This window comes from Paenibacillus fonticola DSM 21315 (genome assembly GCF_000381905.1).
GTDB lineage: Bacteria > Bacillota > Bacilli > Paenibacillales > Paenibacillaceae > Fontibacillus > Fontibacillus fonticola.
This window is the reverse complement of sequence record NZ_KB907245.1, coordinates 150,640-208,310: the sequence shown is the minus strand read 5'-3', so window position 1 is coordinate 208,310 and position 57,671 is coordinate 150,640. Positions and strand designations below refer to the sequence as shown.

At 45.7% G+C, this 57,671-nt stretch carries 51 protein-coding genes and 2 pseudogenes (1 of these 53 running past the window's edge); 38 read left to right on the top strand and 15 right to left on the bottom strand.

Going from position 1 to position 57,671, the window contains the following annotated elements:
• The 6 genes and pseudogenes from G358_RS32035 to G358_RS32030 all read left to right on the top strand — a co-directional run.
• A pseudogene (locus tag G358_RS32035) lies at nt 1-24 on the top strand (MATE family efflux transporter); it begins 927 nt to the left of the window's first position.
• A 189-nt stretch (nt 25-213) separates the two neighbouring features.
• Nucleotides 214-2,562 (top strand): bifunctional glutamate--cysteine ligase GshA/glutathione synthetase GshB, encoded by a 2,349-nt coding sequence (gene gshAB, locus G358_RS0100935; RefSeq protein ID WP_019635320.1) that lies wholly within the window; start codon nt 214-216, stop codon nt 2,560-2,562.
• Nucleotides 2,563-2,784: 222 nt separating this feature from the next.
• Nucleotides 2,785-3,108 (top strand): ArsR/SmtB family transcription factor, encoded by a 324-nt coding sequence (locus G358_RS0100930; protein ID WP_019635319.1) that lies wholly within the window; start codon nt 2,785-2,787, stop codon nt 3,106-3,108.
• A gap of 119 nt (nt 3,109-3,227) precedes the next feature.
• Nucleotides 3,228-4,523 carry an arsenical efflux pump membrane protein ArsB gene (locus G358_RS0100925; protein ID WP_019635318.1) on the top strand — a complete coding sequence of 432 codons (1,296 nt, stop codon included), beginning with the start codon at nt 3,228-3,230 and terminating at the stop codon, nt 4,521-4,523.
• Nucleotides 4,524-4,548: 25 nt separating this feature from the next.
• Entirely contained in the window at nt 4,549-4,968 is a 420-nt protein-coding gene (gene arsC / locus G358_RS0100920; protein WP_019635317.1) for an arsenate reductase (thioredoxin), read from the top strand.
• A gap of 554 nt (nt 4,969-5,522) precedes the next feature.
• Nucleotides 5,523-5,636 carry a putative holin-like toxin gene (locus tag G358_RS32030; protein WP_019635316.1) on the top strand — a complete coding sequence of 38 codons (114 nt, stop codon included), beginning with the start codon at nt 5,523-5,525 and terminating at the stop codon, nt 5,634-5,636.
• Nucleotides 5,637-5,834: 198 nt separating this feature from the next.
• On the opposite strand, the gene G358_RS0100910 is transcribed toward G358_RS32030, so the two are convergent.
• The 3 genes and pseudogenes from G358_RS0100910 to G358_RS31155 form a co-directional block, all read right to left on the bottom strand.
• Nucleotides 5,835-6,524, bottom strand: a complete 690-nt coding sequence (locus tag G358_RS0100910) for a hypothetical protein (RefSeq protein ID WP_019635315.1) — start codon at nt 6,522-6,524, stop codon at nt 5,835-5,837.
• 178 nt (nt 6,525-6,702) lie between these two features.
• A complete protein-coding gene (locus G358_RS0100905; RefSeq protein ID WP_019635314.1) occupies nt 6,703-7,623 on the bottom strand; it encodes a hypothetical protein in 921 nt (306 codons plus the stop codon).
• Nucleotides 7,624-7,761: 138 nt separating this feature from the next.
• Nucleotides 7,762-8,392: pseudogene (locus tag G358_RS31155) on the bottom strand (LysR family transcriptional regulator).
• A 147-nt stretch (nt 8,393-8,539) separates the two neighbouring features.
• Here G358_RS31155 and G358_RS0100895 point away from each other — a divergent pair.
• Complete coding sequence (locus G358_RS0100895) at nt 8,540-9,571, top strand: alpha/beta fold hydrolase (protein WP_019635312.1); 1,032 nt, start codon at nt 8,540-8,542, stop codon at nt 9,569-9,571.
• A gap of 174 nt (nt 9,572-9,745) precedes the next feature.
• On the opposite strand, the gene G358_RS0100885 is transcribed toward G358_RS0100895, so the two are convergent.
• The 4 genes from G358_RS0100885 to G358_RS0100870 are packed head-to-tail and all read right to left on the bottom strand — an operon-like array spanning nt 9,746 to nt 14,560.
• On the bottom strand, nt 9,746-11,356 hold the full coding sequence (locus G358_RS0100885; protein ID WP_019635310.1) for an extracellular solute-binding protein: 1,611 nt from the start codon (nt 11,354-11,356) through the stop codon (nt 9,746-9,748).
• Nucleotides 11,357-11,416: 60 nt separating this feature from the next.
• Nucleotides 11,417-12,715, bottom strand: a complete 1,299-nt coding sequence (gene melA / locus G358_RS0100880; protein WP_019635309.1) for an alpha-glucosidase/alpha-galactosidase — start codon at nt 12,713-12,715, stop codon at nt 11,417-11,419.
• A gap of 23 nt (nt 12,716-12,738) precedes the next feature.
• Nucleotides 12,739-13,614 (bottom strand): carbohydrate ABC transporter permease, encoded by an 876-nt coding sequence (locus tag G358_RS0100875; RefSeq protein WP_026341984.1) that lies wholly within the window; start codon nt 13,612-13,614, stop codon nt 12,739-12,741.
• Nucleotides 13,615-13,648: 34 nt separating this feature from the next.
• Entirely contained in the window at nt 13,649-14,560 is a 912-nt protein-coding gene (locus G358_RS0100870; protein ID WP_240479906.1) for an ABC transporter permease, read from the bottom strand.
• A 258-nt stretch (nt 14,561-14,818) separates the two neighbouring features.
• Here G358_RS0100870 and G358_RS0100865 point away from each other — a divergent pair, with 258 nt between their 5' ends.
• From G358_RS0100865 to G358_RS0100855, 3 genes are all read left to right on the top strand, one after another.
• Nucleotides 14,819-16,402, top strand: coding sequence for a response regulator (locus G358_RS0100865; protein WP_019635306.1), 1,584 nt, complete (start codon nt 14,819-14,821; stop codon nt 16,400-16,402).
• Between the two features lie 3 nt (nt 16,403-16,405).
• A complete protein-coding gene (locus tag G358_RS0100860) occupies nt 16,406-18,139 on the top strand; it encodes a sensor histidine kinase (RefSeq protein WP_019635305.1) in 1,734 nt (577 codons plus the stop codon).
• Nucleotides 18,140-18,232: 93 nt separating this feature from the next.
• On the top strand, nt 18,233-18,988 hold the full coding sequence (locus tag G358_RS0100855; RefSeq protein ID WP_019635304.1) for a metal-dependent hydrolase: 756 nt from the start codon (nt 18,233-18,235) through the stop codon (nt 18,986-18,988).
• Between the two features lie 15 nt (nt 18,989-19,003).
• Here G358_RS0100855 and G358_RS32805 read toward each other — a convergent pair whose 3' ends face one another.
• Nucleotides 19,004-19,288: a hypothetical protein gene (locus tag G358_RS32805; RefSeq protein WP_157274218.1), complete on the bottom strand. Its 285-nt coding sequence runs from the start codon at nt 19,286-19,288 to the stop codon at nt 19,004-19,006.
• 226 nt (nt 19,289-19,514) lie between these two features.
• Nucleotides 19,515-19,976, bottom strand: coding sequence for a coiled-coil domain-containing protein (locus G358_RS33595; RefSeq protein ID WP_019635302.1), 462 nt, complete (start codon nt 19,974-19,976; stop codon nt 19,515-19,517).
• A gap of 286 nt (nt 19,977-20,262) precedes the next feature.
• Between G358_RS33595 and G358_RS0100840 the strand changes: the two genes are divergently transcribed.
• The 7 genes from G358_RS0100840 (at nt 20,263) to pgmB (ending at nt 28,590) form a co-directional block, all read left to right on the top strand.
• The gene (locus G358_RS0100840) at nt 20,263-20,805 is read left to right on the top strand and encodes an RNA polymerase sigma factor (RefSeq protein ID WP_019635301.1); all 543 of its coding nucleotides are present in this window, start codon (nt 20,263-20,265) and stop codon (nt 20,803-20,805) included.
• Nucleotides 20,778-22,427 (top strand): DUF4179 domain-containing protein, encoded by a 1,650-nt coding sequence (locus G358_RS0100835; RefSeq protein WP_019635300.1) that lies wholly within the window; start codon nt 20,778-20,780, stop codon nt 22,425-22,427. Before G358_RS0100840 ends, G358_RS0100835 begins: the two co-directional genes overlap by 28 nt.
• Before the next feature lie 209 nt (nt 22,428-22,636).
• The gene (locus G358_RS0100830; RefSeq protein ID WP_019635299.1) at nt 22,637-23,395 is read left to right on the top strand and encodes an SDR family oxidoreductase; all 759 of its coding nucleotides are present in this window, start codon (nt 22,637-22,639) and stop codon (nt 23,393-23,395) included.
• 209 nt (nt 23,396-23,604) lie between these two features.
• Entirely contained in the window at nt 23,605-25,422 is a 1,818-nt protein-coding gene (locus G358_RS29255) for a cache domain-containing sensor histidine kinase (protein WP_019635298.1), read from the top strand.
• Between the two features lie 116 nt (nt 25,423-25,538).
• Nucleotides 25,539-27,254 carry a glycoside hydrolase family 3 protein gene (locus G358_RS0100820; protein ID WP_026341981.1) on the top strand — a complete coding sequence of 572 codons (1,716 nt, stop codon included), beginning with the start codon at nt 25,539-25,541 and terminating at the stop codon, nt 27,252-27,254.
• A gap of 26 nt (nt 27,255-27,280) precedes the next feature.
• Nucleotides 27,281-27,904 (top strand): YczE/YyaS/YitT family protein, encoded by a 624-nt coding sequence (locus tag G358_RS0100815; RefSeq protein ID WP_338042655.1) that lies wholly within the window; start codon nt 27,281-27,283, stop codon nt 27,902-27,904.
• Nucleotides 27,905-27,948: 44 nt separating this feature from the next.
• Complete coding sequence (gene pgmB / locus G358_RS0100810; protein WP_019635295.1) at nt 27,949-28,590, top strand: beta-phosphoglucomutase; 642 nt, start codon at nt 27,949-27,951, stop codon at nt 28,588-28,590.
• A 100-nt stretch (nt 28,591-28,690) separates the two neighbouring features.
• Here pgmB and G358_RS0100805 read toward each other — a convergent pair whose 3' ends face one another.
• Complete coding sequence (locus G358_RS0100805; RefSeq protein ID WP_169447415.1) at nt 28,691-30,268, bottom strand: response regulator; 1,578 nt, start codon at nt 30,266-30,268, stop codon at nt 28,691-28,693.
• 260 nt (nt 30,269-30,528) lie between these two features.
• Between G358_RS0100805 and G358_RS0100800 the strand changes: the two genes are divergently transcribed.
• From G358_RS0100800 to G358_RS0100790, 3 genes are all read left to right on the top strand, one after another.
• A complete protein-coding gene (locus G358_RS0100800) occupies nt 30,529-31,410 on the top strand; it encodes a carbohydrate ABC transporter permease (RefSeq protein WP_019635293.1) in 882 nt (293 codons plus the stop codon).
• Nucleotides 31,410-32,243, top strand: a complete 834-nt coding sequence (locus G358_RS0100795) for a carbohydrate ABC transporter permease (protein WP_019635292.1) — start codon at nt 31,410-31,412, stop codon at nt 32,241-32,243. Before G358_RS0100800 ends, G358_RS0100795 begins: the two co-directional genes overlap by 1 nt.
• A 128-nt stretch (nt 32,244-32,371) precedes the next feature.
• Nucleotides 32,372-33,673, top strand: coding sequence for an ABC transporter substrate-binding protein (locus G358_RS0100790; protein WP_019635291.1), 1,302 nt, complete (start codon nt 32,372-32,374; stop codon nt 33,671-33,673).
• A 170-nt stretch (nt 33,674-33,843) separates the two neighbouring features.
• Here G358_RS0100790 and G358_RS29250 read toward each other — a convergent pair whose 3' ends face one another.
• The 4 genes from G358_RS29250 to G358_RS0100770 form a co-directional block, all read right to left on the bottom strand.
• Complete coding sequence (locus G358_RS29250) at nt 33,844-35,580, bottom strand: SulP family inorganic anion transporter (RefSeq protein ID WP_033403693.1); 1,737 nt, start codon at nt 35,578-35,580, stop codon at nt 33,844-33,846.
• 147 nt (nt 35,581-35,727) lie between these two features.
• A complete protein-coding gene (locus tag G358_RS0100780) occupies nt 35,728-36,060 on the bottom strand; it encodes an ArsR/SmtB family transcription factor (protein WP_019635289.1) in 333 nt (110 codons plus the stop codon).
• A gap of 244 nt (nt 36,061-36,304) precedes the next feature.
• Entirely contained in the window at nt 36,305-36,535 is a 231-nt protein-coding gene (locus G358_RS32025; protein ID WP_240479915.1) for a DUF2642 domain-containing protein, read from the bottom strand.
• A gap of 192 nt (nt 36,536-36,727) precedes the next feature.
• On the bottom strand, nt 36,728-36,886 hold the full coding sequence (locus G358_RS0100770) for a hypothetical protein (protein WP_019635287.1): 159 nt from the start codon (nt 36,884-36,886) through the stop codon (nt 36,728-36,730).
• A gap of 143 nt (nt 36,887-37,029) precedes the next feature.
• Here G358_RS0100770 and G358_RS0100765 point away from each other — a divergent pair, with 143 nt between their 5' ends.
• The 12 genes from G358_RS0100765 to G358_RS0100705 all read left to right on the top strand — a co-directional run bounded on the left by G358_RS0100765 (nt 37,030) and on the right by G358_RS0100705 (nt 50,168).
• Entirely contained in the window at nt 37,030-37,446 is a 417-nt protein-coding gene (locus G358_RS0100765) for a MarR family winged helix-turn-helix transcriptional regulator (protein WP_019635286.1), read from the top strand.
• A 57-nt stretch (nt 37,447-37,503) separates the two neighbouring features.
• On the top strand, nt 37,504-38,697 hold the full coding sequence (locus G358_RS0100760; RefSeq protein ID WP_019635285.1) for an MFS transporter: 1,194 nt from the start codon (nt 37,504-37,506) through the stop codon (nt 38,695-38,697).
• 97 nt (nt 38,698-38,794) lie between these two features.
• Nucleotides 38,795-39,673 (top strand): carbohydrate ABC transporter permease, encoded by an 879-nt coding sequence (locus G358_RS0100755; RefSeq protein WP_019635284.1) that lies wholly within the window; start codon nt 38,795-38,797, stop codon nt 39,671-39,673.
• Complete coding sequence (locus tag G358_RS0100750) at nt 39,673-40,509, top strand: carbohydrate ABC transporter permease (RefSeq protein ID WP_019635283.1); 837 nt, start codon at nt 39,673-39,675, stop codon at nt 40,507-40,509. Before G358_RS0100755 ends, G358_RS0100750 begins: the two co-directional genes overlap by 1 nt.
• Nucleotides 40,510-40,551: 42 nt before the next feature.
• A complete protein-coding gene (locus tag G358_RS0100745) occupies nt 40,552-41,829 on the top strand; it encodes an ABC transporter substrate-binding protein (RefSeq protein WP_019635282.1) in 1,278 nt (425 codons plus the stop codon).
• A gap of 144 nt (nt 41,830-41,973) precedes the next feature.
• Nucleotides 41,974-43,785 (top strand): cache domain-containing sensor histidine kinase, encoded by a 1,812-nt coding sequence (locus tag G358_RS0100740; protein ID WP_019635281.1) that lies wholly within the window; start codon nt 41,974-41,976, stop codon nt 43,783-43,785.
• Between the two features lie 25 nt (nt 43,786-43,810).
• Entirely contained in the window at nt 43,811-45,322 is a 1,512-nt protein-coding gene (locus tag G358_RS31505; protein WP_019635280.1) for a response regulator transcription factor, read from the top strand.
• Between the two features lie 118 nt (nt 45,323-45,440).
• Nucleotides 45,441-46,718, top strand: a complete 1,278-nt coding sequence (locus G358_RS0100730) for an extracellular solute-binding protein (protein WP_019635279.1) — start codon at nt 45,441-45,443, stop codon at nt 46,716-46,718.
• Between the two features lie 29 nt (nt 46,719-46,747).
• Nucleotides 46,748-47,632, top strand: coding sequence for a carbohydrate ABC transporter permease (locus G358_RS0100725; protein ID WP_019635278.1), 885 nt, complete (start codon nt 46,748-46,750; stop codon nt 47,630-47,632).
• On the top strand, nt 47,629-48,453 hold the full coding sequence (locus G358_RS0100720; protein ID WP_019635277.1) for a carbohydrate ABC transporter permease: 825 nt from the start codon (nt 47,629-47,631) through the stop codon (nt 48,451-48,453). The genes G358_RS0100725 and G358_RS0100720 overlap by 4 nt, the downstream gene beginning before the upstream one ends.
• A 512-nt stretch (nt 48,454-48,965) precedes the next feature.
• Nucleotides 48,966-49,637 (top strand): hypothetical protein, encoded by a 672-nt coding sequence (locus G358_RS0100710; RefSeq protein WP_019635275.1) that lies wholly within the window; start codon nt 48,966-48,968, stop codon nt 49,635-49,637.
• A 129-nt stretch (nt 49,638-49,766) separates the two neighbouring features.
• Nucleotides 49,767-50,168, top strand: coding sequence for a DUF4279 domain-containing protein (locus G358_RS0100705; RefSeq protein ID WP_019635274.1), 402 nt, complete (start codon nt 49,767-49,769; stop codon nt 50,166-50,168).
• A gap of 905 nt (nt 50,169-51,073) precedes the next feature.
• On the opposite strand, the gene G358_RS0100695 is transcribed toward G358_RS0100705, so the two are convergent.
• Nucleotides 51,074-52,168: an FAD:protein FMN transferase gene (locus G358_RS0100695; protein ID WP_019635272.1), complete on the bottom strand. Its 1,095-nt coding sequence runs from the start codon at nt 52,166-52,168 to the stop codon at nt 51,074-51,076.
• 252 nt (nt 52,169-52,420) lie between these two features.
• On the opposite strand from G358_RS0100695, the gene G358_RS0100690 reads away from it, so the two are divergent.
• The 6 genes from G358_RS0100690 to G358_RS29240 form a co-directional block, all read left to right on the top strand.
• Entirely contained in the window at nt 52,421-52,816 is a 396-nt protein-coding gene (locus G358_RS0100690; protein WP_019635271.1) for a NusG domain II-containing protein, read from the top strand.
• Nucleotides 52,800-53,378, top strand: a complete 579-nt coding sequence (locus G358_RS0100685) for a Gx transporter family protein (protein WP_019635270.1) — start codon at nt 52,800-52,802, stop codon at nt 53,376-53,378. Before G358_RS0100690 ends, G358_RS0100685 begins: the two co-directional genes overlap by 17 nt.
• Before the next feature lie 12 nt (nt 53,379-53,390).
• Entirely contained in the window at nt 53,391-54,206 is an 816-nt protein-coding gene (locus G358_RS0100680) for an energy-coupling factor transporter ATPase (RefSeq protein ID WP_019635269.1), read from the top strand.
• A gap of 4 nt (nt 54,207-54,210) precedes the next feature.
• Complete coding sequence (locus tag G358_RS0100675; RefSeq protein ID WP_019635268.1) at nt 54,211-55,119, top strand: energy-coupling factor transporter ATPase; 909 nt, start codon at nt 54,211-54,213, stop codon at nt 55,117-55,119.
• Nucleotides 55,101-55,904, top strand: coding sequence for an energy-coupling factor transporter transmembrane component T family protein (locus G358_RS0100670; protein WP_019635267.1), 804 nt, complete (start codon nt 55,101-55,103; stop codon nt 55,902-55,904). Before G358_RS0100675 ends, G358_RS0100670 begins: the two co-directional genes overlap by 19 nt.
• A 598-nt stretch (nt 55,905-56,502) precedes the next feature.
• The coding region (locus G358_RS29240) for a peptidase U32 family protein (protein ID WP_019635266.1) at nt 56,503-57,671 on the top strand (1,169 nt) is incomplete at its 3' end.

The following is a 57,671-nucleotide window of genomic DNA, read 5'->3' as shown; positions in this document are numbered from 1 at the left end:
AACCAATATTCAGCATCGTTTTGACAGCTCTTCGGATACCGATGGCGATTGTACTTTCGGAACCTTTTGGATTGAATGGTGTATGGTTTTCGATTGCGATCAGCAGTGTGCTTAAAGGAATCGTACTAGTATGCTGGTTTGTTGGATATCTCCGTAAAATGGATAAGACCTTAACTTATAATGCCTAATAATTATCGAAGGAAGGTGCTCAGTATGGTTTTGATAAATCAAAATTTATTACAGCTTATTGTGGATAATAATCTACATAGGGGGATTCTGCAAGGCAAATTTGGGCTTGAGAAAGAGAATGTTCGAGTCGACAAGCAGGGAAAACTAGCGCTTACTCCTCATCCTAAAGCGTTTGGCTGCAAAGTTGACAATCCTTACATCAAAACCGATTTCTCGGAAAGCCAAATTGAAATGATTACTCCTGTGTTTCATTCGATCAAGGAGACTTATCAGTTCATGGAGGCGCTTCATGATATCGTAACCGAGGAATTAACCGATGAGTATTTGTGGCCAAGCAGCAATCCACCTGCGTTACCGATGGAGAACGAAATTCCTATTGCTATAATGAATAATTCAGATGAAGATGAGTATCGAATTGAGTTGGCTCATAAGTATGGGCGAAAAAGACAATTGTTAAGCGGGGTTCATTATAACTTTTCATTTGATGAGGAGTTCCTCAGAAAGCTTTATGAGGCTTTGAATAGTAAAGAAGACTACAAGGATTTCAAGGACTCATTGTATTTGAAAGTAGCCCGAAATATATTGAAATACCGTTGGTTGCTCATCTATTTAACAGGAGCCAGCCCTGTTTTTAATAAAACTTATATCGATAAATGCGTCAACTTAAGCAGCCATCTAGACAAGGAAAGCCATTATTTTCCAAACATGAACTCACTGCGAAATAGTGTGTGCGGCTATCGTAATGATAAGCCATATTATGTGTCATTCAACTCGATGGAGGAGTACGTCCGAGACTTGCAGAGCTTAGTCCAATCTAAGGAATTGTTGAGTGTAAAGGAATTTTACAGTCCAATTCGCATGAAGCCTGCCTATGGAAATCATATGCTTCAGGAACTTAAGCAAAATGGCGCTGCCTATTTGGAATTACGGATGATTGATTTAAATCCGCTTAATAAAATTGGAATCAGTCAGCAAACTATGCAATTCATACATTTATTTATTATTTATATGTTATTAATACAAGATGACCCTTTTAATAAAGCCGAGCAACAAATTGCAAACTCTCATGTAGATACGCTTATGGTACAAGGGATTTATGGAAAAATGCTTGTAGACGAAAGTGACGAAAATAAGGTAACGATGCAGGAGACAGCTGTTTTATTAATGAATGAGATGGAGAAGATGCTGCAAATTCTAAACCCAGAAGATGAGGAATTAAGAAATGTTCTTCGCAAGGGGAAAAATTGTGTTTTAGATCCCAATCTCAGCTATGCATCGATGGTTAAAGCTGAAATTCAAAGCTCTTCCTATTTGGCATATCATCTAAATCAAGCGAAAAAATTTGCCGATAGCAGTCTAGAAGCCAATTATAAGTTTCCGGGTTATGAGGACTTGGAATTGTCCACACAACTATTATTAAAAGCTGCTGTGAAACGCGGAATTACGTTCGAACTTATTGACCGTGAAGAAAACTTTGTGGTTTTGAGCAAGGGGGATCAAAGGGAGTATGTCAAACAAGCAACGAAAACATCTCTGGATTCCTATAGCACAGTTTTAATCATGGAGAATAAAATCGTAACAAAGGAAATACTAAAAAAGCACGGAATTCGTGTTCCCGGCGGGGAAGCCTATCGAAGTCTTCAAGACGCTCTGGCCGATTATGCAGCAAATCGCGGCAAGCAAATTGTTATTAAGCCAAAATCAACGAATTTTGGGCTGGGCATTACGATTTTTACAAGTGACTACTCCATGGAGGATTATAAACACGCTTTTGAAATAGCATTTGAGTATGATCGCACTGTGCTGCTTGAAGAATTCATGACCGGCAAGGAGTACCGTTTCCTTGTCATGGGGGATGAGGTCGTTGGTATTCTACATCGTGTTCCTGCCAATGTGGTTGGAGACGGCGTACACACCATTGAGCAGCTTATCCATGAGAAGAATAAAGATCCTTTAAGAGGTAAGGGGTACCGAACGCCCCTTGAAAGGATTAAATTAGGCGAAGCTGAAAGGATGTATTTGAAGAATCAAGCTAAAACACCAAATGATATCCCTAATATAGGGGAAGTCGTCTTTTTACGCGAAAATTCAAATATTAGTACGGGTGGGGATAGTATTGACTTCACTGATGAAATACCGGATACCTATAAGCAGATTGCTATTCGATCGGCTAAGGCAGCTGGAGCAACGTTTTGCGGTGTCGATATGATGATTGATGATATCGAATGTGAAGCATCGGAACAGAACTATAGCATTATTGAGATCAATTTTAATCCTGCGATTCATATTCATTGCTATCCATATCGCGGGAAGAATCGCAAGGCAGATGAGAAGATTCTTGATTTGTTGTTTGGGAGATATCCGAATGATTGATACAAAAATCTATGCGTTGGAGCAGTGAAGGGGCCTTAAGTTAAACTATAGGTCTCTTTTGCTCACCAGAGGGTACAAGACGCATGCGGTAGTGGATTCAGAAAAAGAATTTTTGGGGGAAGGCTCTTGAAATGAAGCGTACTTTAAATTAGTATATAAGCATAAGATTATATGATGGTATCGTTTTTCATTCTTATTTACGAAAGAAAGGGATGAAGCTAATTGGAGGAATTGATTAATATTGCCGAGAAGCTTAAATTGCTTGGTGATAAAACTAGGCTTACCATGCTGACACTCCTTAAAGATAGAGAATGGTGCGTTTGCGAGTTTGTTGATATTTTTGATATGTCCCAGCCTGCAATCAGTCAGCATTTAAGAAAATTAAAATCTCAAGGGATTGTTAATGAAGATAGACGTGGCCAATGGGTCTATTATTCTTTGAATGTGGAGGATAAGCCGTATATCAAGGCGGTGTTAGATGAGATGCCAAGCTCTCAAGCGATACTTTCAGCATTAAATAAAGAGATTAATTGTATTTGTGGATAAGAATATTTAGCAGAGGATGGAGGATACTAGTCCACATCTTCGATCGCAATATAAGTATATAATTATATAGCGATGTATTCGGTTGTTGCTATTTTTTTTTGGGGGGGGGGGGGGAAATATTGTTGTCCGTTGTCCTAGCTAGCTTAATTTTTATTGTTACATTAGTTCTTGTCATTTGGCAGCCTAAAAAACTATCCATTGGATGGTCGGCTTGCGGAGGTGCTGTATTAGCGCTTCTTGTTGGAGTCGTTGACTTTCAGAATGTGTGGGATGTTACCCGGATCGTATGGAATGCTACGTTGGCCTTTGTGGCGATTATCATCATTTCGTTGATTTTAGACAAAATCGGGTTCTTTGAATGGGCTGCACTACATATGGCGAGTGCGGCACAAGGAAACGGTATACGTATGTTTGTCTATGTATCTGTTCTTGGTGCTGTAGTTGCCGCATTCTTTGCGAATGACGGCGCTGCGCTGATCCTGACGCCGATTGTACTTGCGATGGTTCGGGCAATTCAATTCGATGAGAAGAAGGTATTCCCTTTCATCATCGCGAGTGGCTTTATTGCCGATACGACCTCGCTTCCGCTTGTTGTTAGTAACCTAGTAAATATTGTATCGGCAGATTTCTTTGGGATTACCTTCATCGAATATGCTAGCCGTATGATTGTTCCCAATTTATTTTCTTTATTGTCTAGTATTCTTGTACTGTACTTGTTTTTCCGCAAAAGTATACCGAGGAAATTTGATGGCACACAGCTTAAACAACCATCCACGGCGATCCAGGACCCTCAAATGTTTCGTGCTTCCTGGATTGTGCTAGGGGCTCTGCTTATCGGTTACTTTGTGTGTGAATTTATCGGTATTCCGGTATCCATCGTGGCTGGAGTTATAGCAATAATATTTCTGCTGCTGGCAAGAAAAAGTCCTGCCGTGCAAACAAAGGAAGTACTGAAAGGTGCTCCATGGGCGATCGTATTTTTCTCGTTAGGCATGTATGTCGTAGTATATGGCCTACGCAATGCAGGTCTCACTGATCTTCTTGCCAATGTTATTCAGGGCATTGCTGACCAAGGGATGTTTGCGGCAACCATGGGAATGGGATTTATTGCGGCGATGATTTCATCTCTTATGAATAACATGCCGACAGTTATGATTGATGCATTAGCCATCGATGCTACAAATACGTCAACGGCCATTAGAGAGGCGTTAATTTATGCGAACGTTATTGGTTCTGATTTAGGCCCTAAAATAACGCCTATTGGTTCACTAGCCACCCTGTTATGGCTGCATGTACTTTCATCAAAAGGCGTGAAAATCAGCTGGGGTACGTACTTCAAAACGGGGATTATATTGACAATCCCAACATTATTTATAACCCTTTTGGGCTTATATATTTGGTTAATACTACTTTAATTTCGTAAAAGGAGAGAGTGGAAATATGAAAAAAAAGGTACTTTATTTCTTATGTACAGGTAATTCTTGCCGTAGTCAAATGGCTGAAGGATGGGCGAAAAAACATCTTGGAGATGACTGGGAGATTTACAGTGCAGGTATTGAAGCTCACGGTCTAAACCCCAATGCTGTCAAAGCTATGAGTGAGATAGGTGTCGATATTTCAAATCAGACTTCAGATATCATTGACCCTCAGTTGTTAAACAATTCGGATTTGGTTGTAACCTTGTGCGGAGATGCGGCTGACCGTTGTCCGATGACTCCTCCGCATGTTCGTCGCGAGCATTGGGGATTTGATGATCCTGCTAAGGCTCAGGGAACCGATGAGGAGAAATGGGCTGTATTTCAACGTGTTCGAGACCAAATTGGTGAACGTATTCGAAAATTTGCTGAAACTGGTGAATAATGATCTAATGCCGAGAGTATTCACGGCTTCACATATTAATCTTCAAATGAGACTGATGAAAGCCTATGGCAAGATTGATTTGGGGAGCAAGAACCGAATGGAAAAACACGTTCGCAACAGCTAAACAGAAGGGGAACTAATGGACTGAATATTAACGCCCTACCGAATGTTTTACCGACTTAGAATCCCGTATAAAACTTAACAGAACCTAAAACCCCATTGTATCCGTTGTTTTCCGACTTCTAATACCTTATAAACCCCTTTAGAACCATACGGAAACGCATTCGTAATGCGTAGGTCGGGGGTTCGAGTCCCTTCACCAGCATTTTTCTAAAGCAGGTGTGCAGCGCGGCTTCCGAGATTACGGGGCTGCGCTTTTTTGCGTGAAAAGGGAAAACTGGCTCATACTCTGCTGATAAGATATAGCTAGGTTGATAGACACCTTGACCGTTTGAAACTAAGTAAATATAAGCATATTTTGGTATAATGGAGCTTGTACATGGAACTGGCTTAAAAGGACGGTCGGCTAATCTCCCGGAAGGGAGGTGATGCCTGTGGAGATTAAAGATGCTTTGACGATGATGATCAGCTTTGGAGGGCTTATTATTGCTCTGTTGACGCTGGTTGTGGCTATCGTTGTAGCAATTAATCAAAACACAAAGAAATAGACCGCCCTAGGGATTAGGATTGCGGTCCATTTCGATTGCATTAAATCCTACAGCCGACCGCTCTTTAAAGCGGTAAGTGTACGGGGGGCCGTGTTGCTGCACGGCTCCTTAACTATTTTTATCATAGCATAAGCATATTTATACCTCAACCTGGGAATTCCATTTTATCTTAACGGTTATTTAGAGTGAGTCTAAAATTCAATCTGTAATACTATCTAACTTCTTTACCCACCCACTATCATTCCAAATATCGGGGTTATCGATCGTTTGACTTTCTCCACGCACCATGAAATCATAACTATCTTTTGCACCCGTATACCAATCAACAATGACTAATTTGCCATTTAAATTACGTACAAGAAACTCAGTGACTTCACCATAACCACCTACAGTCATATTAACTTGCACAGGTAATTTTATATAGAGAAAACCTCCATCCGCATCATCAATATATTCTACTTCCCAAGCGCCAATATCAATATTCTGCACCAGATCATCAGTTAGATTGTTCTTTACATGCACATCATATTGGGATTGAATTTTTTGTTGCGTATACTGTTTAAGGTGATCGTTATCGATAAATATATCCAAATTAATGTCCGAGCCGTTCCAAACCGCTTTATAATATTCAGTCAGCGCTCTCACACACATTTCATAAGCCGTTTCAAAATCCTGATCTGATAGTTCGCCTTCAATTTTAGCTGCATAACTGGAAGAAGAATCTTGTGATATATTCCGTTCAGTGCTGGGCGTAATTTCAGTGTTTATAGCACTGTCTACTCCCGAGACTACAGGCGTATTGTATTCGTTATTGCCATTGGTTTTGTTTTGACTACATCCAACTAATACAAGTCCAATGGCTATAAAAAGCATAATAAGTCTTGTCATTACATCACTTCCTTCCTAAGAAGAGTAAAGAGATCTTACTACAAATAAGCTAACCAGTATTATTCTCTCATCTATTATATACTTGGGGTATTTTATAAAAGACGGGCAAAACAGTAGATCAGGCAGTTCAAGCGAAATTCCGACAAATCTGGCGTAGGCTTTGGGCTTAGATAACTTTTTAATAATGATCAAGAAATACAGGAGTCATATACCAATCTTTAGATCCATAGTTATTGTCATAAATACTCCTTACATCCCTAGTTACTCCTTGTTCAATAAGTAATTTTCTGAAGCGCTGACTAATAAATAGCGGATGATAGACGAAGCTTCCATTACTGACCCATTCATTTAACAAATATAGGTCATCTGTATGAGTTTCAATAACAGTCTTGTCATACAGATAAGGGTAGATGATTTTTCCTTTTACATCACATACATGGCATCTTTCTTTTGGTTCCGATACAAAATAATAGTAGTTCTTTTTTGAACTTAAAGAAGGGAGGGGGTTTTCTACAACAAGCTGATATGCTGGTAAGGAATTCTCTGGCTTACCTCTATGTATTACTTCCTTGAAATGATAGCCCGTTATATTCGATCTTGCCATAAGATCAGCCATTTTTTCTGATACTACCCAAAACATCCCATCTAAGTTAATCATGTAGTGATTTTTCAATTTGGAAGTATCTAAAACTAAGTTTGATTCCAATGACTTTGTTTTTAAACCACAGGCCTCACAAAAGATATGGCTTTTAACGACTGAATACTTACTAGCTAAATTAGCTTGAGCTGAATTTCCGGATGAATATAAATTAAAAAACGGTGCCTTCTCGTACTCAGCGTCATTGTAACTAAATAGAATTTCTTCACCAATTTCATCAATAATAGGGAATTGATGAAGTAAACGAAGTCTAATCTCCTCCATTTTCTCAATCATGTTTTCTTCTGGACTGAAAGTGATTGGGATTAGGTACCTGATTTCTGACGAGCGAGCTCCTTTATCTGGGGAAATGACTTCAATAGCATATTCTCTAAAGAAACTTTCAATTTGTTTTGCGTAGGAATAATCGATAAAAAATCCTATTGTATTTGTTACTTTCATTTTCCTACCAACTCCTTGATGTTTAGGGTGAAACATTGAGCTCCGCCCTAATATACTTGATTTTATTGTTGGCCGCTACAGTTTGCGAAAAGGTGCCAACTCGGAGATTCTTCTATAGATAAGCTAAATGTTTTTATTCTACTCCTCTGAAGCGAGAACCACCCTTGCTGCTTCTATGAAAGATAAAATGATGGGTGAAAGCCACTTGTCTTTATGCCATGACATCTGAGTATACACGTGCAGGTCAGGAATTTGCCAAGGAAGGGCAATAAGTTCGCCTCGCTCCACTTCGGCTTTCACTACGATTTCTGGAAGAAAGGCAATACCGATTCCCGAAATGGCACATTGTTTAATAGCTTCGGCACTTTGAAACTCTAAATACGTAATGGTATCAATGCCCGAAGATTAGCCGAACTCCCGGATGCTGTGAACGAAATCGTTGAAAAACAGCTGGAAGCCGATAGGCGCATATAACTTCATTGGCACTTATCGTTAGGGTTCCGGTTAGATTTTCATTGTCATGAACGACGTCGCGCGCTTCGTCCAATTTGTTTAGAACGTCTTGGATATGTGTTAAAAAGCGTTTACCCTCAGTTGTGAGAACGAGCTGCTTACCCAAGCGGTCAAAGAGACGAACACCAAGCTCATCCTCCAATGCTTTCATTTGCATCGTGACGTTGGAGGGGACGTAGTTCAGCACTTCCGCAGCCCGAGTGAAATTTAATGTTGATGCCACCGTGCGGAACGTAATCAGTTGGCGTAATTCCATCATCCGGCCCCCCTTTTTTACCTTCAATATTATTGAATACTACTATGAATTCTATTCACTTTTATTGAGGGTATCACAGAACTATACTAACAACAAGAAAGGCACTTTAAACTCGTATGGCTTTATTTAGAAGGGAGAGACAGTACGATGGATTATGAGATTTTTGATTTGGGTGACGTCACGTTGCAATCCGGAGTGACGTTGCCGGGCGCTTTTCTTGCTTATAAGACTTATGGAACATTGAATGATAAGAAAGATAATGTCGTCGTATATCCAACTGCGTTTGGCGACACGCATGTTCAGAATGAATGGCTGATTGGAAACGGCATGGCACTGGATCCGGGAAAATACTTCATTATCGTTCCAAATCTGCTGGGCAACGGATTATCTTCGTCTCCTAGCAACACACCTACCCCATTTGATAGGGCTAACTTTCCACAGGTAACCATCTATGACAACGTTCAATTCCAGCATCGGCTGGTGACCGAAAAATTCGGCATACGCAGGATCGCTCTCGTAGTTGGATGGTCCATGGGAGGCATTCAATCCTTCCAATGGGGGGCAAGTTATCCCGACATGGTGGAACGAATTGCACCTTTCGCCGGAGTGGCCAAGACATGGCCCCACACGCATGTGGTTCTGGGCGGAATGAAGGCTGCGCTCATGGCCGCAGTCCGCTTCGATGCAAGGAAGCTAAGCCAGTTGACTCCTGCAGATATGCGCGCCGTTGGCCGTGTCTATGCGGGATGGGGCGTATCTCAGGCGTTTTACAGGGAGGAGCTTTTTCGTGAACTGGGATTTGACTCCTTGGCAGACTTTATGGCTGGCGTCTGGGAAAATAGCTTTATGCAGATGGATCCGCACAATGTACTAGCCATGTTATGGACTGGCCAAAACGCGGATATTAGTGCGAACCCCGTCTATAACGGAGATTTCGATAAGGCGCTTAGAAGCATTAAAGCGCTGGCCTGTGTCATGCCAGGAAGCACGGATCTTTTCTGCACGGCGGACGATAACGAATACGAGGCTAAGCGTATGCCTAACGCTGTTTTTCATCCGATCGAGTCGATCTGGGGCCATTTTGCCGGCCGCGGGATCAACAGTCCTGATAATCAATTTATTGATGACAATCTGAAACGCTTGTTGGCGCTTAGTACAGAAGGAAGGATAGATCATTAAGTTTAATCTTTAGAAAATGCATTATAAAATGCGTAGGGCAGGGGAGCAGTTCCCTTTACCAGCAACTTTGCTAAATTCAAAAACAGCGCAGCTCCCGAGGTTTTCGGGGCCGCGCTGTTTTTATGCAAACCTCCTACCCCTATACTAGGGAAGAAGCTGCTTTGCCGTACATGTTTATTTCCACAGTTCAAGACGTTCCTGATAATTTTGAGTATAGATTTGCTCAATTTTTTCAGCGTTATTGGCTTCTAAATCAGCCATCATCTTATTGTAAATCTGCTCGACCTCGGCTGCGGATTCCGCATAAATCATTGTCGTGAATCCTTTATCGCAGATGTCCTTGATCTTTTGCTCACTGAGAGCGTCCGGCGTTCCTCCCTTAGGTCCGAGGTTGTCGTATACGGCTGTGTCCCAGCTGGTATTTGCCATGGATACTAGCGCATGCGCGTTTACAGCATCACGCTCATATTTCACAGCTAGATCATATGGTGTGCCATCGCTGCCATTGCCGTTCTTGATGAACCATGTCCATTTGCGGATCCCGGTTTTTGTGGCGAATTCATTCCAGTTTGTCCGAAAGCCCTGGAGTGTTTCGGGGCGAGGGACGTGCTTGCCGTCCACCATATCCCAGTGCTCGCCTTCCAGTCCCCATTGGAGCAAATATTGTCCTTCCTCGCTAGCGAGGAAATCCATGAATTTGATCGTTTCCTCAGGATGCTTGTTGGCAACGGTAATTCCAATGGCATCCCAGCCCAGTGAACTGCGGGGGCCATAGGTTGTCTGTGCAGGATCAACCCCTGGGGCTGCAACATTAAAGGCGTAGAATTGCTTGTCTGTATCGGCGCCATTTTGTTCCTTCAGCATCCGGTTTGGCTCCGATGGCAACCCGCCGCCTACGGAGAAGACGCGGCCGCTGGCAGCCTTCTGTTCGAAGATCTGCGTTTTATTCACGGCCCATTCCTTATCCAGCAATCCTTGTCTATATAGCTCATTAATAAACTTCATCATATCGAGATATTGGGGATCGCGGACATCCAGCATCAGTTTGCCGTCAGCTTCATAATAGTTCTTCATCCCGTACATGCCCTTGAAAACGCCGGTAATCGTAGGCATGTGGTCTGCATTCAAGGTCAAAGGAATAGATGCCTTGCCGTCGATATTCGGATACTCTTCTTTGAATTGCTGGAGCAATTGAACGAATTCTTCTTGGCTGAATGGTTCGCCTTTTTCGGCTTTATCACCATAACCCAACTCTTTAATAATATCCATCCTCATGTTAAAGCTCCAACCCGGATCGGGGTCCATGCCGTACCAATTGTTCAGATAATAGTTCTTGCCGTCGGTATAGCGGCTTTTATTGAGCACGTCCCCATACATTTCCTTAATATTCGGGCCGTATTGGTCGATCAGGTCATCTAAGGGAACAAGCGCCCCCGCAGCGATATATTTGTTGACGATATCACTTCTGCGGTCCATGAGGACGATGTCGGGCAGATCATTGCTTGTCAGCATCAGATTAAGCTTCTCCTCCGGATTGCCGGTAGGCTGCTGGACTTCTATCGTAATTCCTGTTCGACGGGTAATCTCCTGGGCGACGGTGTTATTGAAGGTATCGCCGGTATTTTTATCGAAAAAAGTCAATTTAATTGTTTTTTGACCGCCTTGTTCCCCAGAATTGTTCCCATTAGATTCAGCCGTTGTTCCAGCATTGCCTCCACATGCGGAAGTCAGCAGTACCAAAGCAAGTAGAGTGGTGATCCAGCCTGTTTTTTTCCCTTTTTTCATAGTAGTTCCCCCTCTGGATAAGTACTATTATATAACGTTTTTGAGCGGTCTTTCGAGAAGTTAAAACTGGAACATGGGCAGGAAATCCCGATTAAATTCAAGCATCTCATCGCACATAGCTACAATGTCATCGATAGACAGCTCGGAAGAGGTGTGCGGATCGAGCATTGCTGCATGGTAGACATGTTCCTTTTTACCAGTTAAAGCAGCCTCAATGGTGAGCAGCTGCATATTGATATTCGTACGGTTCAGCGCCGCGCATTGTGGCGGAAGCTCGCCAAAATAAGTAGGAATGACGCCGTTGGCATTGACAAGGCAAGGCACCTCGACGCAGGCGTTCGCCGGCAGATTGCTAATCAATCCTCCGGTATTCAGCACATTGCCAGCAATTTCAAATGGGCGGTTCGTTTCGATGGCATCCATGATGTAGGAAGCGTATTCATTAGATCTATCATGAGACAGGTTCTTGTTCTCGATCATCTCATTAACCTCTTGCCAAAATGCAGCTTTGCCTTTTCCCCAATTTCTGTAGCCGGTAGTCGGCAGATTGTACTTTTCCTTCAGCTCAGGGTACAGCCGCTTGTGGTAGTAGGGCACATACTCCGATCCATGTGAGCTGGACTCAGTAACATAATATCCGAACATCTTCATGAATTCGTATCTCACCATATCATCGTGGGACTCCGTGCGCGCTGCAGCCCGGCGTCTGATTTCTGGATACAGATCCTCGCCGTGGCGTTTCACTTCCAGAAGCCACGCTTGGTGGTTGATGCCGGCGATTTTCCAATGGACATCTGTGCTGTCCATGCCGAGCCCCTCAAGCAGATCCTTAGCGCAGACCTGGACGCTGTGGCACAGCCCAACCGTCTTCACACCGGTAGCTTGCTGCATCGCACCAGTGACGATGGCCATCGGATTCGTGTAGTTGAGGAGCAAGGCGTCAGGGCATAATTCCTCCATATCCCGCGCCATGTCAAGCATGACAGGGATCGTTCGCAGTCCGCGGAACAAACCGCCCATGCCAAGTGTGTCGGCAACGGTCTGATGCAGCCCATACTTTTCAGGAATCGTAAAGTCCGCTGTGATCGTAGGAATCAACTCACCTACAGCGATCGCGTTGATGACATAATCTGCTCCGCGCAGCGCTTCGCGCCGGTCGGTATAAGCCTGGACGGTGGCATGTCCCCCGAGGTTGCGGTTTAGATTTTGCAGCATTTTCTCCGATTGGTTTAGCCGCTCCATATTAATATCGTACAATGCGAAGTGCGAATCCTTGAGCGATGGCGTACACATACAGTCTCCAAGTAAATTTTTAGCAAAAATGGAACTTCCGGCTCCGATAAAAGTAATTTTAGGCATAATATAGACTCCTTTTCAGTGAATTAACTTTTTACAGCTCCTAACAGCATTCCTTTAAGAAAATACTTTTGTAAGAAGGGATACATTAAAATAATGGGCAGCGTGGCGACCATAGTAACCGCCATGCGGATGCTTTCGCTTGTGACAGGTATTTTTTTGGCTTCGTTGGCAAGCTGCTGGGCTTGGGTAAGCATATCGCCGGTCTGATATTGGTTTAGAATTTTAACCAGCACAGCCTGCAATGTTTTTAATTCCGGCTTGTACGTATAAATGTAGGAATCATACCAGGCATTCCAATGATAGATGGCGGCGAACAGCCCAACGGTAGCCAATACGGGCGTACATACCGGCAAGATGACCCGGAAGAACACCTGGACGTCATTTGCACCATCGATTTCCGCCGATTCTTCGATTTCGTGCGGCAGCCCCTCCATAAAGGTGCGGACGAGAATCATCCAGAAAATATTGATCAGACCCGGAAAGATGAACACTAGAAAGTTATCGATCAGGCCCAGCGATTTAACGATCATGTAAGTAGGGATCAGACCGCCGCTGAAATACATGGTGAAGATAAAAAACAGGGTAATGCCGCGATTGCCCACGAGATCGCGTTTGCTGAGCGAATAGGCCAGCATGGCAATGCAAATGACCGATAGCGGAGCACCGATCACGGTACGCAGTGCAGTAAGCTTGGCCGCGTTCAAAATTTCCGAATTCGAGAATACTGCGGCGTAGCTTTCAAAACTGAACTCTCTAGGCCAAAGCAGGAAGCCTCCTCTTAAGGAGTCGGTTCCGTCGTTAATGGACAGGACGAGTATTTGCCAGAAGGGCGTAAAAGTAACGATAAATATTAAGATTAAAAAACCGTAAAGCAGAGCATGACCGATCCAACTCAACATTTTGTCCCTTGCGTTCAATCGGTTCACCACCTTTCTAAAACAAGGAATTGCTTTCTAATTTTCTGGCGATTCCATTGACAGTTAGAACCATCAGGAAGGCGACGACGGATTTGAACAGGCCAACAGCGGTGGCGTAAGACAACATCCCGCTCTGAATCCCGTACCGGAAGGCATACGTATCGATAACGTCTGAATATTCCCGGTTCAGCGAATTGCCAAGTAAGTAGTACTGGTCAAACGCGGTGTTGAGCAGGTTGCCTACCTGCAGAATCAACAGGATGACGATCGTCGGTTTAAGCAGCGGCAGCGTAATATTCCAAATTTGTCTCAAACGTCCGGCACCGTCTACTTTGGCGGCTTCGAACAATTCGGGATTCAGCGAAGCGATGGCCGCCAAATACATGATCGAATTGTACCCCATGTCCTTCCAGGTGTTGGCGCCAGCCACAATTCCCCAGAACAGCTTGCCTTCCTGCATAAACAAAATACTTTCATCGATCCAGCCTAACGATTTCAGCAGCTCATTCAGGAGACCGTCCGCCGACAGCAGTGTGACAAATATATTGGCGGCGATGACCCAGGATATGAAATAGGGCATGTATGAGACGGTTTGAACGACGCGTTTGAATGCCATATTTTTTACTTCGTTGAGCGAGATCGCGATCAGGATTGGAATTACGAATCCGATGGCAAGCGTTAATGTGCTGGAAACCAGCGTATTTCTTAGTACAATCAGGAAATCCTGCCCGGCGAAGAAATATTTAAACCATTGGAAGCCGACAAATTCGCTGGAGAAAAAGCGGGACCAGAAGTCTCCCAATCCAGGCTGATAGTCGATAAACGCCATATATAACCCGGCCATAGGGCCGTAAGCGAAGCAAATTGCCCAAATCGCCCCTGGCAGGAGAAGCAGGTACAGAAACCGCTGCCTGAACATCTTTTTCATCCAGTGAGGCACCTGTCTTTTAGGTCCAGGTTCCTTTTGCACCGGGCGGGGCATCGCAGCGTTCTCGTGCAAAGCAAATCACCTCATCTTGTTTTAATTCGGCCGTATATCTATTATCAATCCCGCAGAATCCGTTTATCTATAACGAGTTCCTATGATTCATACGGAAAACCATCGAATCTAAATTCTGGACGATTGACACGTTCCGGGACGAGGTAGATACTTGAGTTAATCCGTATTGATAAGGGAGGATTGCGCATGTACACCTTGCTGCTGGTTGATGATGAAAGATATGTGCTTGATACTCTTGAACAATGCGTAGCTTGGGAAGAGATGGGTTTTGAGGTCGTGGGAACCGCTAAAAATGGCCGTGATGCGATAAACAAAACGAAGGAGCTGCGGCCCGATATTGTAATCACGGACGTAAAGATGCCGATCATGAATGGGATTGATTATGCCCGGGCCGCTCGCGCCATGTTCCCTCATTTGAAGATGATCTTCCTCAGCGGCTACGATGAGTTTAATTATGTAAAGTCGGCCCTGCAGTTGGAAGCAAGCGGATATTTGCTGAAGCCGTTGAATTTGGATGAATTGCGTTCGCTTATGGGGATCGTTAAAGAAAAATGCAGCCAGGAAGAGCGGAACAGGCAATCTTCCATAGCGCTGGCTGTTCAATATATGAAGGAATTGCTGTTCACAGACAATGACGAAGAGCGGGCTCGGAAGGCGGAGGAAATTCACAAGCTAGGGGTAGCGTACTTAGGTTATCCATTTCAAGAGAGAGCGTCTTTTGTCACACTTCTTACGCTGGACGAGTATCGATTTCTCTCGGAGTTCGATCCGCAAGGAAAAGAACTTGCTGCGGATATGCGAAACAGGATCAGGGAAGTGACTGCAAAAATAAAAGCGCTTGTCATCGAGGTGGATGAACGGCAATTTTTGATCGTCAGCCCGTCTCCGCTGGCCGAGCCAATATTGGATTGGTACCGCGATCTGGCCGCAGCGTCTGCCTGGATGTCTGTATGTGCCGAGACACAACCGATCGAGCTGGAGGAGCTGCCATCCATCAGGAAGCGCCTTTTGGAGCAGAGAAATGAACATGTATTTCTCTATGGCCCCGGGCATTATATCGCAGCGGACCATCAGGACACCGCAGTCTTTAATACTCCCGACGAGGTGAAAGCGTTTCCTAGTATAGAGGAAGGAATGGGCCTTATACTGCAGGGTCTGCGAGAGGAGGCCGGCATGTGGGTCGGAGGGTATTTGCGGACGCTGGATAATATGGATTCCAAGGCGGATCGGCTTCACGAAATTCGCAAAAAGGCGGTCCGGCTGCTCGACCGGATTTATGAAACTATAGTGATTCCGCATAAAGGGATTGGGGAGCGAGTAGAGGACAAAACGATTGTTTATAACAAGCTGGCGGTGATGGAGAGCCTTCCTCTTTTGGAACGTACGCTGCGCTCTTTGATCGGCAGCTTGATAGACGCGATTCAGGAAATGCATACAGACAAGCATATGAATACCGTCAACCGCGTGAAAGAATTGATTGCCGAGGAGTATGACCGACCGCTCACCATTGAACACTTAGCTGAACAGGTGTATATTTCGCCTAACTATTTGCGGACGATCTTTAAGGAACGCACCGGCAGTACAATATTGGAATTTATAACGCAAGTACGCATGGATCGTGCGCTTGATTTGCTGCGGAGCAGCCCGCTGAAGATTCATGAAATAGCCGCCCGGATCGGTTATGAGAACACCTCGCATTTCTGTGCGATTTTTCTTAAATTTATCGGGATGACCCCAAATCAGTACCGGCAACAGCTGCCGAGGTTGTAAACGATGATCAGCCGCCTTAAAGAATTTATGCTGAATTTGCCTATTCGTGGCAAGCTGCTGCTGTTTTTCGTTTTCGCCTCTCTTATTCCACTGCTGTTCATCTCCGTGTATTCCTATAGTGAGACAAAGCAGCGGCTGTTAGAGCAGGCTTATGAAAATATGTACAATACGAACAGTCAAATCAACAATAACATCGAGAACCGGCTGGCCACGTTTCAGCAGGTAACCAGTTTGTTGTATATGGATTCTACCCTGCGGGAACAACTGACGAAGGTATATACCCAGGGGATCGATTTTGTTGAGGCCTACGAGTATATCAATAATCTGATGTACGGAGTCATGATGACCAACAAGGATATTTATGGAGTTACATTGTATACGGACAATTTGACGATTCCGTCAGACGGAATGTTTGTCAAGCATGCCGACGAGGAAGTGAAGGAAGCGGAGTGGTATAAGGAAATAACGCAATCTTTCGGGAATACAGTATACAGCGTCATGAAAACAGACGAAAATCAGGGTTCTTTTTTTACATTGGCACGCCTGCTCAATAACTATTATTTGAATTATTCCTACGGGGTGCTGACGATCGATGTGAAGGAAGAAGTTCTGTATTCTCTCATGGAGAAAGAAACCCAGAGCAAGGATATCTACATTGTGAATAAAGATGGAATCATCTTGTCCACGAAGGATAAAACGCAGATCTCCACGCCGCTGGCGGACAGAATTGGCTCCGGCCCGTGGCTGAATACCGGGAATGGCCATGCTTTTACGGAAGTGGGGGGAGAACGTTCACTTGTTGTTTTCAACAGTATGGCGCTGGGCTGGAAGACGGTGTCCGTTGTTCCGCTGAGCAAAATCCTGGACTCTACTAGAGCGGTCACAAACCGGATGATTCTAATATCATCGTGTAGTGTTCTGTTTGCGATGATATTGATCGCGTGGACGACGCGTTATTTTTCCGGCCGGTTCCAAATGCTATATCGCTTTATCCGCAAAGTGGAAAATCAGGATTTCAGCGAAGTGATACAGACGAAGAGCAAGGACGAGCTCGGTCAGCTGTCTGAGGCGTTTAATATGATGTCCAGGCGGCTTAAGGAACTGATCAATGAAGTTTATAAAAAAGAGATCAATAAAAGGGAAGCCGAGTTGAATATGCTGCAAAGCCAAATCAACCCTCATTTTTTGTACAATACGTTATCCGTCATTTCCTCGTCGGCGCTGCGCAATCGGGATGCAGAAGCAGCGAAGATCGTCGATCACTTGTCTTCCTTTTATAAGACAACCTTAAATAAGGGAAAACGCAATATTACCATCGAAAAAGAACTGGAGATTACCCGGCATTATGTTGCGATCCAACAAATGAGGTTCGGCGAGCTGTTCCAGGTGCATTGGCAGATCGATGAAGCGCTGCTCCCTTATCAAACGCTCAAGCTGATGCTTCAGCCGTTTGTGGAAAATGCAATTCATCACGCCATTTGGGATGATGAGGCCCCGCTCAATATTATTATTCGCCTCTACAAGAAGCCGGGGTGCATCTGCTTTGAGGTCATTGATGACGGAGCCGGTATCGGGGCCGAACAACTGCGCAAAATTAATTCGTTTGACACCGAAGCGGGGTATGGCATTAGCAATGTGCGCCAGCGATTGCAATTGGCTTACGGGCCGGAGTATGGTGTTGCGATTTTCAGCAGATTGGGGATAGGTACTCAGGTGGTAATCACCATCCCGCTATAAGTAATGAATTTACATGCTGTGCAGGAATTTGTTATTATGTATCCCTATGCTGTGGAACTCAGTCAGTCAGCCAGAGAAGGGATGTGATGACAATTGAATAAACAGGGACACTCTGCCTTAGCCTTGCTTGCTGGATCGGTTACATCTGTTGTTGCACTAACGGCTTCCCCAATGAGTACCTCCTTGGAGGTTATTGGCTTCGCAGGAGTGGTATGCGCAGCTTCTATCGCGGGTGGACTTGCCCCCGATTTGGATCACAAAACGAGTACGGCGAGCCAGAAAATCCAGCTGTCATCGAGGAAAAGAAAGCTTATGCGAGCATTGTCAGGGATATTCCTATTCATAGGAATTATGTTGATACTGCTAGGTTACTCCTTACAAGCTGGATCGATTTTGATTGGCGCAGGTATCATGGCTGGCTGCTTGGCAAGGCTGAGGACGATCATACTACTCGCTAGCGGTGCTTTGATGCTGATGGGGTATTTGGTTTACGACTGGCACTGGATGGCTCTATTTACGGGAAGCGCTCTGCTCATCATGCCGTTCGTAAAACATCGCTGGATTATTCATTCGCCTGAGTTTGCTATCGTCTTAAGTTTGGGGCTCTTTGTCTTTGGCAGTCAGTATCCAGGACTGGTTCTGGCAAGTTGTCTAGGGTTTATGGCAGGCTGGTGGTCTCATTTATTTGGAGATATTTTTGGGAGTGACGGGATACGCTCCTTGTTTGTTCCGAAGTTTAAAATCGCTCTTCGTTTATTCGATAACGGAGGGGCTGCCGAACGGATAATATCTAAACTGTGTCAGTTATTCAGCATCGTGATCTGGGGATTTTATGGGTTGGTCCTCTGAAGGGAAGCTCCCTATTTATAAAAAAAGGCGAGAATGTAACGCTGCGGATATATATTCAGCATATAAATCCGGGCGTAACTTTTCTCGCCTTAGTTTTTGTCCTCTTTTTAAATGATCATCGTGAAGATTGCTCTGTCCGATCCGTACGGTGGTAGTGGTGATGATGGAAATGATGATGATGATGGATGAAATGAGGCCCATGATGAGCATGACCATGGAAGTGAGGATGATGATGATGATGCCCATGCCAATAACCAGCGTGGTATGGCTGAGGGTCTCTTTGTTGAGATTCTTGAACACTAAAGAATTCCTTATTCATTGTTCTTTCTCCTTTCGATGAGTAATTAGTTCATCTTATGGACGGCAATTGATTCGTGATACTTGACCTATAGAAATTGGGCTACTTGTAGCACGGTTTCATAAGCGAGTTTGAAACAAGCTCGAGGATAGTTACATGAAACCAATGCAATATGAAAACAGAAGTAAAGCCCTGGTCCTTTGACCAGGGCTTCTTCAAGAGTACGATCTATTTAGCTCGTCTCAGTTCGGCAATATCGGCTTCATGTGAAACGGAGCGGATGGACAATCTTTCGAGTAATTTCTCATGCTCCAGCTGGGTTTGGAGAACGGTTTGCTGGCTAGTTTTAAGTACAGATACATCCTCACGGACTTGATTCATGTGGTCCGTTAATTCTTCTACCTTTGTATTTGTGGCAGCAACAATATGAATTAATTGTTGAATGTGCTCGCTATGGCTGTTTAGTTGCTCATTGTGGCTTTGTAACTGTCCTCGGATTTCTTTGAATTGTTGGTCGTGCTCATTGAGCTTTCCTCGAATTTCCTTGAGCTGTTCATTGATCCCTTTGAATTGCTTGTCGTGGTTGCTTAGTTGCTTGCTTTGGCTATTTAGCTGCTCGCCTTGGCTGGCTTGTACTGCTTTGATTTCCTTAAGTTCAACTAAGATGAGATCTAGCTTCTGGTCAATCATGAGCTCGATACCTCACTAATTTTTTATCCCCATCGGCTGGGGCGCTCATCCTCTAATATTTGCACAGTCGTTGAATTAATCCATGCTCAGAAAAAAGAAAAATAGAGAACGTTTGTTTCTAGTTCATTATACTATATATTTGGTGACAGGATGTTACATAATATTTGAAAAATTAAATCAGATGGGCGACAAGGAAAAATTTTATTTTATTTAATATAAAATGAACGATTTGAGTCCCATAACAGTCATAGTTTTCGAAAGCTAAGCAAGGAGGTGCGTACGAAAGGTGAATGATCGCGAGCTGTTTAAGGCTTACAAGGAGCAAGTGTATCGTCTTTGCTACTACATGCTGCAAAATCGCGGGGATGCCGAGGATGTTTGCCAGGAGGTTTTTGTGAAAGCGATCCTTGCGGACAGGTCGCAAATTCGCGAGCTCAGGCCATGGCTACTCAGAATAGCCTCGAACGAGTGCAACAGTCTGCTAAAAAGACGCAGGAATGGTTGGGTCAAAGAAACGTTAGCGTATTTGCTCTCTCGTCCCGAGATTTCCAATTCCGTAGAAGAAAATTATGATGCACGGGAGACAAGGGCAGCCTTCCACGGGCTGCTCAGCAGTCTGCCGGATAAAATCCGAATCGTCGTTATTCTGCGTTATGCCAACGAGCTGACGATTCCGGAAATCTCCAAGGTGATTCAAATCCCGGAAGGAACCATCAAATCCAGGCTCAATCGAGGGATGGAATTGCTGCGAAAAAAGCTGGGACCGATTGAAAAACAAAAGAAAAAAGGAGAGGATTTGGAATGGAGCAATTCCGTGAACATGAAATAAAGCAGCGTCTGCAGGGAGAACCGGAGCCAAATTACGGTGCGATGTGGACGGCGATCGAGCAGGAAGCTTTCAATCGGAAATTGGACCAATCGCCGAATAGCTCACGGGGATCAAAGAAGCAATGGATTTCTGCAGTCGTCATGGCTAGCTGTTTCCTGATCATCGGGGTGCCCGTGTTTGCAAGCGTGGCACTCAATTGGGACGGTTTAAGCGGCGGAAAAAGCATAACGACAGCTTTAAACCAGGGGTATGGTCAGCAATATGACAAGCAGGCGGTCAGCGAAGGGGTAACTATGGGACTTCATGGCGTCGTGGCGGACGACAATAAAATGAAGCTTCTTGTTTCGATGGATTCGGATCCAACTGGTACGGCATTCGATGCTATTGAATTTGAGCATATCCAAATTGCTGATGCTTCCGGCAAAAGTGTGCCGCTGCAGGGCCATTTCCAATATGATGAGCAAAGCGGCAAGCTGCTTGGCATTTATGAAGCGCCAAATGAGCTAAAGGGGAGAAAACAATATGTGCTATCCGCTGAGGATCTCGTTTTTTATCAATATGCAGAGGTTCCTCTAAAAGCTATCCCTCAGACGGGGCAGACAATTCTTACGGATACTAGTCGTTATCCAAGCCTCGACTTCGAATCAGTACAGCGATCTGATGGACACTTTATTGTCCGCTACAATGTTAAGGCTTCTGAAGCGAACGCGGAGCGCTGGGACCCGCATCTGATTCTTAAAACAAACAAGGGAAGAACCGATCAGGGCATGCGGACGATTCTTCCTTATGAAGGTCCTGGATTACTGATCCAGCAGGAGTTTGAGCTTTCTGAGCAGGAATGGGCGGAAGCAGAGTTTGACTTCAGCTACCTGCACGAGGCGCGCCGGGAAGAGGGAAGCTGGCAAATCGATTTTGAAGCGGATGGCAAGAAGGCGGCGGAGGTTCTTTTGTCCCGCAAGCTCCTCAATAACGCTGAGTTTGAGCACATAACGGGAAAAGCCTTGCAGAAGCTGATAATTACACCGCTGGAAATTAGAATCGCCTACCTGGAAGACCAGTCGATGGAACGCATGAAGGAGGGCTCTGTTTGGTATGACACGGTTCGGCTTGAGGTAGACGGCAAAGAGATTGAGGGCGTTTTTTACCTTATAGGAGATGGGCCGAACAATTATCAGCATGTTTACCAATTCAGTTCCCCGGAGTGGTATAAAGATTGGTCAGATGCTTCACTTAAATTGATTCTTAAGGATCCGGTCGTTACAAAACGTGATAAATCCAAAAATTGGGTCGAACTTCATCAGCCTAACAAAGAAAAACAGTATGTGGAGATGAAAGTCGAGGATTTCCATGTTAAATTCACATACTATATGGATGGCAAAGACCTTGTTGTGGAATCGGAATCGGATGATCCGCATTTTAAAGGGATCAGCCAGACGATGCTGCGTGTAGCTGGGGAAGACGTCTACCCTCAAATGGCTGCTTCCGGCCCGAACGGATCGGGCAAAAAAGCTGAACGGTACGAGAACCTGAATATATCAGAAGTATTGGAGTTAAACCCGGGTTTTTATCGATATATGGATTCTGCACGGGAGATTGAAGTGCAATTGATTGAAACGAAATAACCTATAAGTTTTTAGAGTTAAAACATCTTAATATTCTCTTGCGAGACTGCTCTATCACTGAGATAGGGTGGTCTTTTTAATACTCCTGAGCAGCAAAATTGTAATTACAATTGGATTCAACTATCCTTAACAGTAGTTACATAAAAATTGAATATTGCAGTATCTATAGTCGCAATCTAACAGAGTATGAACATTCAGGAGGGATTTTGATGAAGCTTCAGAATCAAGTGGCGATCGTAACCGGGGCAGCGTCCGGAATGGGAAAACAAATCGCGTTGCTTTTTGCGAAAGAGGGAGCGAAGGTAGCCGTATCCGATTTGAATTTGGATGGAGCAAACGCCACGGTTCAGGAAATCACGTCACAGGGTGGAACAGCCTTTGCGATTAAAACGAATGTTGCTGCAGAAGAAGATGTTCAACATCTAATCGATACGACGGTAAATACCTATGGAACGGTCGATATTTTAGTTAACAATGCGGGTATTATGGACAATATGGAACCTGCAGGCGACATAACGGACGAACAATGGGAAAGAGTCTTTGCTGTGAATACGACTAGCGTAATGCGCTCGACCCGCAAAGTGCTGCCGATTTTCCTGGAGAAGCAGAGGGGAATCATCATCAACGTCGCTTCGGTAGGCGGGTTGCAAGGCGCTCGCGCTGGTGCGGCATATACGGCTTCCAAGCATGCTGTCATCGGATTTACTAAAAATACGGGCTTCATGTACGCGACACAAGGCATTCGCTGCAACGCGATTGCTCCGGGGGGAGTGGAAACGAACATTAGCTCATCAATGACAGGCATCAATCAATTTGGAGCTTCAAGGCAGCAGCTCGGCATGGCAATCAACCCGCGCATGGGAAAAGCTGAGGAAATTGCCAAGGTGGCTTTGTTCCTGGCATCCGAGGATTCGAGCTTTGTGAACGGTACAGTCATCTCGGCCGATGCTGGCTGGACGGCTTATTAAAAGAATAACATTACATTACAAAGCTGATGCTCTTTGTGAAAAATTGGTTAATAGTGCGGCTCCGATATGTCCGGGGTCGTATTTTTTTGGCCCGTTATCCAAACTGGCTAAATACAGGAAGTCTGTTTACTCAAAGAATTGAATTGAGTCTTGCTTGCTTTATATAGTAAGCTAATTCAAAAAGCGATATCACATCGAGGTGCCTACTTATGAAGCGTTTTATTCAGTCTAGCATTAGAAATAAATTAATATTGCTACTGCTATTTTCTGTTGTGGTACCAATTGCTACCTCCAATATTATTACTTATATTTATACAAAGAATTCGCTTAAAAATCAGGCGATTGAGATTAATAAGAAACTAATTGCTGAGGGTAAGGAAAATTTATTAAACTACCTGAATACGATCGAAAACTCCACATTCACACTTTATTCTAATGTGACATTGGAGAGTATTTTGAATCGGGGCTGGACGGACAGTCAAAGTGAATCTTATATTATGACTGCGATGCAGTTAGTATCCCGATCTGCTGAAGAAATTCATCAGGTCTATTTGAGCGTAAATACCAATAACCGTTCATATTTACTCTATAAAGATAAGTATACGAAAGGATTTACTGATTACGAGCCAACATGGAATGAACAGATTAATCCATACGGTGCATATGTTGAGTCTACACATCAAAGCCATAGTTTTGGCTTAGAGCCAGTTACTCCTGCTGACAATAAGATGGTCTTTACGATACATCGCCCCTTATATCTTATTCCATCCACTGAACAGATCGGCATGATATCAGTTGATATCGAGCTTGATATTGTTGAAAATTTAGTAGCTAGATTATTTGATAGCAAAAAAGAAGAATTATATATTCTGGACAAAGAGGGAAGGGTTGTTTACTCATCCGAGGATTCGCTGGTCGGGGGTGTCTTGAATGAACCATGGGCACATCAAATCGTTATGTCGACTGAATCATTGGGGAGTCTGGAACTGAACACAGCAGAATTTTCAGGAATTACGATATATTCTAAAATAGAATCTTCCATGGTTGAATGGACTATAGTTAAAAGGGTTCCAGACGCTTCTTTATATGCCAATGCGCGTCAATTGGGGCTTATCAATTCATGGGTGGCTATTATATTTCTTGTAGTTGCTTTAGCAGCTATGGTTGTCGTTTCTTACCATTTTACTAAGCCGATTAAGGAACTGATTCGATGGAGTAATGCCATACAAGCGGGTAAGCTGGAGGAAACAATAAATATAAATAGAACCGACGAGATTGGCAGCTTGGCACGAAGATTTAAGTCGATGATGCAAACCATCAATGAACTCATCCTAAGAGGGTATAAATTAAGCTTGGCTAATAAAACGAATGAGTTAAAAATACTGCAGGCACAAATCAATCCACATTTTATGTATAATTCACTGCAATCTATAGGTGCGCTGGCTTTGGAATATAAGGTGCCGAAGGTATATATGCTGTTAATGTCCATGGGCCAAATTATGCATTACAGTATGAATTCCAAAGAAACTACAGTGCCCTTATCGAAGGAAATGGAGTACGTTCATTACTATTTAGTGTTACAAAAGCAGCGTTTTGAAGATGATTTATATTTTGATATGCATGTTGATGAGGAAACCAAAAATATAGCCGTTCCCAAGATGATTGTGCAGCCTATTGTTGAAAACTATTTTAAACATGGGAAACATAGTTCTGCTCTGGCTGGACATATTAAAATTCATACTTATTTGGATGACGAAGTTCTTACTATAGTAGTGGAAGATAACGGCATTGGCATTCAAGAGGAGAAGTTGCGCCAATTGCGCAGTGAATTATCCCGGATTCAAAACAGTGCAATTGATAGAACAGAGCATATAGGCCTAATGAATGTATTAAATAGGCTGCGGCTGTACCATGGTAATCAGGCTGAGCTGGAGTTGGAAAATATAGAAAATGGAGGATTAAAGGTCACCATACTTATCCCGTTATATTTGAATGAGGAGGATGAGACCACAAAATCGTCCACCTAAACACTCAGATAAATCAGTGTAGCTCCCTGATATTAGGTTTTATACTGGTAGTGTCAAAGATACCTTTGAGTGACACCAGTGATACCTAATAATAATGAGATGGGGGCTGATTTTTGGTGATTGATCTTAAAGGAAAACCATTTTATTTGAACGATGAAGGAGTAAATTGGGTAGAAGAAACACTTGCAGGAATGAGTCTCGAAGATAAGGTTGGGCAATTATTTTGTGAAATTGTATGGGATAAGCCCGGGATGGATATTGACAGCTTATTTGAGACGATTCAGCCAGGCGGTATTATGTTCAGACCGGATTCGGGAAAAAATATTCAAAATTCAATCAGATATTTACAGCGGAAATCAAAAATACCGATGCTGATTGCCGGAAATCTGGAACGTGGCGGCAGCGGGGGCAATGGCGGGCTTAAAGACGGAACATATTACGGCTCGCCGATGCAGGTGGCCGCTACCGATGATGAGGAATGCGGGTACAGGCTTGGACTTATAGCTTGCCGAGAAGGTGCAGCGGTTGGGATTAACTGGACATTCGAGCCTATTATTGATATTGATTTAAATTACAATAATCCCATTACTAATGTTCGTACATTTGGTTCAGATCCGGAGCGGATAGTAAAAATGGCTAAGGGATACATGAAAGCTGCATATGAGAATGAAATGGCGGTTTCTATCAAGCATTGGCCAGGAGATGGCGTTGACTTTAGAGATCAGCATCTACTAGCCAGCGTAAATTCAATGTCGGTTAAGGAATGGGATGACACCTTCGGTAAAGTATATAAGCAGATGATTGATGCGGGGGCTAACACTTTAATGGCCTCTCATATTAAGCTGCCGGCCTACTCCAGGAAATTGAACCCGGACATCAAGGATCAAGATATTATGCCAGCATCACTGTCGCATGAGCTTAATAATAAGCTGCTGCGTGAGCAGTTAGGGTTTAATGGGCTTATTGTTAGCGATGCAACCCAAATGGCAGGGTTCACGGTAGCTATGAAGCGTGAGGAAGCTGTTCCTACAGCTATTGCTGCTGGTTGCGATATGTTCTTGTTTACAATCAATCACAAAGAAGATGTCGATTATATGTTTAAAGGGATCGAAAGAGGCATCCTTAGCACGGAAAGGTTAAATGAGGCCGTTACTCGCATTCTTGCACTTAAAGCTTCGCTTAAATTACACGAAAAGCAAGCAAGCCATACGCTTGTCCCAGATGAGAGCGCTTTAGCTGTGTTGAAATGTGATGAACATATACAGTGGGCCAGGGAGTGTGCTGACCAAGCTATTACGCTTGTGAAGAACACACAGGAATTGATTCCGATATCGCCTGAAAGCTATAAAAATATTCTCCTCTGTGTAGTTACTAATGAGCCAACGGATGATAATGGTTTTACACCTGAAGCTTTGCGGTTTAAAACTCTACTGCAGGCGGCCGGGTTTCATGTCGACGATTTCAATGCAGAAAGTATGCCAGGCGGCTTGAAAGGCAATATAAGCATCCGGGAACTGGGGAAGAAGTATGACCTCGTTCTTTACTACGCTAATATGCGAGTGGCAAGCAACCAAACAAGCGTAAGAATTACCTGGTCTGACTTTTTGGGCGAAGACGCTCCGAAATATGCAATGGATATCCCTGTTGTTTTTATTTCTGCATCCAATCCGTACCATCTTCTGGATGTGCCTATGGTTTCAACCTATATCAATGCTTATAGTTCTAATACTTATGTAGTCGAAGCTTTGGTGGAAAAATTAACAGGGAAGTCGGAGTTTAAGGGGATTAACCCTGTAGATCCATTCTGCGGACTTTGGGATACAAGACTATAGACGGGAAACGAAGGTATTTTTTGGTGATGATTATCAGAGTATTATCCAAAATGATTATGATAGCTTTCGGGCTAATGCTCCTAGCTATGGGAGTTGTAATGTATTTGAAATCTGGATGGGGAGTTGATTCCTTTACCGTATTTAGTGAGGGATTGGCTAAAACCTTTAACATCTCCATTGGAAGCGCGTTACAGATTTTTCTCATCTCACTAGTCATTGTTGTGTTTTTCATTGATCGGTCAAGGCTGGGAATAGGTACGATTATGCATGCTCTCTTGGTTGGCTTTTTCATAGATTTATTGCTTCAGTACAATTTTCCTTCCCCGCAGACTATTTTTTTATCTTTATTTGTACTTCTAATGGGCATCCTCTGTGTCGGAAGCGGCCTGGCGATTTATATTAGGGCAGGGATGGGAGCCGGTGCTGTTGATGCCATTATGCTTATCGTATATCGAAAATTAAAAATCGATTTGAAGTGGGTAAAACTGGGGATAGATTGTGTGCTTGCCGGGACAGGATTTTTAATGGGAGGAAGTCTGGGTATTGGAACCGTTCTAGGGGTATTATTAACAGGAACAATTGTTGAGACGGTCCTTAAACTGCTTACTCCAGTGAAATCAGACTCTCAGGGGGGAAATGCGCTCTTATAATGCGGATATAGAAATTTACAAGAAGTATAGAAGGCGGTTGGGCAATGTTGAAATATAAAGCAGCGATATTTGATCTGGACGGAGTCTTGGTCGATACGGCCAAGTATCACTATCTTGCGTGGAAACGGTTGGCTAATATGCTGGGAATTACATTTACAGAGGAAGACAACGAGAGATTAAAGGGCGTAAATCGGATGAAGTGCCTGGATATTATTCTGGAAATAGGGGAAATGTCTCTTAGTATAGAAACAAAGCATGAACTTGCAGAGAAAAAAAATAGCTGGTACAGAGAGTATATTGAAAATATGGACTCATCAGGCTTGCTGGAGGGGGCCGAATTATATATTCAGCAGATGAAGTCCAGAGGAGTACTAACAGCGATAGGTTCGGCCAGTAAAAATGCGAGAACAATTTTAAGCAAAACAGGGATTATTGAAGCTTTCGATGCTATTGTTGATGGCCATATGGTTCAAAATGCTAAGCCTGACCCAGAGGTATTTGAGAAATGTGCGAGTCTACTCAATGTCTCGCCAATTGAGTGTGTAGTATTTGAGGATTCACAGGCTGGTATTGAGGCAGCTAAGGCGGCCGGGATGAAGACAGTAGGACTGGGCAGTAAGGAGGCATTGAAGGAAGCGGACTTCGTGTTTGCAAATATGTCCGAAATAGATGTCCCATTATTTTGAAGTTTTTCTAAAAATAAAGACAAACGAGAAGAGGAGCTATTCCGGCAGCTGATCAAGCTGCAAAAGGGTAGCTCCTCTTTTTATTAATTTGAATGATGACTTATAGATCGTTATTGTTACGGTAATCTGTAGGCGATAGTCCTGTAACCTTCTTAAATACTCGGCTGAAGTATTTTTCATCATCATAACCAACAGTGCTACCAACTTCAGCTATTTTCAGATGGGGATTCAATAACAATACTTTAGCTTTTTCAATTCGGATTTGACTTACATAATTAACAATAGTGATACCAAATTCCTGCTTAAACCTACGCGAGATATGCTCGCGATTCAAGTGAAAGTGGCGAGATATATCCGATAGGGAAACATCCCGGTAGTTCTTCCGAATATAGTCGGAAATTTCCTGGATAATATTGTTGCTGCTAGTTTGATATTCTAATACTTTTTTAGAGAAGATTAGAAGATCTTCTGTAATTAAATGCTGTAATTGCTGGAGAGAGAACTTTTTATCGCTATGTAGCGGAAATGGAAGGTAGTTCTTCTCCTGAGCTAAATCCTCCATATGATTGCTTGTGAATTCTTCAAGCCATAAATGTTTAGTTAAATGATACTCTTCAACCCACCATTTATATTGCAAAAAAGTAATGTTATCCCTTGTGGATAAATGAAGGATCCAGTTCTGAACGGCGAGTTGGATTTGTCCTATATTACCACTGCGTACTGCGAGCCGTAAACCCTCCTTATACTCACTAAAACCAAGTGTGCTAATTTGTTTACTTAGTTGATCTTTATATAAATGGATCCTGGACGAAGATGATTGAAGCAAGTTGCCGTGCTTTAGGGCATTTACAGCTTTTTCATAAGATTGTGACAGGCCTGCCGGAAAAGATACAGGTGAACCGAGACCAAATTCAAGCTGACCGCCGGTTATATTCCACAGATCCTGATTTATTTGATTTAAAATACGCGCTATATCCATAAATTCATTCCAATATAAGAGAACAATTTCATTATTGTGATGGATATTTCTGAATGCGTAGCCTTTATTATCGATCCATAAGTATTGATTACATAGGTCAACGACGATATCGGCAGCTTTCTCTCTATTTTTCATCAGGTCGATATCCGTGACGATGACTTGGCACGAGCCAGTATGGCATAACTCGAAAAAGTCGTTATTCATGGCAGTGTTGATCACCGTATCAGGGGAGAGTAAGAAATTAGAAAGTAATTTATCGAGATAAACCGGCTTTAATTCATTAACAGCTGTAACCAGCTCTTGATGTTCAGCTTTGATTTTTCGCGACTCATTGCGTTTTTCAATAGCTTTCTTTAATGCGTCTTCTAAATGCTGTGGATTAATAGGCTTCAGCAAGTAATCAACAGCTCCGTGTTTAAGTGTGTGCCTAACGAAATTGAAGTCGTCAAAGCCACTGAGTACGATAATGTTGGATTGAATCTGCTGTATTTTCATCCAATCCATTAGTGCCAGGCCGTCTTTTAAGGGCATCATAATATCAAGAATAATGATATCAGGCTCATCTGATTTAAGTATTTCGATAGCTTCCTCTCCATTTCGGGATTCCAAAATTTCATTGATGTTTAAAGAATCCCAGTCAACTAACAACCGAATGGATTTACGCACATGCTTCTCGTCATCTATGATCAATAGTTTCATGATGTCCTCCATGTTGTGATGAGCTTTTTTTGTCAGCGCATACCTTTTGGAATTACTACTTTTGCATGCGCTTACAGGCAAAGCCGCTAAATAGTTCTCTAATCCTATTATAGAAGAGTTTTTTCCTTTGTGCACGATCGTATCATATGACTCAATAAAATCCACCAACTCCCTCTGTTTCCTGAGTGTGAGGATGCCAGATGTATCTTTAAAATAATGGATAAGAGCTATTCGCTAACATTTTGAAAGGGGAAGAGTATATGCATGTCGGAAAGGATTCGAAATGGATGCAGCAGCTTGTTTTCATAGGACCGGCTGTTCTGATTTTTAGTTTGGTGATTATAGCTCCATTTTTACTAGGACTTTATTATTCCATGACAGACTGGAATGGAGTTTCACCGAACGTTAACTGGGTATGGTTTGATAATTTTAAGAAAATTTTTATGGAGGACACGGATTTTGCTAGTTCATTCTGGTTTACGACAAAGATTACGGTGACCATTGTTATATTAACAAATTTACTAGGATTCTTTATTGCTTATATGCTCGTTCAAAAATTAAAAACACGCAATATGTTAAGATCTATTTTCTTTATGCCTAATGTATTGGGGGGGCTGTTGTTAGGCTTTATCTGGCAATTTATTTTTGTAAGGGGCTTTACTACACTTGGGGCGTATTCTGATTTCTTTCTGTTTAAGCTGGCATGGCTTGGTACGGAAGCGACCGCATTCTGGGGGCTTGTCATTGTAAGTGTGTGGCAGGGGACGGGGTACGTCATGGTCATCTACATTGCAGGATTATCTAACGTGCCGGAAGACCTTAAAGAAGCTGCATATGTGGATGGGGCAAAGCGCAGACAGGTATTACGACATGTTATTTTACCTATGATCATGTCCTCGATCACCGTATGTCTTTTCTGGACTATAAATCATACGTACAAAATGTATGATTTAAACTATTCATTAACGAATGGCGGCCCGTTTAGATCAACGGAATCTGTATCCATGAATATTTTTATAGAGGCTTTTGCCAATAACAGATACGGACTTGGAACAGCCAAGGCATTTATCTTTTTTGTAGCGGTAGCACTCATCACAGTTGTTCAAGTGTATCTGACCAAAAGAAGGGAGATTCGTATGTAATGAGCACTTTTTTGAACAGATATAAGCTGCATTTTGTGGAAGTGGCTGTCATCCTTTTAGCTTTACTCTTTTTAATTCCTTTTTATTTTGTGTTAGTGAATTCATTCAAATCAATGCCAGAGCTTCTTAAAAACACGGCCTCAATCCCGGAAATTTGGCGGCTTGCTAACTACCAGCGTGCATGGGATATACTAAACTTACCTTTAGCGATTACCAATTCCTTAATTATTACAATAGTTAGTACAGTAGGTTTGACAACTATTGCATCTATGTGTGCCTATCGTATGGTTAGAAAACCAAGTAAATTTAATAATATAATATTTTCATTGTTTGTAGCAGCGATGGTTATTCCTATTCAGGCCATTATGCTCCCTCTAGTAAAAATATTGAATCTGGTTGGAATTATCAATAGTATTCCGGGATTGGTAATAAGCTATATTGGTCTGGGAATTGCCTTCTCAACATTTTTGTTTCATGGTTTTGTGAAGTCTATTCCATATGAAATAGAGGAGTCAGCGATTATTGATGGATGCTCCCCTTATCGCGTGTACTGGAGTATTGTATTTCCATTATTAAAGCCAATGACAGTTACTGTTGTTCTGCTTAATACACTTTGGTTCTGGAATGAGTTTTTGCTTGCACAGCTTATACTCCTTAAGCCAGACTTGCGAACGATTCAACTGGCTATTAACTCCTTGTTTAGTGAATATACGAAGCAATGGGATCTGGCGTTGGCAGCATTAGTCATGAGTATAACACCTGCCATCGTGTTCTTCTTTTTTCTCCAACGCCACATTATTGAGGGGGTAACTGCAGGGGCTGTGAAAGGTTAAAAAGAAAAAGACATTTAAGTATGCTCAAAATAGTCCACCAGATTGCTCAGTATAATCGGTGTACAACCTACCTAACAAAAGAAGATAATAAATGCAGGATTACACATATACTATAGGGGGATGTAACTATGAAGCGCATGAAAAGTGCTCTGATACTAATGGTACTAGTGCTCTTGGTTATTGCTGGTTGTTCTCAAAATGGCAACAGTGCTGGCAATCAGGGCGCAAGTGATGTAAGCGGTGACAAGAGTGGGGAAAACAGTAAAGAAAGTATTACACTCAAGCTGTTTAATTCAAAAACTGAAATTGTTGATCAACTAAACGAGTTAAAACGAGATTATGAGAAAGAGAATCCTAACGTTAAATTACAGATTGATACAGTAATAGGTACTGACTATGCTTCGGCACTGAAAGGAAGATTCGCTGGCAACGAAATGCCAGATATATTTGTAAATACAGGGTATACTGAAATGGAAACCTGGATTGACCACTTGGAGGATTTGTCGAATGAGCCGTGGGTACAAAATGTAGTGGATATCGCACGCGAGCCAATTACGAAGGACGGCCTTCTGTATGGAATGCCTATGAACTTAGAAGGATACGGCTTTATATATAATAAGGATCTGTTCGAACAAGCCGGTATACATGAGATTCCTAAAACAATCACCGAACTAGAAACAGTCATTAATAAGCTAGAGGAATCAGGCATCAAGGCATTTGCTACATCATATCAAGGAATTATTCCGGGACGCTTTGGAGTCAATGTGCCGTTTGCGTTGCAGGGAGATCCAGTGCAATTTATTCAAGAAATCAATGATGGAACAGCAAATTTTGCAGATAATCCGATTTTTCAGGATTGGCTGAGTTTGATTGATCTGGAGTTGAATCATTCTGTTCAGAATCCAATGACTACAGACTATAATACCCAGGTGACTCTTTTTTCAAGTGGAGATGCAGCTATTATATTTAATGGAAATTGGATTCAACCGATGCTGAATAACTTGAATGATAATATGAATTTGGGGATAATGCCGGTTCCAATAAATGATGATGCTGCACTAAATAATCATATTTTTGTGGGCGTACCCAATTTCTGGGTTATTAATAAAAACTCTGAAGTTAAGGATCAAGCTAAACAATTTTTGAATTGGTTAGTAACTTCAGAAACGGGGAAACGGTATATCACCGAGGAATTTAAATTTATCCCCGCTTTCGATAACATTGAGACTAATCCGGAAATTGTCGGTGATTTAGCCGCCTCTGTGCAATCCTATGTAATTGAAGGCAAGACATATGGTTGGCATTGGCCTAGATATCCAATTGGCGTAGTCCAAGAGTTTGGATCAGTTATGCAAAAGTATTCTTCTGATCATCTGAATAAAGACCAGCTATTAGTTGAACTCAAAAATGCTTGGGATAAGTTCAAATAGTAGTAGCCTGAAAGCCTGAACTTAGTGGAAGTCTAGGAATAGACGGGGAAAGTTCAAAATTCAAAAACAGCACGTATTTTCCAAGTACTTGGAAGCGTGCTGTTTTTTTTAGTCGTAGATCTGAGCTACATTCTTTGTACTTCCCCCAACACTAGTTTTACAAGCTAAAATTACGAAATATGCTGGTGCAAGTTTCCGCTGCTGCTCAGTCCGGTGCATTCCCGGAACGCAAATTGCTTACAGCCCAGGCACTTGTTGAATTGAAGATTGTCCAGAGCATAGTTCAGCGCCTCTCCCGTATGGTCGAAGAAACGGTCTTCTCCGATCAGCGAATAGCCGCCGGTCTTCACAAGAAGATCCTTGGGCTGCGGCCGTATGCCGGAGACGGTGACGATGACACCGCGCTGCATGAGACGCTGAATCAGGCTGGTGAAGTTAGCTTCTCCCGTCGTGTCCATAAATGGCACGCTCCCCATCCGCAGCAGCACAACCTGAAGATCAGGATCGGCGAGCAGCTTATGACCGAAGCTCTCGAAAGCGTGGGATGCGCCAAAGAACAAAGCACCTTCCACCGTGTAAATGCCGATCTGCGGGCAGTCGCGATCCTCGGTCACCATATGGGCCTGCACCTTTTCCTTGCTAGAGGAATGATCGGGCAGTACTTTGTCTACCACAAGTGTGCCGCTCATCCGCTTGATGAACAGAATGACCGCTAAGGCTAGTCCAGCTTGTACGGCAACCGTCAACGTCGTGAACACCGTCAGCAGAAAAGTAACGAGCAGGATGAGGGAGTCTCCGGTCCGAGTTTTGAACATGTGGGCGAATGTTTTGTATTCGCTCATATTCCAAGCGACGACCATTAAAATAGGGGCCATGCTCGCCAGCGGAATAGCGGACGCATACGGCGCGAACAGAACAACAATCATTAGAACGACGACGCCATGGATGACGCCAGACAGCGGGGAAACCGCCCCGTTCTTAATGTTTGTCGCGGTACGGGCAATGGCGCCAGTGGCTGGAATTCCTCCGAACAGAGGAGCTGCCATATTAGCAACGCCTTGTCCAATGAGCTCCCGGTTGCTGTTATGACGGGTTCCCGTCATCTCGTCAGCTACGACAGCCGATAGCAGCGATTCAATGCTGCCCAGCATAGCGATAATTAAGGCAGGCTGCACCATCATAAGGATGCGATCCCAGGTCAAATCAAGGGGAGCAAAGCTGGGAAGTCCGCCAGGAATAAGCCCGTAGGCTGAGCCGATCGTCGTGACTTTGCCGGGAAACAGCCAGGCAGCAATCAAAGTAGAAACAATGATGCCCACGAGAGATCCAGGCACCTTAGGCAAAACTTTGGGAGTTAGAATAAGAGCAGCCAAGCATATGCCGGCAATCAGCACGCTGTACAGGTTCAAAGAGGATATCCGCAGGAATATTTCTTTCATATTATAGAAAAAATACTCATGGCGCTCCACTCCCTCAAGTCCAAGAAAGTTAGCGATTTGTCCGCTGAAAATAATGACGGCAATCCCGGAGGTAAACCCGATGGTGACCGGCTTCGGAATAAACTTGATCAGCGATCCCAGCCGAAGGAGCCCCATCAGCACAAGGAATACGCCCGCCAGAAATCCGGCGACCAGCAGGTTTTCGTACCCGTACTGCATGACGATCGCCAGCAGAATCGGGATAAATGCCCCGGTCGGGCCGCCGATTTGGAACCTCGAACCGCCGAACAGAGAGATCAGAATACCGGCAATGATTGTCGTGTACAGTCCGAACTCCGGCTTTACACCTGACGCAATGGCAAAAGCCATCCCTAAAGGAATGGCGACAATTCCGACGATACAGCCTGATACTAAATCCTTGCGAAATGCATCTGCAGAGTAACCACTAAATCGTCCTATCCATTTCATTTCTATAACCCTTCTTTTTTTTATTTTTCGAAGCTGCTGCAACTTCAAATAATCCCCGCCAATGGGCGGGGAACTTACTTTTGTCTGTTCAATTTGTGTCTGCTTCGTGTCTGCTTGGCCAAGTTTATTTCTTGGAATGGGCAATGGCTAATCAGCTTGTTTGTTCATATCCTCCAATAGGGAAATCGACTCTATCAAATGATTGTTGAAAATTTGCCGGGCAACTGCGAGCAAATCGCTGATTAGCGGGTCGCGCAGAGAGTAGATTACCGTTGTCCCTTCCTTTACGCTATTAACTAAATTTTTAGCGCGAAGTACGGCGAGCTGTTGCGATACCGCCGAGCCTTCCGACTCCAGCATCGTTTGAAGCTCATTGACATTTCGCTCCCCCTGGCTCAATATTTCTAAAATTCGAATGCGCATTGGATGAGCTAGCGCTTTGAAAAAATCGGCTTTAAACTGCTGGATGCTTCTGTCCATCACTTCAATACTCCTTGGTTCTATATATTCATATATCTGAAATTTTGAATATTTGAATCAATATGTATAGTATCATGATAATGCATTTCTGTAAATGGTTAATGTCTCTAATGGATCGATGCAGGCAGGCTGCAGAAAAAATAACAACCAGGCAGCCCTGTCAGTTTGGATGAAGGGTACCTGATTGTTACTTTATAGAGCTTATTATGCGAGGCAGCTAGGGGCGCCCCGCAATCCATTCTCATTATTTTGGCATGATCCAGACGATTTCGCAGATACGAACATAGAACTTTTTGCCCCGTGCATCCAAGACGACGTGATCCGACTTGACATCGGCAATGCAACCGTCAATGCCTCCGCGGGTAGTTTCCAGCACAACGTAGTTCCCGACATTGCATTTCAAAGTTTCAACGACATGAGGGTCAACAAGAGATACCTGCAAAGGGTGGTGCATATGTCCGCCGTGGTGGTGCATATGTCCTCCGTGGTGCTGCATGTGGTGATGATGATGCATTGGATAAAAATTGTTCAAGAATTTCACTCCCATTTCAAATGATACGCCATTCTATGCGAATGACTAGTTCGCGGTATGGGCGTTTGCCCAGAAAGGAGCGAAAACATAAGTAACCCGGGAAGGTTTGCTCCCCGGGCGATCTTTCCCGATCAGCTACCGATGCTCGACGAGGTCGATGGCTCCGAGCACGATGTGCGCCAGGCCAAAGCCAAGAGCGCCGGTGGCGGCAAGCTTATACTTGCTCCGAAGCAGTGAGGCGGCTGAAGCGGATACTACGGCTCCAAGAACAGTAGGAATCAAACCTTCACGCATGCATAACACTCCTTTGGATTCAGTTGGAAAGACAACGTTATTCTGATTCGTCCAGATGCAAATTATGCATAGGATTGACAATAGATAGTTGCTATATCTATAATTGTTATACATATAATAATCGCGCGAGGAGGCGTTTAGCGTTGCGGATCAAGGATTCCCTTGGCTATATCATTACGAATACCGGACGTAAAATCACCCAGCATTTAACCCAAAGATTCCATGAATTTGGCATCACATCCGAGCAGTGGGGCGTTCTCCAAACACTGACGGAGGAAGACGGCATCACGCAAGCAGAGCTGTCCCGTCGTACCGAGAAAGACCCAACAAACGTCACCCGTATTCTTGACCAATTGGAGAGGAAGGAATTCATACGCAGAGCAGCCAACAAGGAGGATCGGCGATCCTATCTGATCCATGTCACAGAGAGCGGCAGAAGCTTAAGTCAGAAGCTTCTGCCGATCGAGGCAGAGTTTACGCAGTCGTACTTAAAGGATTTGACCGAGGAAGAGCTTACGCTGCTGCGCCAGGTTTTTCAAAAAATAAATGAACGTTTATAGACCCCTGCAGACAAAGGGCTATATCCCCAAATACAACATAGAAAGCAGGAATAGGATTTGAGAGAAACCAGCTTATGGAATAAGAACTTTTTGCTGATTTGCTTCAGCAGTTTTTTTGTATTTATGACCTTTTATATTTTGGCGGTAACGCTGCCGACCTTTGTACTGGAATCGCTGCATGGCAGCCAGAAGGGAATCGGCCTCGTAACGACAGTGTTCGTTATCGCGGCGGTCATCTTCCGGCCCTTAGCCGGCAAGTGGCTGAATGAGCTGGACAACCGCAAAATCATGAATGTCTCACTCATTCTGTTCGCGGTCTGCAGCGCCCTGTATTTGATTGTGCACGGCTTTGCGCCGCTGCTCGTCCTGCGGGTCATTCACGGGGCAGCCTTCGGCGTTGCGGCGACGACCACCTCGGCAATTGCGATCAAGCTGATCCCGGAGAAGCGCAAAGGAGAGGGGATCGGCTACTTTACGCTTTTCATGAGCCTGGCGATGGTTTTTGGGCCGTTCCTTGGTTTGACCGTTATCACCCACTTTAATTTCCCCGTGTTATTCATCATGTGTCTTATATTCTCGGCGCTCTCATTGGCCTGCGGCCTGCTGCTGCAAATTCCTGGCGAGCCGGAACCCAAGAAGTCTGGCGCTGCCTCATCCTGGCATTGGAGCAACTTCATCGAGACGAAGGCGATTCCGATTTCCATTTCCGGCTTTATGCTGGCATTTTCCTACGGCGCGATTTCTACGTTCATTTCGGTTTATGCCAAAAGCCTGGGGATGGAGCCATTGGCCAGCTATTTCTTTATCGTGTTCGCCGCCCTTATTCTCATTTCCCGGCCTTTCACCGGGAGGTTGTTCGACCGTAAAGGCGAGCATGTGCTGGTGTATCCGGGCTTGCTCTTCTTCGTTGTCGGCATGATCTGGCTCAGTCAGGCCGATAGCATCTTTGCCTTCCTTGCAGCTGGCGGCGTAATCGGTCTCGGGTACGGCGCTTTGCTGCCCAGCTTTCAGGCGGTTGCGATCAAGTCGGCGCCGATCCAGCGCAGCGGGCTGGCTACGAGCACCTACTTTGTCTTTTTTGATGCAGGCTATGGCGTAGGTTCCTATGTCCTTGGCGTGGTAGCCGCGATGACCAGCTACGGTACGATGTATTTCGTCGGTGCGATGGTGGTCGCATTCACCACCTTGCTGTACTATGCGCTGCATCACCGGAGACAGGGCAAAGAGCAGGCGGGCGAGACGTCCGCATAGGTGCGGGCAGCACCAGAATAGCAGCCTCCCAGATTCAAAGCTTTGGGTTATAGGGTAAAAAGAGGTCAATACCGTAAGCCAAGGGAGGGAGCGTTTGATGCGCAAGAGAGCGTCCCAATTGCTGCAGCAGATCATCTTCGTCGGACCATCGACGGTATTCTTCATCTTGATCGTGGCTGCGCCTTTTGTGCTCGGCCTGTATTATTCATTGACGAGCTGGAACGGGATTTCGCGCCAGGCAGACCTTGTCGGTGTAAGCAATTATTTGCATATATTCACGCGAGATCTCGCTTTCCGCAATTCATTTGTCTTTACCGCGAAATTTACGCTGTTTAGCGTCCTTCTAACGAATGTTACAGCATTCATCCTCGCTTATTTGCTGACGAAGCCTTTCCGAACGCGGAACGTGATGCGTACCGTGTTCTTTATGCCCCATGTCATCGGCGGCTTGCTGCTCGGTTTTATCTGGCAGTTTATTTTTGTACGGGGCTTCAGCTCAATCGGCGATTGGACCGGGCTGAGCTTTTTTCAGCTGCCGTGGCTGGGCACTGAATCCACCTCGTTCTGGGCGATTATTATTGTATTCGTCTGGCAGAATGCCGGATATTTGATGGTTATTTACATCTCTGCGATGAACAACGTGCCGAAAAACCTCATGGAGGCGGCGCAGGTGGACGGCGCTGGCAAACGGCAGGTGCTCGGCAAAATCATCGTGCCGCTGATTATGCCCGCAGTGACGGTCTGCCTGTTCCTGGCGATATCCTGGTCGTTCAAGCTCTTCGATCTCAATTTGTCCCTGACCAAAGGCGGGCCGTTCAAATCAACGGAATCCGTCGCGCTGAACATTTACAATGAAGCCTTTAACATCAGCCGGTTCGGCATGGGCTCGGCAAAAGCGATCCTGTTCTTCCTTATTGTGGCGGTCATTTCCATGCTTCAAGTATGGGCCACAAAGCGCAAGGAGGTGGAGATGTGATGGAGACAGCGAAACGGTATAACGGAAAAATCGTGCTGGTCGAGCTGCTGATCATTTTCGGCGGTCTGCTGTTCCTTGTTCCGTTTTATTTTCTGCTGGTCAACTCGCTCAAGAGCTTTGGGGAGATTCTGACGGATGCGGCCGGCTGGCCGTCGGCGTTCCAATGGGAGAATTACGCTGGAGCGTGGGAGAAGACATCTTTTCCCAAAGCCTTCGGGAACTCGCTGCTTATTACCGTGCTTAGCAATCTGCTGCTCGTGCTGATGTGCGCGATGGCCGCTTACCGGATGGCCCGCAGGCCAACCTGGTTTAACCGCATACTGTACATGGCGTTTGTGGCGGCGATGATCATTCCGTTCCAGGCGATCATGATTCCGCTTGTCAAAGTGACGAGCGTGCTCGGCATTATGAATTCGCGAACCGGGCTGATCCTCTGCTACCTTGGGTTTGGCGCGCCGCTCACAGTATTTCTGCTCCACGGATTCGTGAAATCGGTTCCGCTCGATATCGAGGAAGCCGGCCGAGTGGACGGCTGCTCGCCTTATGGCATCTTCTTCCGGATCGTCCTGCCGCTAATGCAGCCGATAGCGGTAACCGTCGTTATTCTCAATACGCTGTGGATTTGGAACGACTACCTGATGCCTTCGCTAATTTTACAGAAGCCGGAGCTGTTTACGATTCCGATCGAAACCTTCGCATTTTTCGGACAGTTCACGAAGCAGTGGGATCTGGCCTTGCCAGCGCTCGTATTGGGCATTACGCCGATCGTGATTTTCTTTCTCTTTATGCAGAGGTATATCATCGACGGTATTGCGCAGGGCTCGGTCAAAGGATGACTACACGATGATTAGGATCGATGGACGGGAGGTTGAGCGGATATGAGAGCAGGAAGGAACATCGGCAGGCTGGCCCTGCTGCTTCTGTTGACTGCATTGCTTGCAGCAGGCTGCGGCAGCCGGAAGGAAGCCGAAATGCAAAACGGACGCAAGGTGCTGCATATTTTCCAATTCAAGGTGGAAATCGCCGAGGCGCTGGAAGGGCTGCAGAAGGAGTTCGAGCAGGAGCATCCGGACATCAAGCTGGAAATCCAGACGGTGGGCGGCGGCAGTGATTACGGAGCAACGCTAAGGTCGAAGTTCGCCTCCGGGGAAGAGCCCGATATTTTCAACATCGGCGGATACCGCGAAATGGAAATGTGGGAGGAATATCTGGAGGATCTGTCCGACCAGCCCTGGGTGAAGGATGTCAAGGAGCTAGCCAAAGAGCCGATGACCAAGGACGGCAAATTGTACGGGCAGCCGATGAACCTGGAAGGCTACGGTTTTATCTATAACAAGGAGCTGTTCCGCCAGGCCGGCATTACCGAGCGTCCGGTCACGCTTAGCGGTCTGCGGGAGGCGGCGGAGAAGCTGGAGGCCGCAGGGATTATCCCGTTTTCCAACGGGTATCAGGAGTCGTTCGTGCTTGGCAACCATAACATGAATGCCGCATTTGCCTATCAGCAAGACCCTGCAGCATTCATCCAGCAGTTAAACGAAGGGTCGGCGAAGTTCGCGGCTGACCCGGTCGTACAGCAGTGGTCGGATCTTTTGGAGCTGACGCTGGAATACAGCAATCCAAACCCGCTCACCACAGATTACAACACCCAGGTGACCCTGTTTGCCAGCGGCCAGGCCGCGATGATGCAGCAGGGCAACTGGACGCAAGGGCAGATCGACGGGATCAATCCGAATCTCGACTTGGGCATACTGCCCATGCCGATCGACGATACGGCCGAGGATAATGATGTACTGTTCGTCGGGGTGCCGAACAACTGGGTCATCAACAAGAATTCTCCTGTTAAAGAGGAAGCGAAGACCTTCCTCAATTGGCTCGTTTCCTCCCAGACAGGCAGGAGGTATATCACCGAGGAATTTCAGTTCATTCCGGCCTTTGACAGCATCGAAGGCACAGAAGAGGATCTCGGGGCGCTCGGCATCGAGGTGCTGAAATACACCGATGCAGGCCAAGCGCTGACCTGGAACTGGTTTCGGTTCCCGAATGGCATGTCGGGCGAATTCGCCAGCAGCATTCAGGCCTACATCGGCGGCAAAATAACGAAGCCCGAGATGTACGAGCAGTTCCAGCAGAACTGGGACAATTTAAGCGTGGAATAGGCAGGCTCAGAAGCGTTGATGGCAATCTATCAATGCTTCTTTTTTTTGGGCAAAAATGAGGGGAGTCTATTCATCTGCTTTGTTCTTTTGCTACAATGCATTAGGATGAATAGGGAGAATGATCAGCTATTGAGGGAGCTATGTATGAACAGAATACTGCGATTTTTACGCCGTTTCATGCTGCAAAAAACGATTTATCGGACGTTCCTCGTATACTATTTGCTCGGTAACCTGCTGCTGCTCGTGCTGCTTGGGATGTTATCCATTCGCGATTCGACCCGGATGATTACGGAAGAGGTGATCCGGTCAAGCAACAAGGTGATGGAGCAGGCCGCTCAAGGCTTAAGCTTCAACCTGGAGGAGACGAAGCGTTCGCTGCTGGTGCTGGTGAGCAACCAATCCGTCGGAGCGATTATGCGGCATGCTGAGGTGCCTGACATGGCCTATTTGCTGCAGCATGAACGAAATATTTCCGAAATTACGCAGAGCATCAATACATACCAGTCACTAATCAGCGATGTTCTAATTCTGGGGAAGAACGGGTATGTCAATAATTTAAACGGACGGAGCTCGCTTTGGTGGGAGTATTCCTTCGGGGCGCAGCCCTGGGTACAGGAATCCTTCCAGTCTCGGCAAGGAGATTATTTTTTTAGCCTGGGCATACACAACCAGGATTACTATTTAAGCTCGGACATTTCTCGATATGGACGTCCTACCTTGTCCGTAGCCATGCAGGTCAAAGGCTTTCGCCGCGAGGTGATCGGCTCGGTCATTGCCAACCTGGATTTGCAGAAAGTAAACAGCATGTTCGAGCGCAACAACTATCAGAACAGAGGGAGCATCTTTCTGATCGACGAGAACAGGAGAATCATCGTTCACCAGAACAACGAAGAAATCGGCCAAATCATGGACATTGACGGAATCGATGAGATATACGAACAGAAGTCGGGCAATTTCCGCACGCCATTGTACGGGGAGGAGCATTTGATTATTTATCAGCCGACAGCGGTTGAAGGCTGGATGATGATCTCCGCCGTGCCGATGAGTGAAATCACGAGCCAATCCGCTCCGCTAAAGTCGAACCTGGCGCGAATTCTTTACCTGTGCCTGATTCTAAATGTGCTGATCAGCCTGGCGGTCACCTTCCGCATTTCCCGGCCGATGCAGGGCCTGCTGAAGACGCTGGACAAAATCGGGACCGACGACATGCTGTATATTCGCGATAAAAACTACCAGTATCACGAAATCAATCAGATCGGCATGAAGTTCAAAGAGCTTATGGACCGGATCGACCTGCTCATTCAGCAAAACTATTTGACTCAGATCGCGCTGAAAGAAGAAGAACTGAAGGCGCTGCAGGCCCAGATCAATCCTCATTTTCTGTTCAATACGCTGCAGCTGCTGCAGACGGAAATTGTATGCGGTAACATCGAATCCTCTAATCATATCGTACTTTCCTTAAGCCACATGTTCCGTTATTCGATGAGACAGTCGGGTGAGCTGGTGGAGCTTAGAACGGAGCTGGAGCACGTACGGAATTATCTTTATATTATGAATAAAAAATACGATGACCGCTTGCAGGTCGACGAGTACATTCCGGATCAGCGCGTATTGCCGTGCAGAATACCCAAGCTGCTGCTGCAGCCTGTCGTGGAGAACTGTATCCGGCATGGATTCGGCGAGGATCGGCGGGAGGGTGCGATCCGCATCAGCGTCACTACAGTGAGAAGAGGTCTGCTTATCGCCATTGCTGACAGCGGCAAAGGGATGGATGCAGATGAGCTCAAACGGCTGAGACGGCAGCTGGACAAGCCGGATGAGAAAAACGGCAATATCGGACTTTATAATATCAATCACCGGATTAAGCTGAACTTCGGGCAGGATTTTGGAATCCGGGTTCGCAGCACAAAAAATGCCGGCACCTGCGTATATTTAGTTGTGCCGAGGATCGAATAAGCTCGTTGTATGAGGGGGACATGCCATGAAATTGCTAATAGCGGATGACCAAACTTCCCTGCACACTTTTTTGGATAAAACGATGGACTGGGCAGCCTTAGGGATTACGGAAATCAAACATGCTTACGACGGCCGGGAAACGCTGCAGCAGCTTGGCGAGTTCCTGCCGGACATCGTCATACTGGACATTCAGATGCCATTTATGAGCGGGATCGAAACCCTGCAGCAGCTGGATCATTCCATAAAGAAGCCGAAAACCGTCATTGTAAGCGCTCACGATGAATTCACCTATGCGCGGGAAGCGCTGCGTCTGGACGTCTATCAGTATTTGCTGAAGCCCGTGGATGTCGTATTGCTGAAGAAAACCATTCTTGAGCTTACATCCGCCATACATGCAGAGCAGCAATCCGTTCTGGCCCATGAATTCGGGAAGCTGGTGCATTCCAGGTCTGCGTATGCCAATAGCCTCGCCGTTGTCGAGCGGGCCTGCGGCTTGCTGAAGCTCCAGCAATGCGCCGTCCTCCAGATCGAAGGAGAGAGCCTGAGCGAGCCGCTGCTTGCGGAATGGCTGCTCCAGGCGGAGCCGTCGCTGATTCCGGTCGTTTACCGAAAGAGCCGGGATAAATACAGCTGCCTGCTGGGAATAACCGCTCCCATGCCGGAATCCCGGTTGCTGGAGCTGTGCCAGGAGACGTTATCCCGTATTCAAGCCCATATACCCGAACTTGCGGTGAGTATTGGAGCGAGCCGAATGATGGACGGATGCCGTGCTGACCAGCTGCCGGAGCTGCTGGAGCAGAGCGAGGAAGCCGGCAGGCTGGGCTTCTATACCTGTGAACCCGTGAATGCTTACCAGGAGGAAGCATTTAACGAGGCATGGGGCATGCAGCATTTTCAGAGCTATGAGCAGGCCTATCGGGAGATGGTTGTCCGCGAATTCGCTCCGGAGGCCGCCAGGAAGCTGACCGCAGAAATGTTCGATTATTTCCGGAGCTCGCGGATTCCGCCGGAGGATGTCTATTCTCTAGTTCTTCATTTTCTGTACGTCATTGCCCAGTCGATTCCGACTATGGGCAGGTCAAGTACGAAGCTCGATAATATCACGATGGATGACCTTAGGAGCTATCGTAATATTCGGGAGCTGGAGCTCTTATTTATGAGCTTAATCGGTCATATCGCCAGCATCATGAAAGGCCCGAACCTGACGGAGGATATGGTTATGAGAGTGAAGCAATATGTCGACCTCAACTATGGGGAAGATTTGTCTCTGCAGATGGTGGCGGACCGGTTTGGCGTCGACCGCTTTCAGTTAAGCAGGCTGTTCAAGCAGGAAATGAATGTGAACTATTGGAATTATGTGATTCAGATTAGGATGGAGAAGGCCGCCGAATTGCTGCTCCGCACGGAGGAGAAGAACAGCGTGATCGCCTCCGTGACTGGATTTGTCGATGAGAGTCACTTCAGCAGGACGTTTAAAAAATACTATGATGTGTCCCCCAAGCAATACCGTCAGCTCCACCGAGGCGAGAAACATTAAGCCGTGCAACGAAATACAAGAAGTTGCGCAACAATATGAATTCCGCCGCGAAAGGAACCGGAGTAAGCTTTGAAATGAGTGTAAGTGCTTACAATGTTGAAATAAGGGGGAACTAAACGTGAAAAGAAAGTCACTGCTGTTGATTATGGTTATGATCGTCACGATGGTGCTCAGCGCCTGCGGAGGCAAAGACAGTTCTGAAAGCGCAGCCAGCGGCGCCGAGGGCGGGCAAAGCAAGCAAAAGGTGAAGCTGAGCATCCTAGCCTGGAACAATGAGTCCGAAATGAAGCCGGTGCTGGAAGGGTTCCAGAAGAAATACCCGCATATTTCTTTCGATTTCCAATTTGCTCCGCCGGTCAAAGACTATATTTCGAAATTGCAGACGATGCTGCTGTCGGATTCCGCGACGGATATTTTTATGATCGCTGCCGAGAACCGCAATGAAATTATCGACGGCGGACATGCGATCGATCTGACAGACTATCCGTTCATGGATGTCATGCTCGACAGCAATAAACCGATGCTGAGCAAGGACGGAAGAACCTACGCTTTTACACAAAACGGCTGGGTAGGCGGTTGGTTCTACAATAAGGCGCTATTTGAGAAAGCAGGTATTACGGAGCTCCCTGAAACCTGGGATGAGTTCATCGCCGTGTGCTTGAAGCTGAAAGAGGCAGGAATTGTCCCGATCTATGATACCATGCAGGATTTGACGCAAATCCATTCGGCTCTATACGGGAACATGGTGCTGTCCCAGGACCCTGATTTTGACGAGAAGATCTTTGCTGGCGAAAAAACATTTGCCGATGGATGGACAGAAGTGTTTAAAGTGTGGAAAAGAGATTTGATCGATACGAAAATTTTGACCTCCGACATGATTGGCCTGACTGGAGATCAAGTTGAAAGCGAGTTTGCACTCGGCAATGTCGCGATGTTCTTCAGCGGCCCGTGGGTGATGGATAAATTGACGCAGGTGCCGGATCTGGATTTCGGAGTGATGGGTCTGCCTGGGTTCGAGAAAGGCCAGAGCTACTATGTCGGGGCGCCAGGCGTAGGGTTTGCGGTGAATAGCAAGACGAAGAATAAAGAGGAAGCGCTGCTGTTCCTGGAGTACTTAAGCACGGAAGAAGGCCTGCAGCTGTTCTATGAGGGCACAAATTTAATCATGACGGCCAAGGGCTTCGAGGCGGAAGTGCATCCTGCCCTGCAAAACGCATATGAGGAAGGCCTGATGGAAGGCAGAATCTATTTGCCTATGGTAACTTGGCCAAGATACCAGGAAGCGCTCAGAAACCAATTCGTTGTATCGACCCAGGATATGGCTGTAGGTAAGATAACGCCGGAGGAAGCTGTTCAAGCCATTGATAAGAAATTCATTGAGATGGAGAGTTACTAAGGTCTAGCTCACTGAAAGGAAGATCAATTTTGGGTAAATTTATGCGACAGCTGCAATACCAGGTGTTTCTGATTCCGATTCTGATCATCTATACCTTGTTTACGATTTACCCGTTAATTCGCTCATTTATGCTCAGCCTGACTAATTTTAACGGGTATTCAACGAACTATGACTTTATCGGCTTGAAAAATTATGCGCGCTTATTCGCCGACAATGCGATCGTATCGGGAATATCATTTACGATATTGTTTGCGGTCGCAACAACGGTGCTGGTCACTTTACTTGCGATTCCGCTAGCGCTTGTTCTGGATCAGAATTTTTTCAGCAAAAATGTATTGCGGGCGGTCTTTTTCTTCCCGTCCATTCCGAGCGGCCTGCTGTTGGCCTTTATCTGGGGGTTTATCTTCGCGCCGATTCCATCGGGGATTCTAAACACATTCCTGCGCGAATTGTTCGGGATGTCGGCACAGCCATGGTTATCCGATCCTGTGCTGGCCAAGGTATCGACGATTGTCGTCGCTGTTTGGGCCACGACCGGCTGGCACGCGGTCATTTATCTGGCCTTCCTGCAGTCGATTTCCAAGGACTTCTTCGAGGCGGCGGCTATCGATGGGGCCAACAAGTGGCAGCAGATCCGCTACATTACTATTCCGCTGCTGGCTCCGGCGATGACAGTGAGCGTGCTGCTCTTAATCACGAATGGTTTGAAGGTATATGAAATTCCGTTTGCATTGACGAACGGCGGACCTGGATTTGAGACGCATACGATTACGCAGGTGATCGTGCTCCGGGGGATTTCCGAAGCTCAGTTTGGCCTCGCGTCTGCGATTTCGGTCATCTTCTTCCTTATCGTACTAGTGATTGGCTTCGTCCAATTCAACCTGATGCAGAAAAGGGAGGAGCGCATGCAATGATAGGATCCAAACGGAAATTATGGATACTGGATGTTCTTATGCTTCCTTTCGGACTGCTCACTTTTTTCCCTTTTTACATCATTATCGTCAACACGTTTAAAAGTGAGTTCGAAACGGCAACGAAGCCGGTCAGCTTGCCTACAAGCTGGAACTTCTCGAATTATGCCAGAGTCTTTGAGGAGACGCCGATACTGCGCAGCTTTGGCAACAGCTTGTTTCTGACCGTAACGGCCGTTATCCTGATGGTGCTGATCGGAGCCATGGCAGCGTATCCAATCGTATATAACCGGACTCGCGTAAACCGGGTCATTATGGGATATTTGCTGCTTGGGTTCATGGTTCCGTTTCAGACGCTGCTCGTGCCGCTGTTCCAGTTGATGACCAACTTGAAGCTGGTGGATAAGCTGTATGGATTAACGACGATGTATTTAGGGGGCTCGGTGTTTGTCTTCTTCCTGATCCTGGGGTATATGAAGACCATTCCGAAGGATCTGTCGGAGGCAGCCATCATCGATGGCTGCTCGATCTGGGGCATATTCTGGAAGATCCTCCTGCCGTTGCTGCAGCCGATTACCGTAACCTGTGCTGTACTGCAAACGATGTGGATCTGGAACGATTTCCTGTCTCCGATGCTGTTCCTTAGCTCCCGGGAGAATACAACGCTCGTTCTGGAGATCTACAAGGCAAAGGGCGAATTCGCGGTCAATTGGCCGATGTTCATGACGATGACGGTCATTACCCTTGCTCCTGTGTTTGTATTCTTTATCGCCATGCAGAAGCAAATCGTAGAGGGGATCGTTGGCGGGGCAGTGAAAGGATAAGAGAATTCAGGCAGTGAGCGACAAAATCACGAAGCCGAGATATACGACCCAATTCAGCCGAACTGGATAATAAGAGCGTGGAAACAGGCTGGAAATTAAATAGAAACTACAAGCTGGAAGCTGCCTTCAACGTGATGTTGGGGGTGGCTTCTTTTGTTAATTCAACCAGATAAGGGACTTTATTGCTATAAATTATTAAGTGTAAGTTAGCCGATAAACACTGTACATATTAATAAATTTATTTAAAAAGTATGGTGTTGATAAACTTTAAGCTTTCAATTTTCAAATGTTTAACAATTTGGCGGTGATTGTATGGAATTTGTGGAGTTGATTCTTATGCTCATAATAGTTGACATACTGGCCTTTTTAAAATTTTGGTCCATGAGATATGAAAAGAAAACAATAATCTGTATTTTAATCCTTAGTAATGTCACTTTTATTGTGATTTATTTAATTAAATATAGATACTAATAAAATTGGGCAGATAGCTCAAAGGTGGCTACAAAGGAAGTATGAACAATAATCTGCTTTTAAAAATTTGTGAATCATTGAATAGCGATGGGTTAAGTTTAAGTGAATTGGCTACCGAAATTAATCATATCATCTCGCAGCATAAGCTTAGCGAACAGCTAGAGCTAAATGGAAGTATTAATAAGCAACAATTAGCTCGGCTCTATAGTGTTCTTAACTTAGTTCATATGGATTCATCAGTTAAAGAGCATATAACATGGAGTTATTTTAAAAATAAATATGAGGAAACGAATACAACGTATATCAGCAAAGAGTTGCTTGAAGAAGTCGTTGAGACTTATAAGGATAGTAAGTATTTAGGGCTGGAGAGTTTGATTATTGATGCATTAAAAACAGACAAAATACAATTAAATCAAATCTCAATGTTAGAAAAAAGCTTTTTTAGTAAGGCATTTATAAAAGAAGCAGTTGCTTTTAAGCATAGAGAAATTGTCCGAAATGGAGGAATTCTTGACAAGGAACAGGTCGCAACGCTATTAAAGTACCTTGCGTATACATCGCTCGAATTTGCAATAGATCAGCATGCAGTTTCAAATGATGGCTTACTTGAAATTCGCAAACCAAGCCCTCAAGAAAATGATAGAAGGCTGAAAGAAAATTTATTTAATAAGGCTCAAAAACTCTACAGCCTATCTGATAACAGAGGTGATTAAGATTCAGTATTTTACAGACGAATTGTGGTCTAAGATAAACAGTGAAGATGAATCATCAGGATCAAAAATTCTCGTAAACTTTAGCAATAAAATGATAGAAATATCTAAACAATAGAGAGGGGGGCCAATTTGAATCTAAAAGGTAATTGTACGATTAGTTTTATTGATAGCTCGCTAACTATGGATGAATTACATAACATACTAAAAATAACTCCAACAAAAATTATTAAAAAAGGACAAGTTATTAGCGAAGCAATTAATAAAAGCGCTGATTCAAATAAATGGATGTATAAAGAAGTTCTAAATGAGGGAGAGGAACCTTCCGAAGTAATAACGAGACTTCTTAATCAGCTAAAAACAGAAAACATACAACGCATTATACAAACTTGCAATGATGCTGTTATAGGATTATATCTTAACTCTGAGTATGGACAAATGGGATTTGAGTTATCCGCGGAAAACATTGCAAGATTGTCTGAATTAAAGATACGGTTTGAGGTTCATATACTTTCTTTGGGTAAGGTCGATTGAGTACTAACGCCGATTTATTTGGAAATTATGATCCAGCTTTTCTAGAAATTGAAGTTCAATCAGTATCAATTTTATTTGATAATTTTCCAGAATTTAATTACAATCATGTTCATGTTGTCATCCCCATAAGATACAAGGGTAAGACCATTGGTATGTATAAGGTCTTGTTTACTTTTGATGGTCATATAGAAGATGATTTTTTTATAATTGATTAGTAATAAATTTAAAAAAAGATTACATAACCAAAACGCCCGTTACCACGGCTAAAGTGGAAACGGGCGCTTGTGCTTTATATATTTTACTGTTCTCCTGTACACGGGGAGAACACTTTGGTTCCTGCTCAGACTACAACCACAATCATTTTCTAAAACAACAAAAGCCCTGCCTCTCTTTTGTCCTTGCGGCTCCGATGACCGCGCCAGTGTGAATCAGAAATACATTAAATCCTTACTTTGGGTCATTCATAGGAATTTTCATACCTGGTCAGGTATAGGAGGGCTATAATCTTGTGAGGAACTACTTTAAAAGCGATTTTGCAACTCAATTTTTCATTATACTATAGTTAAATCGTTTAGGCAAGAATGTTTCGCGAAAAAATAAATCCGCCTCAGTGCATGACTGAAGCGGGAAGGGGGGATGCGGCCATACCGCTGCTTCGGACATCGTCCGTTGCGTGTGCTGCATGACGATGACCTGCCTGCGTAGCGCGCTGTTTAGCGCATGATGGTTGTCTGTCCGGCATATGGTCGACAGCCATCCAAGCACGCCTCGGACCCGCCTCGTGCGCACAGGGAGTAGTGTGCACGAGGTGCTCAGCACTGTGCTGCAAGATGGCGCCGGTCGGCGCAGCAAGCTGAGCTGAGCGCGGGCATTACGAGTCTATCATCGGTCCATTCATCTAGCGTTTAGTTAGCAAAGGTATAGCTGTCGTTGGTTTTGTTTAACAACTCCTTTAATCCAGATGTGGCGTACAGCTTCTTCTCCTTGGAGATGAACAATGCTTCCGTATCCGGCGTATCCTCAATAAACTTCAATCCGTCCTCGATGCCAAGCACGAACAACGTCGTGGACAAGGCATCCGCATCGGTAGAGTGCTTCGTCACGACGGTGACGCTGCTGATTCCGTTATCTACCGGATAGCCCGTGCCTGGATCGAGAATATGCTGGTAGAGTTTGCCGTCCTCGATAAAGAACCGCTCATAGATGCCAGAGGTGACGATGGTCTTGTCGGCCACTTGAATCGTACCGATCGGATTGCCCCGTTCTTTGTCCGGGTCCTGAATGCCGATGTTCCACAGCTTGCCACCCGGCTTATTGCCCATGGCATAAATATTGCCGCCGAGGTCAATGATGGCGCTGCTGAAGTCTTGCGCTTCCAAATACTCATAGATAGCGTCTGCCGCATAGCCTTTGCCGATGGAGCCGAGGTCGATGGCCATGCCTTCTTTTTGCAAATAGATTTCGTGCGTGTCCTTATTCATTTCTATTAAATGATAGTCGCTAAGCGCTTTGGCAGCTTCGATCAGATCGGCGTCGGGCACCTTGGCGCCTTCATGGCCGATGTTCCATAGTGTGACCAGGTTGCCGATGGCGGGATTAAACTTTCCGTCCGTCCGCTTCGCGTAGCTGAGCGCTTTCTCGACCAACTCGAACGTCTCGGGGGAGACCTTTACGGGCGACTTGCCGGATTGGCTGTTCACCTGATAGATTTCACTGCTCTCTAGCGTGCGGCTGATTTTCCCGTCGATATCATTTAGCAAGGCTTCAATCTCGTTAAAATGCTCCCTGTTTGCCCGATCATCGTATATTTTTACGTTGACGACGGTGTCGAATATGAAGAACGTTTCTCCCATTGGCTTCACGGTTTCATGGGCACTTGCCGTCTTATCGCTGGATGTGCCAGAGTCCTTTGACGGGTCCGAATTTTCGCCGCAGCCAGCCAATAGAGCCGTTGATAGTAGTAGCGTTAATGCTAGAGTAATCAGTTTATTGTGCTTCATATGTGCCGCCTCATTTCATTTGCTTCTAAATTAATTCATTCAAATTTATTGTATCAAGAATCGTGAGGTGTTAAAAGTACTTTTTTTCACAAAGTAATGATTATTCCATTAAATTCCTTATAAAGTGAGGGTTTTGTGACATCGGGAAAAATGAGAGAAATCGCACAGGTTAATCATTGAAGGATTGGGGGGGAGGGGGTATAATGAGATCGTCTAAGATTTATATAATCAAAAAATAAGGGAGTTTTCTCTATGAAACGTGGAGATATCCTGCTAATCGGCTTGATTGTCATCATTGCCCTGGCATTTCTTATTCCCAGGTGGTTTTTTGAAGATTTAAGTGAAAAAAATCACAATGACAATCCTCTTGTAGCAAATATCAAGGTCGATGGAAAGCTGGTACGATCCGTGGAGCTCACGGAAGAGGAGCAAATCATTGAAATCGAAACGGAGGACGGCCTCAACATTTTGAAGGTGCATGATTATGGCATAGAGATGATTGAGGCGGACTGCCCAGACCAATTATGCTTGACCTTCGGGTTTGTCCAGCGGAATGGGGGGACGATCGTCTGCCTCCCTCACAAAATGATCGTAGAAATTGAAGGAGCTTCCGGGGAAGGAGATGAGATCGATGCCATCGTTAAATAAACCAGCCGCGCCGAGAACGCTTAACGGCGAATCTTCCACTCTCGTGTTGAAAAGAACGGTTATCGTCGCGATTTTCGCCGCGGTTGCGGTCGTGCTTAGCGTAATTGAATCGCATATTCCGATTAATATGGGAGTGCCAGGCGCCAAACTGGGACTCGCGAATATTATGGTGCTGACCTGCCTTTATTTCCTGCGGGCGAGGGACGCGCTGATGATGGTGCTGCTAAAAACGCTGCTTACCGCTTTTATCCTTGGCACGTTCTCCAGCTTCTTGTTCAGTATTATGGGCGCGCTGTTCAGCTTCGCGGCGATGTGGTTCCTGCTCCTGGTAGGACGCAAGAGACTAAGCATGATCGGTATAAGTATCGTCGGGGGGATTGCCCATAACATTGGGCAGCTTACCGCAGCATCGTTGTATTTCCTTACGACGAATATATTCTATTACTTGCCGATGCTCCTTATTACAGGGGTGCTGACGGGGGTTGCGGTCGGGATTGCGGTTCGTTATTTGATACCTGCGCTTTCCAGATTGTCGTTGTTTGAATCGTTTTTGACGGATTAAGGGGGTGAGGAGATGGCTGCAGCACCATTCGCTTACGAGTTGAACGGAGTTTCCTTCGCATATGCGCCGGATGCCCCGGTTCTGAATGAGGTGACGCTCCGCATTGCTTCTGGAAGCTGGGTATCGATCGTCGGGCCCAACGGCTGCGGCAAATCGACCCTTGCCAAGCTGCTGGGCGGACTGTTGGCCGCAAATAGCGGTACGATTGTGGTGGAAGGCCGCGAGCTGACGCAGAATTCGGTCTGGGAGATCCGCCCCCGGATCGGCATGGTATTCCAGAACCCGGATAACCAGTTTATCGGCTCCACGGTGGAAGAGGATATCGCCTTCGGCTTGGAAGGACGCTGTCTCGCCCGCGAGGAAATGAGGGACCGGGTGCAGCGTTACGCCGAGAAGCTTGAAATCAGCCAACTGCTGACCAAGCATCCGGCGGAGCTGTCCGGGGGGCAGAAGCAGCGTGTAGCCATCGCCTCGATCCTGGCGATGGAACCAGGCATCATAATTTTCGATGAAGCCTCCTCCATGCTGGATGAGAAGGCGCGCGGCGAACTGCTGCAAATCTGGAGGGACATGCGCGGCAGCGGTGAATACACGCTCATCTCGATTACGCATGACGCGGAAGAGATTATGGCCTCGGACCGGGCGATCGTGCTCCGGGGCGGGGCCATTGCTGCCGATGCAGCTCCGGTGGAGCTGTTCGAGGATGAGGAGCTGCTGCAGGCTTGCCGCTTGATCGCGCCTTACCGGGTCAGGCTGGCGCAGGAATTGCGGAAGCGGGGGATGGATGGAGAAGAAATTTTCCAAGGCCGGCAAACGAGGAGGCGGTGACATTATGGCGATTACATTCGAGGAAGTCAGCTACGCTTACGATGACCGCAGCTTATGGCGAAGCGGGGCGCTGGAGGGCGTTAATCTCGACATTCAGCCCGGAACATTCATGGGGATTGCCGGGACGACAGGCTCCGGCAAGTCAACGCTGCTGCAGCATTTCAACGGCATCCTGAAGCCGACCGCAGGCCGCGTGCGGGTTCTGGATGTGCTGATAGGCGCCGAGGAGAAGGTGCCAAAAATGCGTGAGCTGCGCAGACGCGTGGGGCTGGTGTTTCAATTTCCCGAACAGCAGTTGTTCGAGGACACGGTGGAGAAGGATATCTGCTTCGGCCCGCTTAATTTCGGTATGTCCCTCGCGGAAGCGAAGGACCGGGCGAAATGGGCCTTGGCCTTGCTTGGACTGGATGAATCGCTGCTGCAGAGGAATCCCTTCCATTTAAGCGGGGGGCAGATGCGCAAAGTGGCCATAGCTTCGGTGCTCGCTATGGACCCCGAAGTGATCGCCCTGGATGAGCCGACGGCTACCCTTGATCCACAGAGCCGGGCTGAACTGGCCGCACTGTTGTCGAAGCTCCACCGGGAGCAAGGCAAGACGGTCATCGTCGTGACGCACCGGATGGAGGAACTGCTGCCTTACGTGGATGGGTGGATCGTGATGAAAGGCGGACGGACGCTGTTTCAGGGCACGACCGAGGCTATGGTCAGGGAAGCTGCCGTCCTGGAGCAGGAGGGGCTGGCCCTTCCGGAATGCATTACGTTATGGAATAGACTGGCTGCCGAGTACGGGCTAGAGGCGGAGAAGCCGTGCTTGACGCCGGAGTCATTGGCTGAACGTCTTGCCGAGGTGCTCTCGGCGGGAGGCTCATTAAGAGACAGAGAGGAGAGATTGGCATGCGGGGAAAGCTGCTAATCGGCCGAAGCATCGATACGGGCTCCTGGATTCACGGCCTCGACCCGCGGGCGAAGCTGACGGCCATGGTGCTGTATCTCATTGCAATCATCGCTGTCGGTTCGTGGCCTGCGCTTGGCGCCGCCGCTGTTTTTTCGCTCGCTTATATGACAGCAACGAAAATTCCACTCAAGTATTATGTCAAGGCGGCAAAACCTCTCTGGATGCTGATGGTGTTTATTTTCGCCGTGCAGTGCTTTACGGTGACCGAGGGAAGTGCGCTGTGGCAGATCGGCTCATGGACGCTGTATTCCGGAGGAGTCAGCCTTGGGCTGATCTCGGCTTCGCGGATGGCGCTGCTCGTATCTTTTACCGCGATTCTGACCTTCACGACGACACCAGGGCTGCTGAACCAAGGAATGGCCGGCGTGCTGAGGCCGTTTGAAGCCATTGGATTATCCGCGCAGCGTCTGACTTTGATGATGAGCATTGCACTGCGGTTCATACCGACGATTCTGGATGAGGCGCAGAAGATCGTGAAGGCACAGGCCGCCCGGGGCGCCGATTTGCGGGAGCTGCCGTGGAAAGAGAAAGGGAAGATGCTGGTGTCCCTGCTCGTTCCGGTGACGGTGGGGGCTTTTCGCCGGGCTGAGGAACTGGTGCTGTCGATGGAATCGAGAGGCTACCGGATCGGGGCGCCGCGTTCGGAATACCACATGCTCGTCTGGAAGCGCCGCGACACCTGGTTCATTTTGTCCTTCGCTATTCTGGCCGCGGCCGTGCTGACGTATAGATTCGCGCTATAAATGTAGGAGCTGATCTCGCGATTTTCACTATACACTATAAGGCAGGACATAAGGTAGCAAACTTGTGCTATAGGATCGAAGATAGGAGTGCAAACTGCTCTAAAAGAAAGGGCATAAGCTAACGATTTATGCTGTAAGTCAGAATATCGGCTAGCAATTCTCACTTAAAGGAAGGACATAAGCTAGTAACTTTCACTAAAAAGAAGGACATAAGCAATAGTAATTTATAATTTGTACTATAACGCAGGACGTAAGCTAGCAATATTTCGATATAGAGCATGGCATAGGCTGGGGATTTGTGCTAAAACGCAGGATGTAGGCTATCACTTTTCCGCTATGGGGTATGGAAGTAATGCTCGCAGGTAGATTATAAGGATGCGTGGTTTTATTAGATAGATTGGAGTAATTGTTTAAGAATAAATTTTAGCTGGCCGGATATAGAAACAAAAGTTACGAACCCGGATATGGATGAAATACTCATATAGATATGAAATGCTCTGCTCAAACCTATTTAGTGAAAAAAATCACACTCGCTAGCCGCTCCAACTAATATGGACTGCTATACAACTTACTCGGAGTAAGGAAGGGGAGAAACGCTGTGGCACGTTATTTTAATGGAAAAGAAGTCGAGCTGCTTGCGCCAACGGGAACGTTTGAAATCTTCAAGGAAGTGATTCGTGCCAATTGCGACGCCGTTTATTTCGGAGGACCAAGCCTCAATATGCGCATGATGCGCAAAGGATATAATTTCAGCCGGCCGGAGATGGTGGAGGCGGTCGAGTTAGCCCATAGCTTGGACAAAAAAGTGTACGTCACGGTAAACAACCTGCTAAACGAAGGGGAAATTGAAGAGGCGCGTGAATATTTGCGTTTTCTGGAGCAGGCGGGACCGGATGCCATTATCGTGCAGGATTTCGCTGTTCTGGCGCTTATTCAGGAAATGAGCTTGAAGCTTCCCGTGCATTCCTCGGTCATGATGAACGTTCATAACCGTGAGATGATTGAGGCGCTGAAACAGATGGGCGTCACCCGGGTCGTTACGTCCAGGGAGATGGATCTGATGACGACGCGGTATTTGCGGGAGACGACCGGCATGGAGCTGGAATACTTCATTCACGGCGACATGTGCTCTGTTCATGGGGCGAATTGCTACTTCAGCTCGCTAGTGTTTGGAATGAGCAGCAATCGGGGCAAGTGCCTGAAGCCGTGCCGCTGGGACTACCGGGTGAAGAAGGACGGCTACGTGTATCCTTCCGAATATCCGCTTGCCGTCAAGGATATGTTCATGTACGAACACATTCCCGAACTGATTCATGGTGGAGTAACGTCTTTTAAAATCGAGGGGCGCATGCGCGACACGGAGTTTGTGCTGATGCTGGTCAATGCGTACGGCGACGCGATCGACCGGTACATTGCCGATCCGGTCGGCTTTGAACGGAGCAGGGATACCCAGCTGCTGTACGACAACCGCAAGCGCGATTTTTCCACCGGTTATGCGTTTGGCCGCCCAGGTCTGTCCTACATTAATAAACGCTATGAGGGAACAGGCAAATTTTATAGCACAGGCAAAGTATTCAGCACGCCGACGGAAGAGCGGAAGCTCGGGGATAAACGACTGGGAGAGGTTGCGGCCCATCTGGCCGAGGCGGCGACTCAGCCTGCCCATGCTACGCCCCATCTGACCGGGGCAGCGACCCATCTAGCCGAGACTACGCCCCATCTGGCCGAGGCAGCGACTCATCTAGCCGAGACTACGCCCCATCTGGC

Excerpts from the sequence above, each read along its gene's own strand:
- gshAB (WP_019635320.1), top strand. The coding sequence starts at position 214 with ATGGTTTTGATAAATCAAAATTTATTACAGCTTATTGTGGATAATAAT.
- arsC (WP_019635317.1), top strand. The coding sequence starts at position 4,549 with ATGAAAAAAAAGGTACTTTATTTCTTATGTACAGGTAATTCTTGCCGT.
- G358_RS0100910 (WP_019635315.1), bottom strand. The coding sequence starts at position 6,524 with ATGACAAGACTTATTATGCTTTTTATAGCCATTGGACTTGTATTAGTT.
- G358_RS0100905 (WP_019635314.1), bottom strand. The coding sequence starts at position 7,623 with ATGAAAGTAACAAATACAATAGGATTTTTTATCGATTATTCCTACGCA.
- G358_RS0100895 (WP_019635312.1), top strand. The coding sequence starts at position 8,540 with ATGGATTATGAGATTTTTGATTTGGGTGACGTCACGTTGCAATCCGGA.
- G358_RS0100885 (WP_019635310.1), bottom strand. The coding sequence starts at position 11,356 with ATGAAAAAAGGGAAAAAAACAGGCTGGATCACCACTCTACTTGCTTTG.
- melA (WP_019635309.1), bottom strand. The coding sequence starts at position 12,715 with ATGCCTAAAATTACTTTTATCGGAGCCGGAAGTTCCATTTTTGCTAAA.
- G358_RS0100875 (WP_026341984.1), bottom strand. The coding sequence starts at position 13,614 with ATGTTGAGTTGGATCGGTCATGCTCTGCTTTACGGTTTTTTAATCTTA.
- G358_RS0100870 (WP_240479906.1), bottom strand. The coding sequence starts at position 14,560 with ATGAAAAAGATGTTCAGGCAGCGGTTTCTGTACCTGCTTCTCCTGCCA.
- G358_RS0100865 (WP_019635306.1), top strand. The coding sequence starts at position 14,819 with ATGTACACCTTGCTGCTGGTTGATGATGAAAGATATGTGCTTGATACT.
- G358_RS0100860 (WP_019635305.1), top strand. The coding sequence starts at position 16,406 with ATGATCAGCCGCCTTAAAGAATTTATGCTGAATTTGCCTATTCGTGGC.
- G358_RS33595 (WP_019635302.1), bottom strand. The coding sequence starts at position 19,976 with ATGATTGACCAGAAGCTAGATCTCATCTTAGTTGAACTTAAGGAAATC.
- G358_RS0100835 (WP_019635300.1), top strand. The coding sequence starts at position 20,778 with ATGGAGCAATTCCGTGAACATGAAATAAAGCAGCGTCTGCAGGGAGAA.
- G358_RS0100830 (WP_019635299.1), top strand. The coding sequence starts at position 22,637 with ATGAAGCTTCAGAATCAAGTGGCGATCGTAACCGGGGCAGCGTCCGGA.
- G358_RS29255 (WP_019635298.1), top strand. The coding sequence starts at position 23,605 with ATGAAGCGTTTTATTCAGTCTAGCATTAGAAATAAATTAATATTGCTA.
- G358_RS0100815 (WP_338042655.1), top strand. The coding sequence starts at position 27,281 with ATGATTATCAGAGTATTATCCAAAATGATTATGATAGCTTTCGGGCTA.
- pgmB (WP_019635295.1), top strand. The coding sequence starts at position 27,949 with ATGTTGAAATATAAAGCAGCGATATTTGATCTGGACGGAGTCTTGGTC.
- G358_RS0100805 (WP_169447415.1), bottom strand. The coding sequence starts at position 30,268 with ATGAAACTATTGATCATAGATGACGAGAAGCATGTGCGTAAATCCATT.
- G358_RS0100800 (WP_019635293.1), top strand. The coding sequence starts at position 30,529 with ATGCATGTCGGAAAGGATTCGAAATGGATGCAGCAGCTTGTTTTCATA.
- G358_RS0100795 (WP_019635292.1), top strand. The coding sequence starts at position 31,410 with ATGAGCACTTTTTTGAACAGATATAAGCTGCATTTTGTGGAAGTGGCT.
- G358_RS0100790 (WP_019635291.1), top strand. The coding sequence starts at position 32,372 with ATGAAGCGCATGAAAAGTGCTCTGATACTAATGGTACTAGTGCTCTTG.
- G358_RS29250 (WP_033403693.1), bottom strand. The coding sequence starts at position 35,580 with ATGAAATGGATAGGACGATTTAGTGGTTACTCTGCAGATGCATTTCGC.
- G358_RS0100780 (WP_019635289.1), bottom strand. The coding sequence starts at position 36,060 with ATGGACAGAAGCATCCAGCAGTTTAAAGCCGATTTTTTCAAAGCGCTA.
- G358_RS32025 (WP_240479915.1), bottom strand. The coding sequence starts at position 36,535 with ATGCACCACCACGGCGGACATATGCACCACCCTTTGCAGGTATCTCTT.
- G358_RS0100770 (WP_019635287.1), bottom strand. The coding sequence starts at position 36,886 with ATGCGTGAAGGTTTGATTCCTACTGTTCTTGGAGCCGTAGTATCCGCT.
- G358_RS0100755 (WP_019635284.1), top strand. The coding sequence starts at position 38,795 with ATGCGCAAGAGAGCGTCCCAATTGCTGCAGCAGATCATCTTCGTCGGA.
- G358_RS0100750 (WP_019635283.1), top strand. The coding sequence starts at position 39,673 with ATGGAGACAGCGAAACGGTATAACGGAAAAATCGTGCTGGTCGAGCTG.
- G358_RS0100745 (WP_019635282.1), top strand. The coding sequence starts at position 40,552 with ATGAGAGCAGGAAGGAACATCGGCAGGCTGGCCCTGCTGCTTCTGTTG.
- G358_RS0100740 (WP_019635281.1), top strand. The coding sequence starts at position 41,974 with ATGAACAGAATACTGCGATTTTTACGCCGTTTCATGCTGCAAAAAACG.
- G358_RS31505 (WP_019635280.1), top strand. The coding sequence starts at position 43,811 with ATGAAATTGCTAATAGCGGATGACCAAACTTCCCTGCACACTTTTTTG.
- G358_RS0100720 (WP_019635277.1), top strand. The coding sequence starts at position 47,629 with ATGATAGGATCCAAACGGAAATTATGGATACTGGATGTTCTTATGCTT.
- G358_RS0100710 (WP_019635275.1), top strand. The coding sequence starts at position 48,966 with ATGAACAATAATCTGCTTTTAAAAATTTGTGAATCATTGAATAGCGAT.
- G358_RS0100695 (WP_019635272.1), bottom strand. The coding sequence starts at position 52,168 with ATGAAGCACAATAAACTGATTACTCTAGCATTAACGCTACTACTATCA.
- G358_RS0100690 (WP_019635271.1), top strand. The coding sequence starts at position 52,421 with ATGAAACGTGGAGATATCCTGCTAATCGGCTTGATTGTCATCATTGCC.
- G358_RS0100685 (WP_019635270.1), top strand. The coding sequence starts at position 52,800 with ATGCCATCGTTAAATAAACCAGCCGCGCCGAGAACGCTTAACGGCGAA.
- G358_RS0100680 (WP_019635269.1), top strand. The coding sequence starts at position 53,391 with ATGGCTGCAGCACCATTCGCTTACGAGTTGAACGGAGTTTCCTTCGCA.
- G358_RS0100675 (WP_019635268.1), top strand. The coding sequence starts at position 54,211 with ATGGCGATTACATTCGAGGAAGTCAGCTACGCTTACGATGACCGCAGC.
- G358_RS0100670 (WP_019635267.1), top strand. The coding sequence starts at position 55,101 with ATGCGGGGAAAGCTGCTAATCGGCCGAAGCATCGATACGGGCTCCTGG.